The sequence below is a fragment of the Salinimicrobium tongyeongense genome (assembly GCF_026109735.1).
In the GTDB taxonomy this organism is placed as follows: Bacteria; Bacteroidota; Bacteroidia; order Flavobacteriales; family Flavobacteriaceae; genus Salinimicrobium; species Salinimicrobium tongyeongense.
This window is the reverse complement of the sequence record NZ_CP069620.1, coordinates 1,612,282-1,669,952: the sequence shown is the minus strand read 5'-3', so window position 1 is coordinate 1,669,952 and position 57,671 is coordinate 1,612,282. Positions and strand designations below refer to the sequence as shown.

Sequence of the window (57,671 nt, the reverse complement as noted above, 5' to 3'; positions counted from 1 at the left end):
ATTCCAGGCCTATACTAAGCTTACTTAAAGGTGCAGGGTTCCTTTTAATTTTATTTGCTTCTTTAAGTTTCTTAAATGTATCGTTAACAATATCTCTGAGCATTTCTTTTTCTGAAGCATATTGTTGTTGTTCAAAATAAAGTACGGGTTTTTTACAGATATACTTATCTTTCAAAACCTCCTGTAACATACTCACTTGCGCATGTTGGCAGCCCAGACTTAAAACTGTAGCTCCCGCGACATTGGGGTTATTTATGTATCCTGCTAGCAGATTTACCAGCATTTGAGCATCCTCCCTGGTGCCCCCACAGCCCCCTTCATGACTTAGAAACTTAATTCCATCAATATTTTCAAAGATCTTTCTATACTTCGGAATTGAGGAAGAACCATTGCTATCACCTATAAGCTCTTTAATTTGCTGTTTAATAGGGTTTTCTTTTTTATAACCAAGCTCAGTATCAAAAGCTTCTTTCAAAACCTGCAAGTTGCGGTTTTGACAAAAAACCATAGGAATAAAGAGCCAAAAATTTCTTGTTCCTACCTGTCCGTCCCCCCGGTAATACCCATGAAAATATTTATTTTCCAAATGACCTACATCGGGCGGTATAACATCGTATTCGGGGTTACCTATCTTATATTCTGCAGCCAGATGTTTCACATTTACAGTAGTCAATCTACCTCCGGGCGGTATAGGGACAATAACTTCTCCTACCGGAACCCCATACATGTAGATAATATCACCTTTACAAAAAAAATGAAGTGAAATTTTATGCTTTACTGGCACATCTTCTACCATTTTAATTGAAGAGTTATTCATTTTCAACAACTCTCCCTTCTGTATATTTTGAAGAGCAACAGCTACATTGTCATTAGGTGATATAATTACAGCTTTGTCCAAAAATGACAATAATAAATTAAAGTTACTCCCTCAAAGATAAGTTTCCCAAAAATGAAATATTTGAACAATATTTACATTGTATTGAACAATATTTGCACAACCTATTTATTTTCATTTCCTTTATGTTATAGCTATTGAAATACTTTACAAAGGATAATGAAACTGCAATTTTTACATAAATATTTAACTAGGAACATTAAATTTTCAGTTCATGAAGCCAGGCAATTTCTTAAACTTTGGCATTATCACCCTGAACTTGAATTGGTATATATAGTTGAAGGAGAAGGCACATTGTACGCTGGAGATTTTATAGGTGATTATAAAAAAGACGATATTTTCCTTATTGGTCAGAATGTACCTCACATGTTTCACAGTAAAAACTCGAATGAAGAAAATAGTATTTCAAAAGCTTATGTTTTCCATATTCACGAATATTTTCTCAACAGCAGTAGTAAATATTTTTCCGAATTTTCATTTTTAAAACAAATTGAAAGCATAAGCAAAAGAGGAGTTTTATTTCGACAAGTTGAGAATTTTCAAATATTGCAAATATTAGACAATATTGATAGTGAATCCCATTCCGAAAATGCTCTTAATGTTCTTAACATTTTACTGAAATTATCAAGATATAAAACCTATACAAGCCTGGGAAGTTTGAACTGGCTTAACCACTATAGAATTTCAGAAAAAAGAGTAAATGATGCTGTTGAATTTATAATGCTAAACTTCAAAGAGGACATTACCCTTGGCAAAGCAGCAGAAAAATGTGGTATGAATAAGTCTGCATTCTGCAGATACTTTAAAAAAAGTACAGGTAAGCCTTTTATAAGATTTCTGAATGAAATTAGAATAAGTTACTCTTGTAAACTTTTACAGGAAACTTCTCCTGTAAAGGCTATTTCTGAAGTTTCTTATCAATCGGGTTTTAATAGTCTCTCTTATTTTAATCGTACTTTCCGAAAAATTCACAAAATTTCTCCCAGTGAGTATCAGGAAATGAATCATAGTGCCTTATATAATGAAACAACTGAGTAAGAATTTTAGTATTCCTGAACTAAGAGATTACTCCTTTCGAAATTTTCTTAAAACTTCTCTTACACTTCCGTGAAGAGCCAAAAGATCTGTTGCTTTTTTTCGCTCTATCTTAAGTTCCTCCATAACCATTAGAACACCCCTTTCAACAAGTTTTTTGTTGGACAATTGCATATCAACCATCTTATTTCCTTTTACTCTCCCCATTTTTATGAGGCTGCTTGTGGAAATCATGTTGAGTACTAATTTTTGAGCAGTGCCCGCTTTCATTCTGGTACTGCCGGTAACAAACTCGGGCCCTACCACTACTTCAACAGGAAACTCTACTTCAGCGGCTAAAGGGCTACTATCATTACAGGTAATACAACCCGTCGCTATCCCTTCTTCCCTGGCTCTTTTTACTCCGCCAATCACATAAGGCGTAGTGCCCGAAGCTGCTATGCCTACCAGCACATCTTTTTTACTTATATGAAATTTCTCCAAATCTTTCCAGGCCTGGTCAAAATCATCTTCTGCATTTTCAACAGCATGTCTTAGAGCATGATCGCCCCCTGCAATTAATCCTATCACCCAGTCTTCAGAAACTCCAAATGTGGGGGGACATTCAGAGGCATCCAGCACTCCCAGCCTGCCACTGGTTCCGGCTCCAATATAGAACAGCCTGCCACCTTCCTGCATACGGGCCACAATGACATCTATCAATTTTTCAATGGCAGGTAATTGTTTTTCAATTGCCAGAGGTACAGATTTGTCTTCATTATTAATATTTGTGAGTAATTCTTGTGTACTCATCTTCTCAAGATGATCATAATTTGATGACCTCTCGGTTGTTGGCTTATTTCCATAGTTGTTTTTCATCATCCTTAAATGGATTTACAAATTAGAAAATACTCCCGGAACGGTCTTTTCGACACCCCAGTTTACTCCAGGACTTCTATAAAAATTGATATCGAGGGCTCGTAATCTGTCTCCCTGTTTTCCGAGTCTCTCTGCAAAGTCATCATAATTTCTGTGGCTCCCTTTAGTCCAACCTACTTCTGCCGCTGCAATAGCGCGGGGCCAGAACCTATTGTCCATCATTTCGTCTGTAAGAACATATTCACTCCACACAGCTGCCTCAACCCCTAATACATTGGGATTATAATTGTCAAAATTATAGGTGTTCTCCAGGCTAACCCCGTCTTTCTTACACCAGTTATTGGTATTCTCCTGCCCCGGTTCATTAGCATGATCCAGATAAAGTCCAGAACACAAAGAGTGAATTACCTTTATATCTTTCACTACGCTTTCAACTTTTCCATGCCATTGTTGACTAATAAGATTAGAACTCACTTCAGCTTTAGTAACTTCTTCCCAGCCAATAGTGGTTTTACCATAAGACTGCACGATAGAATCTGCTTTAATAACAAATTCTTCATATCTCGGGTCTTCAATTTCATCTCCCCCAATATGCAGCCATGGCCCTTTGGTGATTTCGGCCATTTCTTCAACAACATCGGCAACAAATTTGTATATCTCGGGGTTCTCAAGGCAGAACTTGCTCCATCCAACATTGTAATCTTCAAAAATAGCTGGCGGGATTGCCCTTTTTGGAGTTAAATTGGAATATTCGTCACAGTTCAATTCGGGGTAAGATAACAGGGCGGCATAAATATGGCCCGGCATATCAATTTCAGGAATTATGGTGATGTTTCTCTCCAAAGCGTAATCCTGAAGCTCTTTGTATTCCTCCTGGGTCAAATAACCTGAGCGTCCCCTACGCACCGAACTTTTCCCGCCTATCTCTGTTAATTTAGGCCAGCCTTTAATCTCTATCCTCCATCCCTGATCATCGGACAAATGCAGGTGCAAACGGTTCATCTTGTAAAGCGCCATCCTGTCTACGTGCCGCTTTAAATATTCCAGATCAAAGAAACTTCTGGCCACATCTACCATGGTTCCTCTCCAACCAAATTCAGGTTTATCTTCAATAGAAGTGTGCCTAAGCACCACCCCTCCTTTTAAGCCCTCACTCTCAATTTGGGCGGGAAACATTTGGCGCAGCGTCTGAATTCCGTAGAAAAGTCCGGCTTTTGAAGCAGCCTTCAGCATAACGCCCTCTTCGGAAATTTTTAGCTGATACCCTTCTTCTCCTAAAGTAGCATTTAAAGAACTGTCCTGTTCAATTCTCCAGTTTCCGCAGTTAGCCGATGCATTGGCAGAAACCGAAAAACCTGCTTTGCTAAGCAGGGTCTCAATCCACTGAGCCGCTTCTTGTGCTTCACCCGAATAACAAATATTATTTTCAACCGGAATCGCATAAGCTCTCTCCTCCCAGCTCACCTGTGCAGGCAGCGGGATAATGGCAGGAATTTCGGGAATAGCAGTTGTTTGCGGGGCTTTTAAAGTTTCTGATCCTCCACAAGAAGTAAGGGTGGCGGCAAAAAGTAAGAAACCAAGGCCTCTAAAAAGGTATTTCATAATGACATTTTTGTAGGGTTATAAATTTCGACCGGCTTTTTATTCCTCGTACCGATCCTCATTATTAATTTTATCCATTTCGAGTAATAGATCTGCCACCTGACGGGTTACGGCCTCAAAAAACCGCTTTCCTTTTTCTGCGGAAGCTTTTTTGGGGTTTCCTATCCCGGTATCTGCCGAAACCAGGTGCCATTTCCTTTCACTCCATGCCCAGCCCTGCTTAATTGCGGTCAATTTTGACCTTTTTTCCTCTCCCGTTCCTGCTTCCTGAAGCGGCAGCACAAGTTCGGGCTTTAAATGCAGCATTAAACTGCTTTCCATTTCATCGGCGTGGTCTCCGGCTTCTTCAAAGAACTCCTTCCGGTCTACCGTCTGAAAAAAACTTGTGGTCACAAGGAGCATTTTTGGATACCTCGCTCCTACTTCCCTCAAAAGAGCTTTAAAATTATTTCCGCCATGACCGTTCAGCAAAAGGAGTTTTTTAATCCCACTTCTGTGAAGAACTTCCACAAGATCATTGAGAATTGCCAGCTGCGTGGAGGGGTACAGGTTCATACAAAGTTCAACTTCTGTCTGCCCTGTATTCACACCATAAGGTATATTGGGCAAGACCAGCACCTTTGCTCCTGCTTCCCAGGCATTTTTGGCAGCTTCGGCAGCAATTGCCTCTATCTGATAATTATCTGTGGCATAAGGCAGGTGAAAATTATGAGCTTCAGTAGCGCCCCAGGTAAGCACAGCCACCTCGGTTTTTTGCTCTTTTACAGCTTTCCAGTTTGTTTCTGCCAGTATGTAAGGTCTCATGCCTTTCTTATTTTGTGTCCTGCAACCGCGTAATAAAGAATGAACAAATAAAGCGGTACTGCTACCCAATAAGCCATTTGCTTGTCAAGTGCTTCTGCCAAACCGCCATAGGCCAACGGTATAATTGCACCCCCCGCAATTCCCATTACAAGCAGGGATGAAACTGCTTTGGTAAGTTTTCCTACATCTGCCAAAGCAAGCGGCCAGATGGCAGGCCACATCAATGAATTTGCCAGCCCTAAAAGGGCAATAAATGCTACCGACAAAAAGCCTGAAGTGAAAATTGCCCCCACAGTGCACACTACGCCAAGAATAGCACAAACCTTCAGGGCGTTTTCCTGTTTTATAAACTTCGGAATAGCAACGATTCCCAGAAGATAACCAATGATCATTGCAGCCATGGTACCTGTGGTAAAGCCTTTGGCAGTTTCAAAATCAAACCCCTGAAAAATTCCGTAGTCAATAATGGTATCAACGGCTATAACTTCAACACCCACATATATAAAAAGTGTAACCACCCCGAGGATGGCGTGCGGATAATCGGTGATTTTTTTAGTATTTTTCTGAAGCGCATTTGCATCGTCTTCATCTTCGGCCTCAACTTCAGGAAGACTAGATTTATAAACCCACAGGGCCAAAGCCAGCAACACGATTATGATACCGATATAAGGAGGAATTACCCGAAGCGCCATTTCATCTAAAGCAGCTTCATCTGTAGTTCCTGCAAGAACTTCAGCTTTATCCAGCTGAAGGAAAACTCCTATTAATATTGGCGCTATGGCACCTGCAAGCTTGTTACAGATCCCCATGATGCTAATTCGTTTTGCGGCACTCTCTGCCGGCCCAACAATGGTCACATAAGGGTTCACTGCAGTTTGAAGAATGGCCAGACCTCCACCCATTACAAACAGGCCAAGTAAAAATACCAGGTACGTGCGGCTCATTGCCGCCGGAATGAAAAGTAAGGCTCCCAATGCCATGACACCTAAAGCTACCGACATCCCTTTTTTAAAACCGAAATGGTTTAAGGTCCTGGTAGATATGGGCGCCATGACCACATAGGCAATATAAAATGAAAAGGTCACAAAATAAGCCTGAAAAGTGGTGAGCTCACAGGCAATTTTGAGGTATGGAATTAAAAGTGCGTTGAGCCAGGTCACAAACCCGAAGATGAAGAAGAGCGCACCAATAATAATGATGGAACGGGTGGCGTTACCAGAATCGTTAACGGCAGCCGATGTATTGTTTGCAGTAGTTTTAGCCATAGGGAATTAAATTAATAGTCTACAGGTTTAGGCGTTTCAGCAAGAATTAATGCTGCAGCTCCTAAAAGGGCAATATTTGAGGTGTTTGAAGGTTTAACAATCAGTTGTTCCCTTACCTTCTTAAAAGGAAAACTGTTTATGGTGTTCTGAAGACTGGCTTCAAAAAACGGAAATGCTTTGCTTATGGATCCTCCCAGTAATATGGCCTGGGGCGAAAGCACGTTTAATATCAGTTTTATGGCGCTGCCAAGGTGCTCCCCAAATTTTTCAAAAAGCAACAATGCTGCTTCATCTCCAGCCTGTGCACCTTTAAAGACTTCATTCCCGGAAATGCCATTTCTCTTAAAGAATTTTCCGCTGCAGTAATCTTCAATAATTCCGTCTAAATAAGGGATACTGCCTATTTCCCCCGCACTCGAATACGCACCTGAATACAGCTGGTCATGTATGATGATTCCGCATCCAAAACCCGAACCCAGGGTGATTCCCACCAGGTTTTTATAAGGCTGTCCCTCACCAAACATCTTTTCACCCATGGCGAAAACGTTTGCATCATTGGTCACGCGAACAGGTTTATTAAACTGTCGCTCTAAATGGTCTTTTAGATGCACTTCCTTAAAAGAAGGGATGTTCAGGAGATCGAACAGGATGCCGTTCTCCTCATCTACCAGCCCCGGAACCCCAATTCCAATTCCGTAGAAATCTCCTCCGGCAACCTCAATGATGCCTGCGGAAAGTTCATCTAAAATTTGCTGTTTTGAAGCCGTAGAAGAAGTTGGAAAATCGGCTTCCTTAATTACCTGTGCATCTTGAACGACCCCAATCCTGGTCTTGGTCGCCCCTATATCAATACCTATTGTTCTGTAATTCATATTGAATTATTACCGGCCATGGCCGCGATGAGAACTTCCCATCATGCCTCAACAAAGAAATTTCCTTTAATTATGAAGGGAAGCTCTACAAAGAAGCCTTTTATTTTTAATATATGCAAATACTTTTATAAAAAATTTATAAAAGTTATACACAGAAAACAGTCTTGAAAAATGCCATTTTTGACAACCCGGGGAGACAGATAATTTTTCTTTACAGCCTTTTAAAAAAACTATATTTGTATCTTTTAAACAGAAAGGTTCTCTGCGAAGGAAAACTTTGTTGAAATTGATATATGAAGAACATTCGGAATTTTTGCATTATTGCCCACATTGACCACGGAAAAAGTACTCTGGCCGATCGCTTGTTAGATTCCACAGGATCTGTGACCGACAGGGAAAAGCAGGAACAGCTGCTGGACAGTATGGATTTGGAGCGAGAAAGGGGAATTACCATTAAGAGCCACGCAATTCAAATGGATTATACCTATAAGGGCGAGCAGTATATTCTCAACCTTATTGACACTCCCGGCCACGTAGATTTCTCTTACGAGGTTTCCCGGTCTATCGCTGCCTGTGAAGGTGCGTTACTCGTAGTTGATGCAGCACAGAGCATCCAGGCGCAAACAATTTCAAACCTTTACCTGGCGCTGGAAAATGACCTGGAGATTATTCCTGTTTTGAACAAGGTAGACCTGCCAAGTGCAAACCCCGAAGAAGTTACCGATGATATTGTTGACCTCCTGGGGTGTGACCCTTCCGATGTTATTCCCGCCAGTGCAAAGACCGGACTGGGAATTGCTGAAATCCTCGCTGCCATTATTGAACGCATTCCGCCGCCATCGGGCAAGGTAGATGCTCCTTTAAGAGCACTTATTTTTGACTCGGTCTATAACCCTTTCCGCGGTGTGGAGACTTATTTCAGAGTAATTAACGGATCTATAAAAAAGGGGCAAAACATTAAATTTGTCGCTACAAATAAAGATTACTTTGCCGATGAAGTAGGCACTTTAAGGCTGAAACAATTCCCGAGACAGGAGATTAAAACGGGAGATGTGGGCTACCTCATCACCGGAATCAAAGAAGCCAAAGAGGTGAAAGTGGGTGATACCATCACCGATGCTAAAAACCCCACGACTGAAGCAGTTCCGGGATTTGAGGACGTAAAACCCATGGTTTTCGCCGGAATCTATCCTGTAGATACCGAAGATTACGAAGACCTGCGTGCTTCTATGGAAAAACTTCAGCTCAACGATGCTTCCCTGGTCTTCACGCCCGAAAGTTCAGCGGCACTGGGCTTTGGTTTCCGTTGTGGTTTCCTCGGAATGCTTCACCTGGAGATCATTCAGGAACGCCTGGAGCGGGAATTTGATATGACCGTCATTACTACGGTTCCAAACGTTTCCTACCACGCCTATACCCATAAGAACAAAGACCAGGTGATCCTGGTAAACAACCCTTCAGACCTGCCCGAGCCTTCAAGCCTTGACAGGGTAGAAGAACCATACATTAAAGCCACCATCATCACCAAAGCCGATTTTGTTGGCCCTGTAATGTCTTTATGTATCGAAAAACGCGGACAAATTACCAACCAGACCTATCTTACCACAGATCGTGTGGAGCTGTCTTTTGACATGCCGCTCGCCGAAATTGTATTTGACTTCTATGACAGGCTAAAAACGGTTTCTAAAGGTTATGCTTCTTTTGACTATTCTCCTATTGGAATGCGCGCTTCAAAGCTCGTGAAGGTAGACGTACTGCTTAACGGTAATGTTGTGGATGCACTTTCGGCCCTGTTGCACGTAGACAATGCCTATGATATTGGGAAGAAAATGTGTGAAAAGCTCAAGGAGTTGATCCCGAGGCAACAGTTCGACATCCCTATACAGGCCGCTATTGGCGCCAAGATCATTGCCCGTGAAACAGTGAAAGCCCTTAGAAAAGATGTTACCGCAAAATGTTACGGAGGAGATATTTCCCGAAAAAGAAAACTTCTCGAAAAGCAGAAAAAAGGTAAGAAAAGAATGCGCCAGGTTGGAAACGTCGAAATTCCGCAGGAAGCTTTTATGGCGGTGCTGAAGTTGAACGATTAGATCAATTCAAAGTTCAACATTCAAAATTTAAAATTTCATATTGTATGCGCCCGAATCTTCGGGCGTTTTTTTATGTCTTGAATGCCTTCACCTTAAAATTCATTAATGCTTATTTAAAGTCACCCCGAGCCAAATCGAGGCATGTTTTTGTTATGGAACTGAAACTTTTCTTCCCAAATTAAAATAAGCCTCAAAAAAGGCATTTTGAAAAGTCTTTTTTCTCTGTTCTATATTCTATATTCTGATTTAAAAGAGATTCTATACTGCGCTGCGTTCAGAATGACAAAAGTATTCTGCAGAAAACTGCGAATTCGGCGGGAAAAACCAAGATTCAAGATTGTGAGGTGTCAAAAATGACATTTTTGAAAGGTTTTTTTCTTTGCTCTTTCCTCTCCTTTATCCCATTTGACCCCGGTATCATTTTTTTTAAATTTGTTAGCCACCACTATTAACAATTAACTAGGAACTAATATGGCCGGACATAGCAAATGGGCGAATATCAAACACCGGAAAGGAGCTCAGGATAAAAAGCGTGCAAAACAATTTACCAGGGCTATAAAAGATATAAGTGTAGCAGTGAAAACCGGGGGAGGAGCAGATCCTGAAGCGAATCCTGCGCTGCGTAATGCCATTTCAAACGCCAAAGGGGTGAACATGCCCAAAGACACCATTGAACGCGCTATTAAAAAAGCCAGTGGGGCAGAGGCCGATAATTACGAACTGGTCACCTTTGAAGGTTATGGCCCCAACGGAATTGCCTTTTTCATTGAATGCACTACAGATAATACCAATCGCACGGTTTCTTCGGTGAGGTCAATTTTCTCAAAGAACGGCGGCAGCCTTGGCACCAACGGATCACTCGAGTTTTTGTTTGATCGCAAAGGGGTCTTCAGCATAGCAAAAGAAGATATTCCCATGGACATGGAAAAATTTGAACTCGAACTCATAGAAGGAGGTGCCACCAGTATCGAAAAAGAAGAGAACCTTATCTACGCTTATACCGATTTTACAGATTTTGGCAGCATGAATTCCAAACTGGAAGAACTGGAGGTGGAGCCCAAAAACGCCGGCCTCCAGAGGATTCCCTTAAACACCGTGGAGTTACCGGTAAAAGAAGCCGCCAAAATTTTAGAGTTAGCCGAAAAATTTGAAGAAGATGAAGATGTTCAGGATGTCTACCACAACCTGGAACTTACAGATGAACTTCTGGAAGAGATCAGTAAAGATTAATCTTCACCCTCCAGCTTTTCTACGGTCTCTTCATAATTCTCTTCCTGTTCTTCTTCCTCCTTCTTGATCTTCTTACCCAGGTATACAAGCTGGTACCCGCTGCTAATCTCTACTTCTGAACTGTGAGATGGGATTATTTTCAACTCGCCGGTATCGGTCTTTACGAACAGCGGAATTATATCGGGATCGGTCTTTGAGATTTCCAGCAATCCTTCGTAATGCGCCCTGCTATTAAGCACCACCTCGTGTATGGTAGGATGGCTCCTGGCAACTTCGGTCAACTTGATATAATCATCGGTATGCGAGAATAGACCTTCGGAAGGATTTGTCTCCGGGTCATTCATTTCATCAGAAGAAATAAGCCTGAAAGAACCTTTTTCACCGTACTGACTGGTAAATTTATTGATCGCCGTTTTATTAATATCACTGTTCCCCGTCATCGCCATAAGGTAACCCACGTCGTTGAGCTCAATGTTGTTAAAAAGGTCATCTTCATAAACACTTCCGGCAATGGCATCGAGGCCCAGGTCTTTAGCCTTCATAACATTGTCGGCATTGTTATCCATGAGCACCACGTGGCGTTTATTATCCTGCAGGTACTTGCCAATGAGCCTGGAGACAGATGAAGCTCCAATAATGAGAATTCCTTCGGCATCTTTTACAAAAACCCCAACCAGTTTGGCAAAAATGCGGGCGGTTGTAGCGTTGAGCAGTACAGAAAGTAGTACCACCATAAAGACCAGCGGCGTGATGTACTCGGCTCCAGGTACGCCTTCCCTGGCAAGTTTAAGGCCAAAGAGGGAAGCAATACCCGCAGCAACGATCCCGCGGGGACCAACCCAGCTGATAAAAGCGATCTCATTGGCTTTGAGGTTAGATCCAAGGGAGCTTAAAATCACCCCAACGGGCCTCACAATAAAGACTATGGCACCAAATAACATGGCAGCTTTCCAGTTGTAGATAAGCAACAGATCAGATATTTCAATGTTTGCCGCCAAAAGGATGAACAGGATCGAAATAAGCAGGACACTCAGGGACTCTTTGAAATACAAGAGCTCCTTGATGTTTGGCAGGTTTTTGTTTCCCATCACCATTCCCATGACCACCACGGCTAAAAGTCCGCTCTCATGGGCAAAAGTATCGGCCAGTACAAAAACCCCGAGCACCGTGGCCAGTGTGAAAACATTGAGCAGGTAATGAGGAATCACATTCCGTTTTATGAGCAGGGCCAGGATATGGGCAAAAGTAAACCCGAAAGTAAACCCGAACAGGATGATCTTCCCAAACTCGGTAAGTGCGGTGATCGTAAAATCCTGCCCGCCTTCAACGCGTATAAATTCGTACATCAATACAGCAATGAGTGCTCCAATGGGATCAATCAAAATCCCTTCCCATTTCAGGATGGAAGAAACATGGGTCTTAAGAGGAATATTCCGAAGAATAGGTGCTATAACCGTAGGGCCTGTAACAATAATAAGCGACGAAAACAGGAAAGAGATTTGCCACGAGAACCCGTAAATAAAATGAGCTGCAAGGCCGGCACCAAAAAAGGTAACCACAACCCCCACACTTATGAGTTTCACGATAACCGGGCCAATATTTCCCACCTCGCCCCGCCTTAGGGTAAGGCCTCCTTCAAAAAGAATTACGGCAATGGCCAGCGAAACGAAATAAAATAAGCTTTCGCCGGGAAAAACACCTTCTTCCCCGTTCCAGATAGGTTCCAGCCATTTGGTACCGTCATCAGAAAGTAAAGTGGAAACAGGGCCTACAAAAAGGCCAATAAGTATAAGCGGAAGTATTGCCGGGGTCTTGGTTTTCCAGGCAACCCACTGCGCCAGTATTCCCAGGATAACTAAGCCTGCAAGTTCTAACATGTGTAATTTTTAATCAAATTTAGGCCTAAAGTTAACTTTTTATGGGTTAACAGCAGAATCTCTCTCTAATACTACATCTTATTACTTCGGAAGAAATTAAGGATAGATAATGATCCGGCTCTTGTCAAAGAAGTATTTTTCGAGCTTGACAGGAATACCCCTTAGTACATTCTGAAACGATTTTGAACCTTTTCTGGCCGAAATAAGCACCACTATATCCTCTTCCTGCATATCCCTGCCCAAAATGAGAAAATCGTTCCATTCCTGAAAGATCTTATAGGTCACCGGCGAATCGCTCTTCAGCTTTTTAAACTGCTCTAAAAATGCCTTTTTTGACACTCCGTTGCAGTTGATCACCACCGGTACACTAAGTTCTTTGGAGAGCACTTCAATCTTACTCACCCATAAAGGGAAACCCTCTTCCTCTTCGGCAAGGGCCGGAACGATTAAAAACAGCCGTTTATGGGTTGCCAAAGGCCTGCTGAAGTGGGTGATGAAAGAAGTTTTATTGTTGGCAGCGATAATGCGCTCCATCTTTTTGCCTATAAGCTTATCCATAAGCCCTTTTTCTGAAGGCCATCCAAAAATGACAAGATCGGCGATGATTTCCCGCGCCTTTCTGGCAATTCCCTGTGCCACATTTTGATCTATGGTGGCATGTATGGTCACTTCAGCTTCGGCGGCAGAGGCCTGAGAAACGAAATCTTCAAGTTTACCGGTAGCCCGGGCGATGTTGATCTCGGCTTCAGCATTATTCGGAACTACCGAAAGTATAGAAATGGGATTGGGAGAAGCCTTATCCTTGATGAGAATGGCAAATTCAAGCAGCTTGTCAAAATTCAGGATATTGGCAATAGGGAGTAAAATAGTTTCATTTTTAAAAGCTTCGGCATTTTTTACCTCTTTTGACAGGTCTTTTTCAGATTCATTTTTCAATTTAAAAGCAGCCCTTTGGGTAGCCAGGGTGGCAACTATAGAGGTGGCCAGGATAAGGATCACGGTTCCGTTTAAGATATTTTCATCTATAATTCCGGCGTTAAAACCAACAATGATCACGGCCAGGGTCGCCGCTGCATGTCCGCTGCTCAACCCAAAGATCACTTTTCGCTGGGCTTCGGAATATTTAAAAATGAGCTGCGTAAAAAGGGAAGCAAGCCATTTCCCAAAAACGGCCACTACAGTTAAGGTTCCTGCCACGATCAAAGCCGTTGGCCCGGTAAAGATCACACTAATGTCTACGAGCATCCCCACACTAATCAGGAAAAAAGGGATGAACAAGGAATTCCCGATGAATTCCACCCTGTTCATAAGCGCAGAAGAATGAGGGATTAGCCGGTTTAACGCCAAACCTGCCAGGAATGCCCCAATTATGGGTTCAACCCCCGCCAGCTCTGCTAAAAATGCCGAAATAAACACCACGGTAAGTACAAAAATGTAGTGCGAATGCTTTTCATTTTCCATGCTTGTGAAGAACCATTTTGCAATTCGGGGCACAAGAAGGAACATAATAGCCGAAAATATAGCCAGCGAAATTCCCAGGCGCTGCCAGAAGGCCGCATTAAGTGTGCCTTCATGGTTTCCCATGATTACCGCCAGTACAATGAGTACAGCGGTATCTGTAAGTATGGTGCCCCCAACGGTAATGGCCACAGCTTCATTTTTTGACACCTTCAGTTTACTCACAATGGGGTAGGTGAGCAGGGTGTGGGTCGCAAACATACTCGCCGTTAAAAAACTGGCATTGAAATCGTAATTCAGCAAAAAATAACAGACAGGAAAACCAATTCCGAGGGGAATGATAAAAGTGAAAAATCCGAAAAGAAAGCTCTTGTTCCTGTTAGCCTTGAACTGGTTCATGTCGAGTTCAAGACCCGCAATGAACATGATGTAAAGCAATCCTATGGTCGAAAAAAGGTCTATAGCCGCGTTTTGCTCTAGGATCCCGGCACCGTAAGGCCCAATCACGATCCCCGAAATAATAAGGATAATAATGCCGGGGATATTGAGGCGCCGCAGCACGATAGGAGAAATGAGGATGATAAGCAGGATAAGCGAAAAGACCAGCACCGGGTTGGATAAGGGCAATTCAAATTCGTGCTTTACTAACTCGAGAAATTTGTTCATATATTACCAGTAAAGGATTTAAATGTAGTAGATATTGTCACTCTTAAAATATAATTCCTGCAAAAAATGCTATTTTTAAGTGATTTTTTAGAAAATCACACAGCTTCAAAACTGGAAGCCCCTTTTTATTGATTTGAACCCACACTAAAATACTGGCTTATGGAAGAATTCAACATTTTAAATCTCCTAATTATCCTCGCCGGAGCATGGGTGGGTGGCGCCGCTGCAAAAAGACTGGGTTATCCCGCCATTTTAGGAGAACTGGTGATAGGGATTATTTTAGGGCCGGCGGTTCTAGGAATGCTTGAAACTTCTGAAATGATAAGCATCCTGGCCGAAGTAGGTATCATCCTGCTCATGGTGTACATAGGCATGGAAATTAATTTCAGGGACCTCGGAAAAGCTTCATGGCCGGGGCTTTTGGCCGCTATTGGCGGCTTTGTTGTTCCGTTTGGGCTGGGTTACTACACCATTATCCTCTTTGACGGAACTCAAATGGCCGCCCTCTTTGTGGCTATTGCAGTAGGGGTGACCTCTCTGGCCACAAAAAGCCGGATCCTGGTAGACCTGAAGCTGCTCAACACCCGAATAGCCTATGTGCTCATGGCCGGTGCGCTTATTTCAGACACCCTCGCCCTTATCATTTTTGCCGGGTTGATGAGTTTTGTAGATGTGGGGAATGTTGATGCCCTTGGCCTTACCTGGGTGGCAGGAAAAGCCATCTTATTCTTTATTCTTACTGCTGTGGGGGGTATTTATCTCCTGCCACTGCTGGGAAAAACCCTTAGCCGTGCAAAGATCAAAGACCGAACCCTGCATTTTACCCTAATCTTGATTATCGTTTTCGGATTTGCCGAACTTGCAGAGCTGGCCGGCTTACACAGCATTTTAGGGGCTTTTATGGCCGGACTTTTCATACGCGACGGTGTTTTTAACAGGCAGATTTCAAAAGAGATCAACGATATTTTTCACGATGTTTCAATCGGATTTTTAGCACCCATTTTCTTTGTTTCCGCAGGATTTAACGTGACGCTCGACATTTTTCAAACCGACCTCTGGATGCTCATAGCGGTAACCCTGGTCGCCATGATTGGAAAAATTGGAGGAACTGCTTTGTTCTACCTGCCCAGTGGCTACGGCTGGCGTGAAGGCCTGGCTGTGGGAACCGGGATGAACGGCAGGGGCGCGGTAGAAATCATCATTGCCGGAATTGGCCTCGAGATGGGGATTATTTCTGCTGAAATCTTCTCTATCCTCGTCTTTATGGCCATTTTCACCACCCTCACGGTTCCGGTTTTCCTTACATGGACCACAAAGTGGCTCAAGAACCGCGGCGAACTCATTCACCAGGAATCCCGGAAAGGCTTTCTCATCCTTGGGGCAAATCCGCTGGGAATACATCTGGCCAAACACCTGGCTGAAGATAATGACGTGACCCTTGTAGACTCCAACCGCGATATGGTAGAGCTCGCAAAAAAAGAAGGCCTAAATGCCATTTTTGGGAATATACTGAAAGAAGAGACCATGGAACAGGCACATGCCATTGACAAGGGCACTTTTATTGCCCTCACTGCCAACAGCGAGATCAACCTGCTGGCAGCACAACTGGCCAACGATTCCTTCTATATTCCGAAGAAGATCGTGCTCATGGATCCAAAAGAATCTGGTGCGGGCGTTGACCTGCTGGACAGGATAGATGCTTCCTCCATGTTTGCTGCAAAGACAAAACTAGATCCGTGGACCTATAAGTTAAGTTCCAACAATGCCAGCGAGCAGGAAATTCTGGTGGAAGAAGAAATGTCTACCCGGCAATGGATAAAGGAACAAAAGAAGCAACAAAAGGATTTTCTGCCTATACTTATCGTAAATGCTGAAGGGCACAAAAGACCTTTCCACTTCCACGACACCATAAGTCCCGGTGAAAAAATAATATATTTACGGTGAATTTATTGAGGAACTATAAAATCACCTAAAAATTCATGAAAATATATCCTATTGAAGCCGGTAATTTTAAGCTGGATGGAGGTGCCATGTTTGGTGTGGTACCAAAATCTATCTGGAATAAGACCAACCCGGCCGACGCAAATAACATGATTGATATCGCCGCCACCTGCATGCTCATTGAGGATGGTGAGCGCCTCATTCTTATTGATACCGGAATGGGCGATAAGCAAAGCGAGAAATTCTTTGGTTATTACTATCTCTGGGGAGATGACAACATTGACAAATCCCTTAAAAAACACGGCTTTTCAAGAGATGATGTCACCGATGTCTTTATGACGCACCTGCATTTTGACCATTGCGGCGGAAGCATTCAGTGGAACAAAGACCGCAGCGGTTATGAACCGGCCTTTAAAAATGCCACTTTCTGGACCAATAAAGAACACTGGCAATGGGCAACCCAACCCAATGCCCGTGAAAAGGCTTCTTTTCTGAAGGAGAACATACTTCCCATGGAAGAGAGCGGCCAGTTAAAATTCGTTGAAAGGCAGGGCGGAGCATATCAGGATAATTCTGAACTTGATTTTGGAATTCTTTTTGTAGATGGTCATACCGATAAGCAGATGATCCCTCATATTAAATATCAGGATAAGACCTTGGTCTTTATGGCCGATCTTTTACCCACTGCGGGTCACATTCCCCTGCCTTTTGTGATGGGATATGATACCCGGCCCTTGCTTACACTTCCCGAAAAAAAGACATTTCTGGAAAGGGCTGCCAAAGAAGATTTTTATCTTTTCCTGGAACACGATGCCCACAACAAGGTGATAAAGGTGAAAGAAACCGAAAAAGGAGTACGATTAGACGAAGTATATACATTTAACGAAATATTTAATTAGAACATTATGAAGATCCCTATTTACAGGCCTTTGATGGCAGCCGGAATGGCCGCTGTACTGGCATCATGTGGCAGCTCGGCTCCCACAATTGTCTCTACCCCCATTGAGAATATTGATGAAAACCCTCTCAAAGTTTCTGAACTTACCGATGTGGAGCTAAAAGGTTGGGGTGGTGCCGATCTTGTTTCAGATACCATTCCCGGGATGAGCGTGCAAAGAGCGTATAACGAGATCATCAAGAACAACAAAGGAAAAAAAGTCATTGTAGCTGTTATTGACAGTGGTGTTGATATTGAACACGAAGATCTTGACGGCGTAATTTGGACCAATGAAGATGAAAAGCCCAACAACAATCGCGATGACGATAACAACGGGTATGTTGATGACATGCACGGCTGGAATTTTCTTGGAGATGCAGTAGAAGAGAACCTTGAATACACCCGCATCTACAAAAAACTGAAACCCAAGTACAGCAGTATACCTGCAGGTGCTGTAAAACCCGAAAATCAGGAAGAATTTGAGCTTTATCAGCGTGCAAAAGCCGAATATGATAAAGAGTACAACGAAACCCTTGGCATGAAGAACCAGTACGAAGGTATTGTGCAACAGCTACAGGTTTCTCATGAGGCGGTTTCTGCCAAAATAGGCAAAGAAGATTATACTTTGGAAGAGTTGAGAAATATGGAAGCAACTTCCGAAGAAATGCAGCAGTACAAAGGTTTTTTAAGTCAGGTAATGAGCAATGTTGAAGGTTCTATCCCCGATGCAATTTCACAGCTTAAGGAGGCTATAGATTACTTTGACGGCAGGCTTTCTTCCCACTTCAACCTTGACCTTAACGCCCGCGCCATAGTAGGCGATGATGTTGATGATATCACCGATACCAACTACGGAAATGCTAACGTGATGGGACCAACTCCCGATAAAGAAGACCTTAAACACGGTACTCACGTGGCAGGTATTATTGCTGCCGAAAGAGATAACAACCTTGGTCTTAACGGGGTGGCCAATAACGTGGAGATCATGGTGCTTAGAGCAGTGCCCGATGGAGATGAGTACGATAAAGATATTGCCCTTGCCATTCGCTATGCTGTAGATAACGGTGCCAGTATTATTAACACCAGCTTCGGAAAATATTTCTCTACCCACCCGCAGTGGGTAAGAGATGCTATAAAGTACGCCGATGATAATGATGTGCTTATTGTGAACGCCGCCGGAAATGAAGGAATAAACCTTGACGAAAATGCGGTATATCCAAACGATCAGGATCCTGAGAATCCTAGTGAGATTGCAGATAACTTCCTTACTGTAGGAGCTCTCAATTATGAATATGGATCTGGCCTTATTGCAGGGTTCTCTAACTATGGTAAGACCAATGTTGATGTATTTGCACCAGGAACAAAGATCTGGTCTACCACGCCAAATAACGAGTATGAGTACCTGCAGGGAACTTCTATGGCAGCACCTGCAGTAGCCGGTGTTGCAGCCGTGATACGTTCTTTCTATCCAAAATTGACCGATGATCAGGTTAAAAAAGTGATCATGGACAGCGGCCTAACCAGTAATGCTACTGTAATTATTGGGGGAGACCCGTCAAATACCATGAAATTCAATCAATTATCAACTTCAGGAAAAATGGCGAACCTTTATAACGCGCTTATCCTGGCCGATAAAATGTCTAAATAAGTAAGTATGAAGAAAGGAATATTAACACTGGCATTTTTATCATGCCTGGCAGTAACTGCCCAGAACAACACCTCTTACTGGCAACAGGAAGCCAACTATAAAATGAATGTCGACATGAATGTTGACAACTTCCAGTACACCGGGGAGCAGGAACTCGAATATACCAACAACTCTCCCGATACGCTAAAAAGGGTTTTTTACCACCTTTTTTACAACGCATTTCAGCCGGGCAGTGAAATGGATATACGTTCGCGAACCATAGCAGATCCAGATCCGCGTGTGGGAAGCAGGATTGCCAGTCTCACCCCCCAACAACAGGGTTACCTGCGGGTCAACACCCTTAGCATGAACGGGAAGTCTCTTCAGTTTGAAGAGGTGGGAACGGTTTTAGAAGTAGAACTTGCCGAGCCTATTTTGCCGGGAGAAAGCGTGAATTTCTCGCTGAAGTTTGCGGGCCAGGTTCCCGAACAAATCCGTAGGGCCGGTAGGAACAGCAGTGAAGGTGTGGCTCTTTCTATGGTGCAATGGTTCCCTAAAATGGCCGAATACGACTTTGAAGGCTGGCATGCCGATCCTTACATTGGTCGTGAATGGCACGGTGTATGGGGAGATTACGATGTAAAGATCAATATTGATAAAGATTACATTCTTGGTGCTTCGGGAATCCTTCAAAATGCCAATGAAATTGGCTATGGCTACGAAGATGAGGGTGTAAAAGTGAAAAGGAAAAGGGGCGATAAGCTCACCTGGCACTTTATTGCAGAAGATGTGCTCGATTTCGCCTGGGCTGCCGATCCTGAATACATTCACGATAAAAGAACCGCCGCCGATGGTACCGTGCTGCACTTTCTCTACAAGAACAAGCCTGAAATAAAGGAAAACTGGAAGAACCTGCAGCCAAAGACCGAAGAACTCCTTTTGTACTTTAACGAGCACATAGGGCCTTACCCCTGGCCACAGTACTCTGTGATCCAGGGAGGAGATGGCGGAATGGAATATGCCATGCTTACCCTTATCACCGGGGAAAGGAATTTTGGAAGCCTCGTGGGCGTGACCGCTCACGAACTTGCCCACGCCTGGTTCCAGCACCTGCTGGCCACCAACGAGAGCAAGCACGAGTGGATGGATGAAGGTTTTACCAGCTACATTTCAGACCTTGCCATGAACGAAGTAATGGACCAGAACCAGGAAAACCCTTTTACAGGCTCTTACAGAAGCTATACCCGCCTTGCAACTTCGGGTGCAGAACAGCCGCAAACCACCCATGCCGACCGTTATACCTATAACGCGGCTTACGGTGCCACAGCCTATTCAAAAGGCTCTGTATTCCTCTCGCAGCTGGGTTATGTAATTGGTGAAGAAAACCTTCAAAAGACCTTAAAAAGGTACTACGATGAGTGGAAATTTAAGCATCCAACGCCCAATGACTTTATTAGGGTAGCCGAAAAAGTTTCGGGTGCAGAGCTCGACTGGTATTTAACCGACTGGACGCGCACTACAAACGTTATTGACTACGCCATTCAGGCGGTAGAAGAAGAGGGCGATCAAACCAGGGTTGTGCTCATTAGAAATGGTGAAATGCCCATGCCTGTTGAGCTGCAAGTGACCTATAACGACGGTACTTCCGAAGAAATTTATATTCCGTTGCAAATGATGCGCTGGGAAAAACCGGGTTTTGATGAAAACCAGACCAAAAAAGACTGGGCGTGGGCTTATCCTACCTATTCTTTTACGCTGAACAAGCCAAAATCTGAAGTTTCTTCTATCGAGATCGACAGCAGCCAGATGATGGCCGATGTGAACAGGAATAACAACCTTTACCCCAAACCTCAGCAGTAAAAGGTTTCAAAAATGGCATTTTTGACAGGTATTTTTTACAACTGAAGAGAATGACATTCAGAATTAAAATACACCTGAAATATATACAGGTTAAAGAAAAAGAGGCTTTTAAAAGCCTCTTTTTTATTTTATGAGTTTGGCCGGCAAGATTCTTTATCAATACTTATTTATAAATGAATAATTTTACCTCATGGATGAAAGCTTCGGAAAGAAGGAGAAATTAAAGAGCAAAGTTATTATTGATAAACTTTTTGCTGAAGGCCGGTCGGTCAAAAAATATCCCCTGCTATTAATTTACACTCCGCTTGAAAACCCTTCAGAAAAAGTGAATAAAGTGGGGGTTTCGGTTTCAAAGAGGAACTTTAAGCGGGCGGTAGACAGGGTTAAAATAAAACGGCTGATGCGGGAGGTTTTTAGAAAAAATAAGTATCTTGTTTCCAGTAATTTAGCCGAAAATTATGCCATAATGCTAATTTACACCGGCCGTGAAATATGGAGTTATAAAGATTTACTGCGCAACGGCGAAGAAGTGTTGAAAAGATTTGTGGCGCAGGAAAAAGCCAAGGAACATGAAAAAGACCCTCTCTAAAATTGCATTTTTTGCAGCCCTTCCGGTGCTGTTATTTACTACTGTAAGTTATAAATCAGATTTCTTTGAGATCGCCAAACAGCTCGAGATCTTTACCACGCTGTTCAAAGAACTCAACATGAACTATGTTGATGAGACCAATCCTGCAGCCCTCATGGATACCGCCATTAACGCGATGCTCGAAGACCTTGACCCCTACACCCATTACTGGAATGAACAGGAAGTACAGGCGGCAAGGATAGACAATGCGGGAGAATACACCGGCATTGGTGCCACGGTGGGTATAAAAGCCGATAAAATTGTCATTTTAGAGCCCTATAAAAATTATCCTGCCGATAAAGCCGGTTTAAAAGCCGGAGATGAGATTATTAAGATTGGTAATATCGCTGTTGAAAATTTTAGCGAAGATGCGGGAGAACTGCTTAAAGGCGCTCCAAATTCTAAAGTTGCACTCACTTTTAAACGCCGAGGAGAAATAAAGACCACCAGCCTTACCCGTGGTGCCGTTGAGATCAAAGCTGTACCCTTTTACAAACTGCTGGAAGGTAATACCGGCTATATCGTGCTTTCCCAATTTAACCGGAATGCTTCGGCCGAAACTGCCGAGGCTTTGCGGGAGCTTAAAGAGCAGGGGGCAGAAAAGATCATTCTTGACCTGCGGGGCAATCCCGGCGGATTGCTTTCTGAAGCTATCAACGTAACCAATATTTTTGTGCCACAGGGCGAGTTGATCACCAGTACAAAATCGGCAGTTGAAAAGTATAACCAAACCTTTTCAACAACCCGGAAAGCTATAGATACCAGAATTCCGCTGGCCGTGTTGATAAACGGCCGAAGTGCCTCTGCCAGCGAGATCGTGGCAGGTTCTCTTCAGGATTTAGACCGCGCGGTGATCCTGGGGGCCAGGAGCTTTGGGAAAGGCCTGGTACAGCGCCCAAAAGACCTCACTTATGGCACCCAGTTAAAAGTAACTATCTCGAGGTATTACACGCCAAGCGGCCGCTGTATTCAGGCACTCGATTACCGTCACCGAGACGAAGAGGGAAATGCCTTGCGCTATTCGGCTAAAGATTATAACGAATTTAAAACCCGAAATGGCAGAAAGGTCTATGACGGCGGCGGTATTTTACCCGATATAAAACTGGAAACTTCGGAATTTAGTGATATCACCAACGCACTCCTGCTCAAAAATGCCATTTTTGACTACGCTACAAATTATTACTATACCCATAAGCTGGACACGCCTGAAGAATTCAGCTTTACAGAAAAAGACTATTCCGATTTCAAGGATTATTTAAAATCCACCGGATTTGAGTACCAGACAGCCACAGAAAAAGAACTGGAAGACGTAGTGGCCGCGGCAGAAAAAGAAGGTTATCAACAAAATCTTTCGGGAGAGTTGAAAAGTATAAAAGAGGCAATTTCAAATTCCAAAGAACAGGCTTTAAACCTCAAAAAAGCCGAAATTATGAGCCTGCTTTCCGAAGAGATCATAAAAAGGTATTTCTACAAGGAAGGTCTTTACGAATATTACGTGAAGAAAAACCCCGAGATCTTAAAAGCGAAGGAAATTCTTCAGGATAAGGCTCAATATCAAAACATTCTGAAAGGTTAATTCTTGAGCATGCCAATATGGGGGATGCCGTCTTCGAGATATCCTTCCCCAATTTGTTGAAAACCGTGATTTTCGTAGAATTTTGTAAGGTAAGTCTGCGCCGATAATTTGATCTTTCGGGTGCTGTACCGTTCTTCAATAGCTTTTATGGAAGCTTCTAGAATTTGATGGGCAAAGTTTTTTCCTCGGTGGGTTTCTTTGACCAGCACACGGCCAATGGCGGCCTCTTCAAAGTAAATTCCGGGGGCAAAGAGCCGGGTATAGGCTACCAGGACGTTTCCATCAAAACCCAGCACGTGCAGGGCCTTTTGATCTTTTCCGTCTATGTCCTGGTAGGCACAATTTTGTTCCACCACAAAAACTTCAGACCTGAGCTGCAGAATTTGATATAGTATATGTATATCCAGGTCTTCAAAAGTGGCAATTTTTACTTCCATTATTTACAGGCGATCTTTTCAACACGACGGCTGTGACGGCCTCCGGCAAATTCGGTATCAAGAAAAACCTGCACCATCTCAACAGCCTGTTCTTTTGAGGTGTAACGCGCCGGGATGCTCAAAATATTCGCGTTGTTGTGTTCCCTGGCCAAAGCCGCGATCTCCTTGATCCAGCAAAGTGCCGAGCGAACCGACTGGTGCTTGTTTGCCGTCATATTTGCCCCGTTCCCGCTTCCACATATAATGATCCCAAAATCGGCTTTTTTATCCTCTACATCGCGGGCTACGGGATGAACAAAATCGGGGTAATCTACACTTTCTTCGGAATCTGTTCCGTGGTTGATCACTTCAATATTTCTTGATTTGAGATAATCAACAACAGCAGTTTTATAAGTGGTACCGGCGTGATCATTTCCAATAGATATTTTCATAAGAGGCAGGTTTGATGAGCCACAAAGGTAAAAATTTGACTTATCAACTTCTATTTTTGGCTTTGTTAATTAAATGTTACAAGCTATTTAAAACTAAGGCTTTATAAAAGTTCATAATTTGTTTATAAATGAAGACGAAAAAATTAAAACGAAATTTGGATAATTAGTGGAAAAACCGAATATGAAAGAATTCCCGAGAGATGAAAATTTTAAATTCACTTTTTTCCGCGAAGTTTTCAGCACCCAAAAATCAGTTCTGAACATCAGATTAAGGGAAAGTTATTAAATGATTAAATTCACATTTCATTATGAACAGTTGTTAAAAAAAAGTAAAGTTTATGTAATAATCAGGAGCTTAGCCAGACCTGCTGCTGTTCATAACTTGTTACCTCAGTATTCCTAACTACAAATCCAAAAAACTTTAAAAAAAGTTATTCTACATATCAACAGACTATAATACTCCATCATTTTAATTTTTTAAAAAAGAAAGAAAATATAAATAGTATTATAAGTGTTGACAACTAAACGATCTTTAATGGAGCAGGATCCTGATTGAAACTGTTGATGATCTCCCGGGCGCGGTCTACATCCAGGGGGTGAACTTTGAGCTGAATTCCGCCCAGGGCATTGGAATAAAAAGGAAATACCCCAATCATGGTTTCATTCTGAAAGAAGTGCTGGATATTCTCCTGCTCAAGGAGAAGCTGGAGTACAGCGTATTCGTGGCGATAGGTAAAGATCGCAAGAGTGACAAAATTATTCATAGCAAGTGGCTTGCTACTAAAGATATTACTTTCTAATGTATGGAAGAAGAAATACTTACCGGAAGTGAGGCAGTAACAGGCGCATTTAACGTGCGGTTTATGGAAGCTACAAAAGTGAGTACACCAATCACGAAAATGAGGATAAAAATTACTGTTATTTTGGTGGCTTTACTCATATATTTTTAATGTGTGCCTGTAAATAATATACCGAACAAAATTAATATTTTTTTAAGATTATGGAGTTTTAAATGTTAATTTTTTCTTATCGTTAGTTTATATTATCGTGAATGATCTGCTCTTGTGAATTGAAATTGCTATAAATTCAGGTAGATGTGAATTATAAGGCTTAATTTTATAGCTTAAATTTAGAAATGAGTAAAAAGAAATACAAGAATAATAAAAGTGCCAGTCTCGAAAGTATAACGCAAAAGATCCTTGGGATCATGCGAAAAGAATCGGGAAAGGATTTTAACTACAAACAAATAGCAGCAAAAATGGGAGTTGATGATCCCACCAACAGGAATAAGATCATCAGAACCTTATCCCAGCTTGCTGCCAAGAAGAAGATCGAAGAAGTTGACAGGGGCCGGTACAGATTGAACAGCAATGTAGACCGTTACCGTGGGATACTCGATATGACTGCAAAAGGCAGTGGGTATGTGGTAGTGGAAGAGCTTAATGATGATGTTTTTATTCCTTCCAATAATATCAACAAGGCTTTTGACGGAGACGAAGTGGAGATCTACGTCTATAAACGCCGCCGGAACAAAAAATCTGAAGGTGAGATCACTTCGATCATAAACCGGAAAAAGACCAGGTTTGTAGGGGTTTTACAGCTGCAGGAGAACTTTGGGTTTGTGGCTGTTCAGGATGCAAAAATGTACACCGACATTTTTGTTCAGAAGAACAAAATAGGAGATGCCAAAGACGGGGATAAGGTAGTGGTTGAAATGGAAGAATGGCCCGAAAAAGCCGATTCTCCTTTTGGCCATATCGTACAGGTGCTGGGAAAACCGGGAGAACACCATACCGAAATACATTCCATACTGGCACAATACGGGCTTCCGCATGAATTTCCGCAGGAAGTTGAAGATTTTGCACAGGGGATAGATACCAGTATTCAGGAAGAAGAGATCAAGAAAAGAAGGGATATGCGTGAAGTTTTAACCTTTACCATTGACCCAAAAGATGCCAAAGATTTTGATGATGCCCTTAGTTTTCAGCAATTGGAGAACGGCAACTACGAAATTGGTATCCACATTGCTGATGTCTCGCATTACGTGCAGCCGGGAACCATACTCGATGAAGAAGCCTTTAACCGGGCAACATCGGTGTATCTGGTAGACAGGGTAGTGCCCATGTTACCTGAAATTCTTTCCAACAACGCCTGTTCATTGAGGCCAAATGAAGAAAAATACACCTTTTCTGCAGTCTTTGAGATGACTGAAAAAGGCGAGGTCAAAGACCAGTGGTTTGGTAGAACGGTGACTTATTCAGATGCGCGTTTTGCCTACGAAGAAGCCCAGTATATCATAGAAACCACGGGCGGTGACATTCCTGCCGATATTTCCATTACCGGTGAAAGTTATAGGACCGATGATGCCATAGTTACTGCCGTTCTCAAAATGAACCAGATCGCTGAAGTGATGCGGAAAAAGAGAATGAGGCAAGGTGCCATCTCTTTTGACAAGGTAGAGGTGAAATTTGAGCTTGACGACAAAAATGAACCTGTAGGCGTGTTCTTCAAAACTTCAAAAGAAGCCAATAAACTTATTGAGGAATTCATGTTATTGGCAAATAAAAAAGTAGCCGAATTCATTGGAAAACAAAAGCCGAAAAAAACCTTTGTTTACCGTTGCCACGACGAACCCGATGACGAGAAACTTGCCGCCCTGCAATCGCTGGTGAGCAGGTTTGGGCATAAACTCAACCTGCGCGACCAGAAACAAATCTCACAATCTTTAAATAACCTGCTGCAGGATGTGCAGGGAAAGAAAGAGCAAAACCTGGTAGATACCCTTACTATCAGGACGATGAGCAAAGCCTATTACAGTACCGAAAATATAGGGCATTACGGGCTCGCCTTCAGCCATTATTCACATTTTACTTCTCCCATAAGGAGGTATCCCGATGTGATGGCCCACAGGTTGCTTCAGCATTATTTAGACAATGGAAAATCGGTGCCAGAGGAAGAATACGAAGCTAAATGCCAGCACAGCAGTAACATGGAAGGCCTGGCAACCAATGCAGAACGGGATTCTATCAAGTACATGCAAATAAAATACATGCAAGACCACAATGATGAGGAGTTCCTGGGCGTTATTTCGGGTGTCACCGAGTGGGGGATCTATGTGGAAATTATGTCTAACAAATGTGAAGGCATGGTGAGATTACGCGATATGAGGGAAGATCATTTTGATTTTGACCCAGACCAGTACGCTGTAGTTGGCCGAAATACCCAAAAGGTTTACCAGTTGGGTGACGAAGTTTATGTCTCTGTTAAAAATGCCGATCTTGTAAAAAGGCATTTAGACTTTAATTTAATTGGAAACAAAGATGAAGTTGAGAACCCACATTAAAACAGGAATTGTACTGCCATTTTTCATGCTTTTCTTCAGTTTATCGCTTTTTGCACAAGATGTAAAAGAGAAGCTGGGGAATTTTGCTGAAGTGAAAACCTTTAACGCCGTAGAAGTTGAGATTATTCCTTCTTCCGAAAATGAGATTGTTATTACCGGCCACAGCAAAAATGAGGTGAAATTCGAGATCGTTGAAGACCGGCTTGAAATTAGGCTGTCTTTAGACAACATCTGGTCAAATAACAATACCAAGATCACTCTTTACACTAAAGGCTTAAGCATTGTAGATGCAAATGAAGGTTCGCTGGTCACAGTTTCTGGCGAGATTGAGGGACGGGAGCTCACTTTTAGAAGCCAGGAGGCAGCCGATATTAAAGCAGAGCGTGTAAATGCCGGAAAAGTAAATGTAAAAGCCATTTCTGGCGGAAAGGTTCAGCTTAATGGCAAGGCTGAAGAACAGGATGTGGAAGTGAATACTGGAGGTCATTACTACGGAAAGAACCTGCGCACGCAAAGCACCGATGTTAAGTCGGGCACGGCCGGAAGAGCCGAGGTCTATGCTTCAGATTATGTGAAGGCCACCGCAAAACTTGGCGGCACCGTAGAAATTTTTGGAAGGCCGGCCGAAGTCGACAAAAAAACCAGCCTGGGCGGTAGAATTTTATAAGTAAACTAAAGTTCTATCTTTGTGAAACTAAAAGATATGAATGTTTCAGGATATATTAGCTGCAGTACCTTTAGGCTTTTTTCTTGCTTTTCTATTGGGGCCGGTATTTTTCGTGCTCCTGGAAACTGCGGCTATTAAAGGCTTTAGAGCGGCAATTTCCTTCGATCTGGGAGTGATTTGTGCCGATATGATCTTTCTGCTAATCGCTTATTTGAGCACCACAAAACTATTGAACCGGATCAAAGATGATCCGGCTCTTTTTATTTTTGGAGGTGGCATTCTGGTCACTTACGGCATCATACAATTTGTTCAAAACCGCAGGGTGCTTGAGCACGAAGAAGTTCCCGAAATCCAGAAACTCAATAAACGTGACTATCTGGGCCTTGCTGCAAAAGGCTTTCTGCTCAACTTTATCAACATTGGCGTCCTGGGGTTCTGGTTAGGGCTTATCATCATTTTTGGCCCAAAAATGGAAATGGAAACCAATCGCATGACGGTTTTCTTCAGCTCAATTCTGGGGACCTATCTCCTTATTGACATTTTCAAGATCCTGGCAGCAAAAAAGCTCAACAGGAAGCTCACGCCAAACCGAATCTACAACGTCAAAAAGGTGATAAGCATTATCCTGGTGATCTTCGGGATCATTTTGATCGCCCAGGGCCTTGTTCCCGAAGAATTGACGCAAATACAGGATCAAATTGACCATATTGCACCTGCCCCGGGTGCTTATATCCAGTATTTCGAGTAAAAATTAATTTCAGAAATATCTGCGTACAGGTTTTACACGAATTAGCAAAAATACCTGTCAAAAATGCCATTTTTGAAGCCTTTTATTTCAGAAACCTCCGGGTTTGGGATCTAAAAAATATTACGGATTGTAAAAATTTCTTCGGAAGTAGAACCTGTGTGAATTTGAATACCTTCCGAAGTAAAAGTACTTTTTAGCTTCAGGAATAATCCTTAATATTTATTCAAAAGGCTGATTTATAAGCTTCCGAAGAAATTTTTCAGGATAAAAACCAGAGGAAGATCTGCTCCTGGCTGCTTTATTTTGTGGGGTGCCAAAAATAGCATTTTCAGAAGCCAAGACCTTCCGAAGGAGTCGGGCAGGATCTTTAGTGTTTTAAAAATGAATTTTGAATCCAGAATTTTAAATTTTGAATAAAAAAAAGCCCCTTAAAAAGGAGCTTTTTTTGGAGGCATCGAGCGGATTCGAACCGCTGTACAAGCTTTTGCAGAGCTCTGCCTAGCCACTCGGCCACGATGCCGTTTTTCTTACGGAAGGCAAATGTAATAAAAATTCTTTTTTCAGGCCTATGCTTTTGCCCGGCTTTAAAAATTATTGCAAAATTACCTGCTTTTACTCCTTCTCACCGTAACCATGGCCACGTTACCACCTATGGGCGGGTTGATCTTTGAAACCTCTACCCGTACTTTTTGCACGATAAGCAGCTCTTCCAGAACGCGGTTGATGATTCTTTCGGCTACGGTTTCCAGCAGTTTTGACCTAATGGCCATTTCTTCTTTCACGATCTTGTTGAGGTGAACGTAATCTATGGTGTCTTTAAGGGCATCGGTTTTGGCCGAAAGAGACAGGTCTCCGTGAACCTTAAGGTCTACCCTGTAATCACTGCCAATCTGGCCCTCTTCTTCAAGGCAGCCGTGATAGGCGAAAACTTTGATATTTCTGAGTTTTATACTTCCCAAAATTGTATTTTTTGCGAAGATAACAACAATTAAGAACACGGCGGTACAGGAGCGGAAATGATGTTTATTTTCTGTAATTTTGTTCCCCTTAAAGTGAACTGTATACTATGGCTGAAGAAAAAAGATCCCTCAATTTTATTGAGCAAATCATAGAAGAAGATCTAAAGAACGATTATAAAAGGGAAGACCTGCAATTCAGGTTTCCGCCCGAACCCAATGGGTATCTTCATATTGGCCACGCTTCGTCTATTTGCCTCAATTTTGGGCTGGGGGAGAAGTACAATGCGCCGGTAAACCTGAGATTTGACGATACCAACCCTATCAAAGAAGAGCAGGAATATGTAGATGCGATTAAACGCGATGTAGAGTGGCTGGGTTTTGAATGGGCAAAGGAGTGTTATGCTTCCGATTATTTTCAACAGCTGTACGACTGGGCCGTGGCCATGATCAAATCTGGTGACGCCTATGTTGACAGTCAGACTTCTGAAGCCATTGCAGAGCAAAAAGGAACACCTACCCAGGCCGGAAAAAACAGCCCCTATCGTGATCGTTCGGTAGAGGAGAACCTGGAGCTTTTTCAGAAAATGAAAGACGGGGAGACCAGAGAGGGCGAGCACGTGCTTAGGGCAAAGATCGATATGGCAGCTAAAAATATGCTGATGCGCGACCCTGTGATGTACCGTACCCTGCACCGCAAGCACCACCGCACCGGTAACAACTGGATGATCTATCCAATGTACGACTGGGCTCACGGGCAGAGTGATTTTATTGAGGCTGTATCCCATTCCTTTTGTACGCTCGAATTTTTGCCGCATCGCGAACTTTATAACTGGTTCCTTGAAAAGGTGAGTTCTAGCGAAGATTTTAGGCCCAAGCAGCGCGAATTTGCCCGACGAAATCTTAGCCATACCATTGTGAGCAAGCGAAAACTGCTTCACCTGGTAGAGAAAGGGATCGTGAAATCATGGGACGACCCAAGAATGCCCACCATTTCGGGCTTGAGAAGGAGAGGCTATACCCCGGCTTCTATAAGGAAATTTGCTGAGACCATAGGGATCGCAAAAAGGGAAAATATCATTGATGTTTCCCTGCTCGAATTCTGTATCAGAGAAGATCTCAACAAGACTGCGCCCCGAGTGATGGCCGTACTTGACCCCGTAAAACTGGTTATCACCAACTATCCTGAAGGGGAAGAAGAGTGGTTGGAAGCCGAAAACAACCCTGAAGATGAGTCTGCAGGAAGACGGCAGGTGCCTTTCTCACGGGAATTGTTCATTGAACAGGAAGATTTTAAGGAAGAAGCCAACCGCAAGTTCTTCAGGCTTAGCCTTGGAAAAGAAGTAAGGCTGAAAAATGCGTACATTATCAAGGGAGAAAACGTTGTGAAGAATGATGCCGGTGAGATCACCGAGATTCACTGTACCTATGACCCTAAAAGCCGAAGCGGAAGTGGTACCGAAGAGTCTATGCGCAAGGTAAAGGGAACCCTGCACTGGGTATCGGCCAAACACGCCGTTAAAGCTGAAGTGAGGCTCTACGACAGGTTGTTCACTGTAGAATCTCCCGATGCCGATAAAGACAAAGATTTTCTTGATTTTCTCAATCCTGAATCGCTCAAAACCATTACGGCCTACCTTGAGCCAGGTTTAAAGGATGCAGAGCCGGGAGACAGGTTCCAGTTCCAAAGATTGGGATATTTTAACGTAGATAAGGAAAGTACCAAAGAAGCTCCTGTTTTTAACCGCACGGTAACACTAAGGGATTCATGGGGCAGTAAGAATTCTAACTAGAAGACGCTGATTTCCAATTAAGAATATTTTAGCATTGGATTTTGGATATTAACCGGTTATTAACAGCGCTACAGCTTACATTGAACTATATTTGGTTGTAGTATTAATCTTAATAATCAACAATATCATGGCAAAATCAGGAAGTACATTTTTAGCATTGCTAACCGGGGCAGCAATTGGAGCCGGCCTTGGGATGTTATATGCACCTGACAGTGGAGAGGAAACCAGGAGAAAACTTGGAGAAAATGCAAGGAGAACTCAGGATGATTTGAACAAGCGATATAAGGAAACCTCTTCAAATCTCAGTCAAAAAGCCAAAAAAGCCAAATCCGATTTTGAGCAGAGGCTGGAAGAAACACTGTCTTCTGCCAGTTATAAAGCCGATGAAATCCTGAGCAGCCTTGAAACAAAGCTCGAGGAACTAAAGAAGCAAAATGCCAAGTTCCAGAAAGACCGCAAAGGCGGGAACGACGATAACGCTCAGCTTGATGAAAGCGTTGCATCCAAAGGAGATAAGAAAACAGGTAACGCTGCAGTTTAATCGTTTATGGCATTTGGAAGAATATCTAATAACATTCAGGAATTAAAAGAGAACATCAGGGCTTTTGCACACAGCAGTGCAGAGTATTACAAACTTGACCTCTTTAATAAAAGCATGCAGGGAGCTATTGCCGCAATTAAAGGGGTGGCAATAGCTCTTTTTGCACTGTTTTTTGTGTTGTTTCTTTCTATTGCCGTTGCTGTTGCTCTTAGCAACTGGATAGATTCCCCCAGCAGTGGATTTTTCATAGTGGCCGGTCTTTACCTTCTACTGGTCCTTTTCTTCGTTTTCTTCGGAAGTAAAGTACTTATGAAGGCAATCTTACCGGGAGCTTCAAAAAAGTTCTTCCAGGAGCCTCAAAAGAAGCCTGAAAATAAAGAACATCACGAGTTTACTCCTCAGAAGGACTTTGAAACCGATGAAATCATAATCAAAGACAATGAGAGAGTATAAAAACTTTAAAGAAATAGACCGGGACCTTAAACTGCTCAAGCTCCAGAAAGAGATTGATAAGGAGAAAGTCCTTTTGAGCTTTAACCATACAAAGGAAAGCCTCTCTCCCGGCCGGATTTTAAAAGACGCTGCCAACAGCGTTCTCAAGAACCGTTATGTGCTCAAAGGCGCTACCTCGGTACTCGGTTTTATAGGAGATAAATTCAAGTAATTTATTCCTGCGGAGTGTCTTCTCCGCCTTCTTCTTCAACCGGTGGTTGTGGCGGAAGTTCTCTTTTCTTACGCTCTTCTTTTTCTTTGCGTTTCTTCTCTTTTAGTGCGTTTTCCTTTTTCATGGCTTCCCCAATCTGGTTTGAAGCAGTGAAAGAGGCGATCATGTTATTGAGCATATCGCTACCTGCCTGGGGCGAATTGGGCAGGAGAATGAGGTTACTCTGGGTTTCCTCACCCAAAGACTGTAGCGTGTCGTAATGTTGGGTAACCACAATAAGCGCCGATGCTTCCTGCGAGTTGATCCCCACATTGTTCAGTACATCCACACTTTCTTCGAGTCCTCGGGCAATTTCCCTGCGCTGGTCGGCAATTCCCTGTCCCTGCAGGCGCTTACTTTCGGCTTCGGCCCTGGCCTTGGCCACTATCTTGATCCTTTCGGCTTCAGCTTCGTATTCGGCTGCGACTTTTTCCCTTTCCGAAGCATTTATACGGTTCATGGCAGCTTTTACCTGTACATCGGGGTCAATATCGGTCACTAAAGTTTTTATGATGTCGTAACCGTATTCTTCCATAGCTTCGTTAAGCTCGCGTTTTACTGCAATAGCGATATCATCTTTGCGCTCAAAGACGTCGTCGAGTTTCATTTTTGGAACCTCGGCACGCACCACATCAAAAACATAAGAGGTGATTTGATCGTGGGAGTTTTCGAGTTTATAGAAAGCGTCATAGATCCTCGTGGAGATCACCTGGAACTGCACAGAGATCTTCAGTTTTACGAAAACATCATCTTTGGTCTTGGTCTCTACCAGTACATCGAGCTGCTGTACCTTCAGGTTTATTCTGCCCGAAATCTGGTCTATCACCGGAACTTTAAAGTGCAAGCCACTGTTACTAATTCTTTGAAATTTTCCGAAGCGTTCAATAAGGGCAGCGGTTTGTTGTTTCACGGTAAATATTCCGGAGAAAAGCACAATGAAAGCGAAAGTGATAAAGACTGCGGTTAAGATGGTGGAGATCATGCTTGTAAGTTAATTTTAACGAAAGATATAAAAATATTCTCCTACATTAGCCTTTCATTTCTCAAATCATACCTATGGATCTTAAAAAAGTCATTCTCTTTGCAGGAATTCTATTTTTTAGTTTTAGCAGCCAGGCACAACGACGGCTCTGGGACGGGGAGTATAACAGGTTAGGCTTGCAGGGCGGGGTGAATCACTTCAATATCATAACCGATGAGCTGCAGGTGACCTCCAAAACCAGCTGGACGGCAGGTTTTACCACCCGTGCTTCTTTTTACAACAACTGGCAGTTTGTGTATGGCATTAATTTTTATGATTTCAGGGTAGATATTGACGGGCGTCAAAAGATCGAAGAAACCGCTGCCACCAAGCCTATAGAATACAACATGATTGGGGTGCAGGGAAACTTCTTTGCGAGCTACAAACTTATTGATCATTACCTTAGTATTGAGGCGGGGCCTGTAGTACAGGTGAATGGCAAGCTTGAGGCCAGGCAGGACAAGGAGCTTTACTACGTGGGAAATTATAACATCACTGCCACAGACCTTGAAAATGTATCCACCTTTAATTTTAACCTGGCCATAGGATTAAGTGGTGGATGGGAGTCTATAAAGTTGTGGGCCCAATATCAATACGGCCTCAACAACTTCCTGAAAGGCCTCGAAGATGAGAATTTGCAGGAGACAGATTCTTCGGTTCCTTCTTTTAAAGGGAATATGAGCATTATTGCCGGAGGGGTCACTTTTTACCTCTAGCTAAACCAAAATAACGAGCATAAAAAAAGCCATTTTTGAAACCTCTCAAAAATGGCTTTTTAGTAAGTTATTTCTGAAGCTTACAATTCCTGCTTTGCTTTTTGCAGGCGGGCTATGGTTTCTTCTTTTCCAATAGCTGCTGCAATGTCAAAAACATCGGGTCCCTGCATGGCGCCTACCAGAGAGATCCTGAAGGGCTGCATCACCTTTCCAAAGCCAATTCCTTCGGAAGTGATCCAGGATTTTACCCTGTCCTGCACATTTCCGGCAGAAAAATCTTCAGTATTCTCTAATATTTCTATGACCTGCTGAAGGATTTGCGGCGTATCTTCTTTCCAGGCTTTTTTTACCGCCTTCTCATCGTAGTTCTCGGGCGCAGTGAAGAAGTAGCTGCCCTGGTTCCAAAAATCGCTTAAAAAGGTGGTTCTTTCCTTTAAAAGTGCCACAATTTGGCGGGCATATTCGGGAGTCGTGGAAATATCTTTTGTTTTGAGAAGATCCACAAGATCGGCGGCTAATTTTTCGTTAGCTGTTTCCTGCATGTAGTGATGCTGGAACCACTTTGTTTTTTCGGGATCAAACTTAGAGCCGCCCTTAGAAACGTGCTCCAGGCTAAAGGCTTGTGTGAGTTCTTCGAGGCTGTAGATCTCCTTTTCGGTACCGCCACCGGCATTCCAGCCTAAAAGGGCCAGCATGTTCACAACGGCTTCGGGATAATATCCTTCTTCGCGGTAACCGCTTGAAATATCACCCGATTTTGGATCTTTCCATTCCAGCGGAAATACCGGAAAGCCCATTTTATCGCCGTCGCGTTTGCTCAATTTTCCTTTGCCCTGGGGCTTTAAGATTAGGGGCAGGTGGGCAAATTTTGGAGCGGTCCATTCAAATGCGCGGTAGAGTAGCTCGTGCAGGGCAAGAGATGGCAGCCATTCTTCCCCCCGAATTACGTGCGTGATCTTCATCAAATGATCATCAACAATATTGGCCAGGTGATAGGTAGGCATCCCGTCGCTCTTAAAAAGGACTTTATCGTCAAGGATCTTTGTTTCAATGGTCATTTCCCCACGAATTTCATCTTTGAGATGAAGGGTTTCATTTTCGGGAGCTTTAAATCGGATCACGTAAGCTTCTCCGGCCTCAATTTTCTGTTGTACTTCAGCTTCAGGAAGGGAAAGCGAATTCTTCAGTTTTTGGCGGTTGTGCCAGTTGTAGATGAAGGTTTTTCCTTCGGCCTCGTGCTGTTCCCTGTGTTTATCGAGTTCTTCCGCAGTATCAAAAGCGTAGTAGGCATTGCCCGAAGCTATGAGCTTTTCGGCATATTCCCGGTAGAGGCCTTTGCGCTCGCTTTGGCGGTAAGGCGCGGCATCTTTTTCTTTTCCGGGGCCTTCATCAAAGGGGATGTTGCACCAGTTTAGGGCTTCTATAATATAGTCTTCGGCACCTTCAACATACCGGGCCTGGTCTGTATCTTCAATGCGCAGAATAAAATCTCCGCCGTGTTTTTTGGCAAACAGGTAGTTGAAAAGTGCAGTTCTTACTCCTCCTATGTGTAGCGGCCCCGTGGGACTTGGTGCAAAACGCACTCTTACTTTTTCTGTAGACATAACGCTGGTTTTATTGCGCAAAGATAAAGGATTCTTTAGGTTCACGAAATGGCACTGTAAATGTGGAAGTTTGTTTAAATTCTCGAATTAATTGTAATTTTAGAAGATTCAAAAAAGGGGAGGAGCATGGACAATTTTGAGATCTTAAGACAAAAGCTGGAGGCCTTTATAAGGAAGTTCTATCTCAATGAACTTGTAAAGGGTTTCATCTTTTTTGTTGCCATTGGCCTGCTGTACTTTCTGGCAACCCTTTTTATTGAGCACCTGTTTTGGCTCAATCCTACCGGTCGCAGTATTTTGTTCTGGAGCTTTATTGGGGTAGAAATTTTTCTCTTCGGAAGGTTTATTACCTATCCGTTGCTGAAGTTGTTCAAAATCTCCCGCGGAATTGGTTACACCGAAGCTTCTCAAATTATAGGGAAGTATTTTCCTGAAGTGGGTGACAGGCTGCTCAACCTGCTACAGCTTAGCAAAAGTGACAAAAAGAGCGATCTTTTAATTGCTTCCATAGATCAAAAGGCGAACCAACTGAAGCCGGTGCCTTTCAGCATGGCAATCGATTTTAAGAAGAACCTTCCGTATTTGAAGTATGCCGCCATTCCGCTTATCATAATTCTTTTGCTGATGATTTCGGGCAGGGCCGAAGTTTTCTCGGGCAGTTATGAAAGGGTGGTGAATTATAAAACTGCCTACGAGCCGCCGGCGCCATTTTCATTTCAGCTTTATAATGAGCAGTTACAAATTAGGGAAAATGAAGCCCTCACCATAAAAGTAAGTACCAGTGGGAGAATGGTTCCGCAAGATGTTTCTGTGAATTATGATGGGCAGAATTATTTTATGAAGCGCGTTTCCCCCGGGCTGTTTGAGTACAGCTTTGAGCCGGCGCAGCAATCCTTTACCTTCAACTTGTCGGCCAATAAAGTTAGGTCGGTAAATTATAAGGTAGTTGTTGTAGAGGTCCCAAAAATGCGGAATTTAAAGATGATTCTTGAATATCCTGCCCATACGGGCTTAGGAGAGGAGGTTATTGAAGGAACCGGAAACGCCACTGTTCCCGAAGGAACTCTGGTGAAGTGGGAGGTGGAAACCTCTGCGACCTCCAGGGTAAAAATGGGAATAAAAGACAGCCTTTATAACTTTCAGAAAAAGGGAAATTTGTTTCAGCTAAAGAAGAATATAAGTACTTCCGTAGATTATCAAATAAGCAGCTCGAATGAGCAGGTTAAGGATTTTGAGAACCTGAGTTATAAGATTGAAAGTGTAAAAGATGAATTTCCCGAACTTCAGCTGGAACATCAAACAGATTCGCTGGAACCCGATCTTCAGTATTTCTTCGGAAAGTTCTCTGATGATTACGGTATTTCCGAAGTAAATATGGTCATTCAGGAAACAGAAGTGTCAAAAAGGGGAAAAAAAGTACGCCTTCCGCACGGAAAGGGGAATGTTGGCGAATTTGTGAGTATTTTTCCTGATACGCTGGCTCTTGAAGAAGGAAAATCATATCAGTTTTACTTTGAAGTTGTTGATAATGATGTATTTAATGGTTATAAAAGCACAAAAAGCCGACTTTTTAACTATCGAAAGAAGACAGGCAGGGAAGAAAAGCAGGAAAGGCTGCAGGAACAGCGGCAGGCAATAGAAGGAATTGACGGTTCCCTTGAAAAAATGCAATTTTCGGAAGAGGAACTGGAGGAGCTGTCAAGGCTGGAAAAGGAGAAGCAGGAGCTTAATTACAATGACCGGCAGAAGCTTCAGAATTTTTTGGAAAGGCAAAAACAGCAAAACCGCCTGATGGAGAATTTTACTGAAAAACTGAAACGCAACCTTCAGGAAGAAGCGAGTCCTCAAAATGAGGATCTCAAAAAAGAACTGGAACAACGGCTTTCAAACAGGAAAAAGGAACTGGAGGAAAATGAAGCCTTGCTGGAAGAACTTGAGAAGTATTCGGAAAAGATTCAGAAAGAAGGCTTGCAGGAAAAACTTCAGGAGCTATCAAAAAAATCCCGGAACCAGGAGCGCAGCCTTGAGCAACTGCTGGAACTCACCAGGAAATATTATGTTCAGGAGAAATCGGCTCGAATCGCTGAAGAACTTGAGGAGCTTGCCAGGGAACAGGAACAATTGTCGGAAATTTCTGAAGAGAATCCAGGAGCCTCACAAGATTCGATTTCGCAGGAGACAAATGAGCTTTTTAAAGAAGTTGAAGAGCTGTTAAAGGAAAACCGGGCTTTAAAGAAACCACTGGAAATTCCTGAAAATAGAAATGAACAGCAAGGTGTAAAGGAGAGCCAGGAGAAGGCAAAGCAAGCCCTGGAAAAACAGGATAGGGAAGGGGCCAAAAAAGAGCAGAAAAAGGCTGCAGAAGAGCTGCGAAAAATGAGCCAGAAAATGCAGCAACAAATGCAGCAGGGGCAGATGCAACAAATGCAGGAAGATGTGAGCATGTTGCGGCAGATCCTGGATAACCTGGTCACCTTTTCTTTTGGGCAGGAAGAGCTCATGAAAGATTTCAAAGATTCGGGTATGGACAATGCGTCTTTTGCAAAAAAAATTAGGCGGCAGGATCTACTCAGGGAGAATTTTAAGCATGTAGATGACAGCTTGTACGCCCTTGCCCTGCGCAATGAAATGATAAGTGAACCTATCACAAAAAAGCTCATTGATGTTGATTACAGCCTTGATCAAAGCCTGGAGCGGCTTGCACAAAATGACCTTAGAAGAGGCCTTAGCAGTCAGCAGTACGTCATCACCGGGGCTAACGATTTGGCCTACTTACTAAGTGACATTCTGGAGAACATTCAGGATATGTTACAGGCTTCACCTTCAGGTGGTGACGGCCAGGATGGGCAGTTGCAGAACATAATCCAGAAACAGAAGGAGCTAAACGAAGAGATGGGAGAGCAGATGCAAAAAGGCAGGCAGAACAAGGACGGCAAAGAAGGAGAAGCCGGGGAAGCAGAGAGTGGGGAGTTGTTCAGGATATTCCAGGAACAACAAAAGCTGAGGAGGGCGCTGGAAGAGCAACTTCGGAAGGAGGGGAAGAATGCTGGAGGGAATGGGGCAAAGAAGGAAATGGAACAAATTGAGAAGCAACTTCTGGAAAAAGGTTTCGATGAAGATGTGTTGCGGCGCATGCAGGAATTGGAACACAAATTGCTGGAATTGGAGCGGGCAAAAATTGAGCAGGACAGGAAACCCGAAAGGGAATCCACGACCGGTAAGGAAGAGCTTATTAATGAGACTAAGGCCTTAAGGGAACGGGCTAAAGAATATTTTAATGCGACTGAAATTTTAAACCGACAAAGCTTACCTTTGCGCCCCGTTTATAAACTGAAAGTAAAAGAATATTTTGAACGAAGAGATAATTAATTTTTATTCTGAAAATGACTTCGAGCTGAAGGATGTTTCAGGTTTTGAAAACTGGATTAAAAGGGTGATTGCTTCCGAAGGAAAAAAGACCGGCGAGATCAGTTTTATTTTCTGTGATGACGATTACCTCTTGGAGATAAACCGGAAGTATCTCGATCACGATACTTTTACCGATATTATAAGTTTTGATACCTCAGTTGGAAATATTTTAAACGGTGATATTTTTATAAGTACTCAAAGGGTAAGGGAGAATGCAGGGGAATATAATGTTGCTTTTGAGGAGGAACTTCAAAGAGTTGTGATACACGGGGTGCTGCACCTCTGCGGGTACAAAGATAAATCTAAAGATGAAGAGCAGTTAATGCGACGAAAAGAAGAGGAAAAAATGGAAATGTTCCACGTGGAACAATAGAAGAGAATATATGTTTCAGGAAAGATATGATGTTATAGTTGTAGGGGCCGGCCATGCCGGGAGTGAGGCCGCAGCGGCCGCAGCCAACATGGGTTGCAGCACGCTATTGGTGACCATGAACCTGCAGAATATTGCGCAAATGAGCTGTAATCCTGCAATGGGCGGGATCGCAAAAGGTCAGATTGTTCGGGAGATTGATGCACTTGGAGGCTATAGCGGTTTGGTAAGTGACACCAGCGCGATACAGTTCAAGATGCTCAATAAATCTAAAGGGCCTGCTATGTGGAGTCCCAGGGTGCAGAGCGACCGAATGATGTTTGCCGAACATTGGCGCCTTAGGCTGGAAGCCACAGCTAACCTCGATTTTTACCAGGAGATGGTGTCGGGGCTCCTTATTGAAGCTGATAAAGTTGTAGGAGTAAAAACTTCCCTGGGAATTGAGATTAAAGCGAAGTCTGTCATCCTTACCAATGGTACTTTTTTAAACGGACTTATTCATATTGGTGAAAAACAATTTGGAGGTGGTAGAGCAGGAGAAAGGGCAGCTACGGGAATTACCGAAGAATTGGTTCAGTTAGGATTTGAAGCCGGAAGAATGAAAACCGGAACTCCGCCGCGTGTTGATGGAAGATCTTTAGATTATTCAAAAATGATTGAGCAGCCGGGCGATGATGTACCGGCTAAATTCTCATATCTTGACGAAACAAAACCCCTCTCAAAACAACGATCCTGTTATATGTCTTATACCTCCCCCGAGGTGCATGATCTTTTAAAGGAAGGCTTTGATCGTTCCCCAATGTTTAATGGAAGGATCAAAAGTATTGGTCCGCGGTATTGCCCTTCAATCGAAGATAAGATCAATCGTTTTGCCGATAAAGACAGGCATCAGCTTTTTATAGAACCAGAAGGCTGGAATACGGTGGAAATGTACATCAACGGATTCTCAACTTCGCTGCCCGAAGATGTGCAGTTTAAAGCTCTGCGTTCAGTCGCCGGATTTGAAAATGTCAAATTTTTTAGGCCGGGTTATGCCATTGAATACGATTATTTCCCACCCACGCAGCTAAAACATACCCTGGAAACGAAACTGGTGAGCGGACTTTATTTTGCCGGACAAATCAACGGGACCACAGGTTATGAAGAAGCAGGTTCACAAGGTTTGATCGCCGGTATCAATGCTGCTTTAAAAGTGCAGGAAAAAGAGGAATTTATCCTGCAGCGCAGCGAAGCTTATATTGGGGTTCTTATAGACGATCTTATTACAAAAGGTACCGAAGAGCCATACCGTATGTTTACTTCAAGAGCTGAATATCGCACCCTGTTAAGACAGGATAATGCAGATTTCAGGCTTACCGAGAAATCTTATAAAATAGGACTGGCTTCGGAAAATAGGCTTCAGAAGATGGAGGAGAAGAAATCCAAATCACATGCTTTTGTTGAATTTTTGAAAGACACCAGCGTTGTGCCTGAAGAAGCAAATGTTGTTTTGGAGAAAAATAATTCGGCACCCATGAAGCAAAGTGATAAGATCTTTAAAGTCTTTTCAAGGCCGAATATTGACATGCAGGATATCCGGAATTTTAGCGGAGTAGAGGAATATATTCAGGAAAATGAATTGGGAGAAGAAGTGCTGGAGCAAACCGAAATTCAGGTGAAGTATTCAGGATATATTGAAAAGGAAAAGAACAATGCCGACAAACTTCACAGGTTGGAAGGAATCAAAATCCCGAATGATTTTGATTATTCCAGGATCAAATCTATGTCTTATGAAGCCCGTGAAAAACTGAAAAAAGTCAAACCCACCTCGGTATCCCAGGCTTCCAGGATTAGCGGGGTGAGCCCGAATGACATTTCGGTTTTACTGGTATATATGGGGCGGTAAATCTTAATCGTTCCACGTGGAACATCTTCTAAAAACTTTCAATGTTGCCACTAATTTTTTCTGATCAACCTGAATTTGTATGCAAAGACCATACGGTAAGCGGGGAGTCTTTTGAGTTGAGAAAAGCAAAAGGCCTCGATCTTTTAGCAACTTTTCCAAGACCCGATCTTGATCGTTTGCCCGATTATTATAAGAGTGAAAAGTATATCTCCCATACCGATTCAAAAAAGGGAATTTTCGATAAGGTTTATCAGCAGGTAAAAAACATGATGCTTTCCAGGAAATTGAATTGGATAGCTAATGAAAAGTCGGGAGAGTTAAAAGTTCTGGATATTGGTGCCGGAACGGGAGATTTTTTACTCGCGGGCAAAAACAGGGGGTGGAAGGTTTTTGGATCTGAACCCAATCCCGGGGCTCGCGAACTGGCTTTAAAAAAAGGAGTGGAGTTGCAGGAAGAAACCTCTTTGTTTGCTTCAGAAAAATTTGATGTAATCACCATGTGGCATGTTCTGGAACATGTGCCGCATCTTGAAGAACAGATTGAGGAATTGCACAGATTATTAAAACCCGACGGGCTCCTCATTATTGCCGTACCAAATTTTAAAAGTTACGATGCAGAAAAATATAAAGAAGATTGGGCGGCTTTTGATGTGCCGCGTCACCTATATCATTTTTCCCCTTCAGCGATGAAAAAGATTTTTAATGCAGCGGGGTTTTTGCTTAACACTCAAAAAGGGCTTTTTTTCGATTCATTTTATGTAAGCCTGCTTTCTGAAAAATATGCTTCAGGTTCTTCAAATGTACTGAAAGCGGTTTGGAATGGTGCTGTATCCAATTTTAAGGCTAAATCTTCAGGAAACTATTCTTCGGTGGCGTACTTCTTCAGAAAAAAACACTAAAACCGCATTTTAAAGCGATTTAAGAGCGTTTTCTTCGGAAGATGATGTTGGAGGTCGTCTTTTTGAGTCTGCAGCCAATAAATACCTTCTAAAAAAGCCATTTTTGATAACTTTTTTAAATTTTATTTCACATAACCATTTATTTATTTTATTGCTTCAGAAATCTGGCATTTTCGATAAGGAATGGAAATGCTTTCTTACTTTTGCGGCGAAACTAAACAAACTTCAACATGAAAAAATTATTATTAGCCCTTTCACTGGGAGCGATATTCACCGGATGCAATAATGACAAAACCGCTTATGTAGATACTACTGTTCTTATTCAGGAGTATTCAGAAATGAAAGAAGTGGAAGCAGATTTCAACCAGAGGTCAGAAAGCCTGAAAAAAGAACTTGATTCGGCTGCACAGGGATTTCAGCAGGAAGTAATGGCCTTTAGGGATAACGCGGCAACAATGTCTGAAGCTGAAAGGCAGGCAGCACAGGAGGAATTGATGAGGAAGCAACAAATGCTTCAGCAGCAACAGCAAATGAGAAGCGGGCAGTTGAGACAGGAGGGAGACCAGGTGATTGATTCGCTTATCACAAAAGTGAAAGATTTTGTAAAAGTTTATGGCGAAGAAAACAACTACACTTACATCTTCGGGTCAAATGAATCGGCTAATATCATGTATGCCAAAGAAGGGCTTGATATTACCCAGGAGATTTTAACCGAGCTTAACGAAAGCAGAGGGGTTACGCAGGAAGATGCTGCCGTGACCGAGTAAAATATTTCAGGAATTAAAAGAGGCTGCCTTAAGAGAAATGTGCTTTTAAGGCAGTTTTTTTATGCGGTAACCAGAAAGATCCCGAAGATAATGACCATGAAATAACCAACAATGGTAAACGCACCGGCGTAATCGTTTGCCACTCTTTGCCCAAATAGCAGCATGAGAAGGGTAATGGCAGCCAGGACCAGTGCCCAAAGTGCCAGTGCCGGATCATTGTTTAGGGTAAATATGGCCACCAATGCCACCAGCCCTGTTATGATTTCGAGCACCAGGATGATGCCCAGGAGCAGAGAGACCATTCCTCCCATGAAAGTGCCTTTAAAATGACCGGTAAGCCACTCGTAGTTGCCGCTCCAGTTGAACAATTTATCAAGACCCGATTGTAGAAAGGTGATGATGGTGAATATGAGAATCAAATAGACCGGGATGTTTGGGATAAAATTGTCCATAATGCACTAATTTTTGTGAATGAGTCGGGTGAGTTTTATGGAAAGATCTGTGAGAATGATCTTGGCATTTCCGTTCCTTTCGATGTGGTACATGGCATCTTCGAGTTCTCTGGTGATCCCGGTAATGTTGTTCCCGGTAATGAAAGGAGCAAATTTCTCTAATTTGAATCCGCTGGTTTGGGGTTCCAAAAAAACCAGGTTTTTTGCCTTGTAGTTGTACATGAGGGCCTGCCTGAAGAAATCCATACAAAAGAGCAGGAATTTCTTTTGTACTTCCCTTCCCGTCCCTGCGATCATTTCGCTCCAGGCGAGCAGGTCTGAGAGGGCGGTTTTGTCGCCTTTGGCCTTAAAAGCGGTTCTCACCCACGAAATAAACCATTCTTCAAACTGCTCGTCGCCAGAATGTTGTTTGAGGATGTGCAGCGCATTGTTGAAGTTGCCGTTGGCGCGGTGGGCAATGGTGAGGGCTTTGGCACGATCGCAGTTTTCCCTTTGCACAAGGCCTTCGGCTATTACAGCTTCATTGATTGGCGGGAAATGCAGAATTTGACATCTGGACCTTATGGTTTGAATGATGCTCTCTTCTTCTTCAGTAATCAGCAGAAAAAGGGTTTTTTGAGGCGGTTCTTCTATAAGCTTCAGCAATTTGTTGGCGCAGCTGTCGTTCATTTTTTCGGCCATCCAGATGATCATCACTTTGTAGCCGCCCTCGTAAGACTTAAGGGAGAGGGATTTTACGATATCCTGGGCTTCATCTACACCTATTTTTCCCTGTTTGTTCTCAATTCCCAGCTTTTGGTACCAGTCAAAGAGGTTTCCGTAAGGTTCCTGTGCTACAAATTGCCGCCATTCTTCTGTGAAATGAGAAGAAACGGCATTCTTTTTTACCTTGTCGTTATTGGCTACAGGGTAAGCAAAATGTAGATCGGGGTGCGACAGCCTGTTCATTTTCAGGTTACAGGAGTCATTTCCGGTATTATTCTCGGCATTGGTGTTTTGACAAAGCACGTATTGGGCGTAGGCAATTGCCATGGGAAGCGTTCCGCTGCCCGAAGAACCTACAAATAACTGGGCATGAGGAATCCGGTTGTTATCTACCGTTGTGGTAAGGTGATTCTTTATGTGCGGAAGGCCTAAAACTTCAGAAAATAGCATAAGCAAAGATAAAATTTCTTCACACTTTTATATCTTAGAGAATTATTTAATTTAAGCTAAAATCAGCTGTATGAAAACTATTAATGACTATAATTTTAAGGATAAAAAAGCCCTGATAAGGGTAGATTTCAACGTTCCTCTAAACGAACAACAGGAGGTTGGTGATACCAGCCGAATTGAGGGCGCAAAACCAACCATAGATAAAATTTTGAAAGATGGCGGCAGCGCTATTCTTATGTCTCACCTGGGGCGTCCAAAAGGAGTTGATAAGAAGAATTCCCTGCAGCATATAGTTAGTAAGGCTTCAGAAATTCTTGGGACCCAAGTGAAATTTGTAGATGAATCTGTTGGTGAAAAGGCACAACAGGCTGCAAAAGCGCTTAAACCCGGGGAGGTATTATTGCTTGAAAACCTGCGCTTTCACGCGGAAGAAGAAAAAGGCGATGAAGAATTTGCAAAAAAACTGTCTGCCCTGGGAGACATTTACGTAAATGATGCCTTTGGAACAGCACATCGTGCACATGCCTCTACCACTATCGTGGCTAATTATTTTGAAGATAAATGTTTGGGAGCGTTGCTCGCCAAGGAAATTGACAGTCTTGAAAAAGTATTGGGGAATTCTGAAAAACCGGTGACTGCAGTTTTGGGTGGTGCCAAAGTATCTACCAAGATCACTGTGATTGAGAATATCCTGGACAAGATCGACCACCTGATCATTGGCGGCGGAATGACATATACTTTCACTAAAGCCCAGGGCGGAAGCATCGGAAATTCTCTGGTTGAAGACGATAAACTGGAACTGGCACTTGAAATTCTTAGAAAAGCCGAAGAAAAAGGAGTAAAGATTCACCTGCCCGTTGATGCGGTAGTAGCCGATTCTTTTTCGGAAGAAGCCGACACCAAAATTGTTTCGGTTAACGATATTCCTGATGGCTGGATGGGACTTGACATAGGCCCCGACACCGTGAAGAAGTACGGACAAATTCTTGAAGAATCAAAAACCATCTTGTGGAACGGCCCAATGGGTGTTTTTGAAATGCCGCCTTTTGCCAAGGGAACCATTGCTGTGGGAGAGCATATTGCTGCCGCTACCAAAAAAGGCGCCTTCTCACTTGTAGGGGGAGGAGATTCTGTTGCTGCGGTTAAACAATTTGGCCTTGAAGACCAGGTAAGCTACGTTTCTACAGGCGGTGGCGCCATGCTGGAAATGCTGGAAGGAAAAAGTTTACCGGGAATTGAAGCGTTAAAAAAATAAAGAGGTACGATAATTGAAGGAAAAAAGTACTGTTTTTTGAGAAATGACTTTATGATGAAACAAATTTTGCCATTTTTAATGCTACTCATGTCTGTAGCTGCTTTTGCCCAAAACAAAAAAGAAGGGGAAAAGAATGTGGATGGACAGGAGAACAAAGAAACCGGCGATACCATAAGGCTTCCCGAACAGGACTTCTTCCTTCTACTCGATAGCGATGACGTAGACCTTGCAAACAGGGTCCCGGTACATAAGATCATCAAAGACTCCCTTGTTTTTGCCCTTTTAGACGACGCAGGTGCTGCTGCCATAGATTCTTTGTGGCAGCAGGAGTTGTTTGAATCCAGTTTGTACATGGATTTGAAAGACTCCCTGCTAAATCAGGAGTACAGCGAGGTAGTTTTTGATGATCTACCTACCGATACTTTAAAGTTAAGGCTGCAAAAGCTGAATGCCAAGACCCCTTTTAACGTTGAATACAACCCTTTGCTTGAGAATGTGATCAAGTCTTACCTCAAGAGAAACAAAAAGGGGATGGAGCGGTTAATGGCTTTAAGCACTTATTATTTTCCCCTCTTTGAGCAGAAGCTTGACCTATACAATATCCCGCTTGAAATAAAATACCTGGCCATTGTGGAATCGGCGCTTAATCCGCGTGCGAGATCTCGCGTGGGCGCAACAGGGCTGTGGCAGTTCATGTTTGCGACGGGTAAAATGCACGGCCTTGATGTGAGCTCCTATGTAGATGAACGAATGGACCCTATCATGTCTACCGAAGCGGCGGCTCAATATCTTTCTACCCTTTACCGGGTTTTTGAAGACTGGGACCTTGTGTTGGCTTCTTACAACTCGGGCCCGGGAAATGTTTCCAAAGCCATAAGGCGTAGCGGAGGTTCTACCAATTACTGGAACCTTAGGCCTTATCTTCCACGTGAAACAGCAGGATATGTGCCTGCCTTCCTGGCTACCATGTACATCTTTGAATATGCCGAAGAACACGGTTTTCAGCCTCCTCACCCAAGAACCACTTATTTTGAAACTGATACCATTCACCCAAAGAAGATGCTCACTTTTGAGCAAATTTCACAGGTCACCGGCGTAGAAAAAGAAATGCTGCAGTTCCTTAATCCCAGCTACAAGCTTGATGTTATCCCTTTTGTGGAAGACGAAAAATACTCCCTTAGGTTACCCCGAAACAAAACCGGGCTCTTTGTGAACAATGAAGAGGCGATTTACGGGTATGCCCAGGCACTTGAAGAAAAGAAAGAAGAGGCTTTACCCGGGCTCACACAACCCGAATCTACCTTAAGGTACAGGGTGAGGCGTGGAGATTACCTCGGAAAAATAGCAGAAAGATATGGAGTGGGAGTCAGCCAGATAAAGCGATGGAACAACCTGAGGAGCAATAATTTGCGAATAGGGCAAAGACTGCTGATTTATCCGCGGAAAAATTCGGCTACAGCCGATAATTCTTCTTCTGTAAAGACTTATACGGTAAAGCACGGGGATTCCCTTTGGAGCATTTCCAAGAAATTTCCGGGCGTTACTGTAAAACAAATAAAGAGCCTGAATAATATGAACAGCAACCGGCTAAAACCCGGAATGAAACTTAAACTCTCAGACGGGTAATGCGCCCGCTTAAATTCGATCTATGAAAAATTTCTTCGCTTTTTTTTCCGTTCTTTTTGTTTTAACCAGCTGTGGTAATGGCAAAGAAGATCCTGTAGTGGTCGCCAATTCCTCCGGAAACATCAATAACCTCAGCGTTATTATGGAAAATGACCTGTGGACAGGAGAAGTAGGGGAAGCCGTGAGACGACATCTCGCCGCCCCCGTAGACGGTTTGCCTCAGGAAGAGCCGTTATTTTCCTTAAGCCAGATGCCACCTGAAGCTTATCAGGGTTTTGCAAGAAAGAACAGGATATTTTTACACATCCAAAAAGGGCAGGAGCCGGCAATAAAAATGGCCGATAATGCTTATGCACGGCCACAAAAAGGCATTTTTATCACAGGGGAGAACAATGAACAGATCATCTCTTTAATTGAAGAAAATGCTGAAAAAATAATTTCTACCTTTAAGAGAACAGAACTTACCGAGCAGCAGCGGCGCATCAAAAAATCCCTGAAAAGCGATGAAAAGCTGGAAGAGCAGCTGGGTGTTTCTTTAAAGTTCCCCACAGCATACCGATACGCCAAGGAAACCGATGATTTTTTCTGGATCAGGAAAGACATACCTACCGGGAGCATGGAGATCCTGGTGTATGAAGTTCCAAGGCATGTCATTGAAAAAGACACCAATATAGTGGGCAACATTATTGAGATGCGCGACTCTATTGGGCAAACCCACATTCCCGGAAGGGTTGACGGCAGCTATATGGTCACAGAATCGGCTTATGCGCCATATCTTTTTGAATCTCAAATTGACGGTAAATTCGCCTGGGAGTCAAAAGGGATCTGGGAAGTAAGAGGAGATTTTATGGGCGGCCCATTTATAAATTACGCTGTACTGGATGAAGAGAATGACAGGTATGTTGTCTTAGAGGGCTTTGCTTTCTCACCTTCAGCACGAAAAAGGGAAAATATGATGGAACTGGAAGCTATCCTTAAATCGGCAGAGATTAAGTAACAAGAAGTCAGGACACAAAAAAACCCAACGCGAGTTGGGTTTTTTTGTGTCTTATTCCAGAGATTGTTATAATCTCTTCTTGTCTTCTTCTGGTTTATTAGCGGGAGCATCATCTTTAGAAGCGTCTTTAAATTCTTTAATTCCGCTACCCAGTCCTCTCATAAGTTCAGGGATCTTTCTTCCTCCAAACAACAACAGCACAACAACCACAATTAGTATGATTTGTGGTGCCCCAATCTGCAATGGTATAAAAACTGCACTCATAATAATCAATTTAATGTGGCAAAGTTAGTAATAAAACTTTAATTCATTTGTTTATGAGGGGATAAAACCTATCTAAATATCTTTATTATATCTTTGCCTTAGGCTGTAAATATGACCAAGAACACCGAACATAAAAGAAATTTCAGGCAAAAGCTCCTGCATAAATACAGGCTTGTAATTCTCAATGAAGACACTTTTGAAGAAAAGTTGTCTTTTAAGCTTACCCGTCTCAACGTATTTGTGGTAGTGACACTTTCAGCAATTTTGTTGATTGCAGGCACAACCCTGCTCATTGCATTTACAGGACTAAGGGAATATATTCCCGGCTATTCTTCAACCGAGCTGCAGCAAAGGGCTTTGCAGCTTGCCTACAAAACTGATTCGCTCCAGACTGTGGTGGAGCTGAATAATCAATATCTGGGATCTATAAAACGAGTTCTGTCGGGAGATGTTAAACCTGCTGAGTTCAACAGGGATTCGCTTATGGAAGCTCAGCGGCTAAGCGCAGATGAGGTAGACCTGAAGCCCTCAAAAGAAGATAGCCTGCTTAGGGAAACCGTAGTGCAGGAAGATAAGTACAACTTCCTGGAAACTGCTACTTCCAGGGCCAATTACGCCTTATTCCCGCCTTTAAAAGGGCCGTTTTCGGAAGGATATAACATCAAAGACAAACATTTTGGGGTAGATATTGTAGCCTCTCACAACGCCCCGGTAAAATCTGTAGCCGATGGTACTGTGATTTTTTCGGGCTGGACGGCAGAGACAGGAAACGTGATTATCATAGAACACAGCTACGGCCTTATTTCCATTTACAAACACAACTCATCGCTCACCAAAGAGCAGGGAGACAGGGTGTTGAAGGGAGAGGTTGTGGCCACGGCAGGTTCTACGGGTGAATATTCCACCGGGCCGCACCTGCATTTTGAACTTTGGAGCGAAGGCCGCCCTGTAAATCCCACAGATTTTATAGATTTTGAATAAAAAGTATGTCAGTAAAATCATTTGCAGCTAAAATATTCGCAGCCTACATTCGGCGCCAAATCGATTCCTGGGCCACACGCCCGGTAGAGACCCAAAAAAGGGTTTTTGAGCAGCTCTTAAAGAAAGCTGCCAATACCGAATTTGGAAAAGATCACGGCTTTAAGAACATCTCCAGCTACAGGGAATATGCCGCTCGTGTGCCGGTTAGAGATTATGAAGAGCTAAAACCCTATGTAGAAAAGGTAGTTGCAGGCGAGAAAGACATTCTTTGGCCGGGCAAACCTATCTACTTCGCCAAGACATCAGGTACTACCAGTGGGGCAAAATATATCCCGCTTACCAAAGAGTCTATGCCCACACACATAGATGCAGCGCGAAATGCCATTTTGTGCTACATCAATGACACGGGAAAAGCCGATTTTGTAGACGGAAAAATGATCTTTCTACAGGGAAGCCCCGAACTGGATGAGAAAAACGGCATTAAACTTGGCAGGCTCTCCGGAATTGCAGCACATTACGTTCCCGGATACCTGCAACGCAACCGTATGCCTTCCTGGGAAACCAATACCATTGAAGACTGGGAAACCAAAGTTGAAGCAATAGTCGATGAAACCCTGAAGGAAGATATGAGCGTTATTAGCGGGATACCTTCATGGGTGCAAATGTATTTTGAAAGGCTGCAGGCACGTACCGGGAAAAAAGTAGGGGAGATCTTCCCTAATTTCAACCTTTTCATCTATGGGGGGGTTAACTTTGAACCTTACCGCGCAAAATTTGAAAGCCTTATTGGCAGGAAAGTAGACAGTATTGAACTATTCCCCGCTTCCGAAGGATTTTTTGCCTACCAGGACAGGCAGGATGAAAAAGGCATGCTGCTCCTGCTCAACTCGGGGATTTTCTATGAGTTTATAAAGGCCGATGAATTTTATTCTGAAAATCCGAGGCGGTACACCATTGGCGAAGTAGAAATAGGCGTGAATTATGTTATGATCATTTCTACCACGGCAGGCCTATGGGCTTACAACCTGGGAGATACCATCCAGTTTACCTCTCTGGCACCATACAGGCTGATCGTTTCAGGGCGGATAAAGCATTTTATTTCGGCTTTTGGAGAGCACGTGATTGCCAAAGAAGTAGAGCAGGCCATGCAGGAAGCTACGGCCGGTACTTCGGTAAAGATCAGCGAATTCACCGTGGCACCTCAAATCACGCCCGAAGGGAACCAGCTGCCGTACCACGAATGGTTCATAGAATTTGAAGAAGAACCTGCCAGTCTTGATACTTTTGCTTCGGCATTAGACAAATCGCTTCAGCAGCAAAATTCGTATTATCTGGATTTGATTGAAGGCAAGATCCTTCAGCAATTAAAAATTAGCACAGTACCCGAAAATGGTTTTCAGCAATACATGAAATCCATAGGCAAACTGGGCGGACAAAATAAACTACCCAGGCTCTCAAACGATCGCAAGATTGCAGGATTCCTGGAAAAAATAAAAAACACTAAATAAATTATGGGTAATTTGAAATTACAGGGACGCACAAGGGCTCAGGAAAGCTCCAACGCCATAGAACGCATGTACATTACCATGCGCCACCTTTTTAACAGGGGGTTCTACAAGCCTATGGGAGTCTCGGGGGAAACCCTGCGTGAAGCTCTTTTGATTCTTCGTCCTGAAATATACGGTTCTGTAGCCGAAGAAAAAGTTGAGCTTAACGGACTTCTGTACGTCATGGACAGGCTTCCGCTTGGCCTTGAAGAATGTCGCTTTATCAACCTCACCAGCGATGAAGGCTACGGCAATTCTCATTTTAAACCTATAGTTCCGCCAAAAAGGCGCCGCAACTGCTACAGGATAGATGAGGAACAAATGAATATTGAGATCACCCGCGGACGTTCAGAAATTTATGACATCCTTACCCACCTTACATTCCTTTTTATCGAATCCCACAAAATTATGAGACGGGTGCTTATAGATGAAGAAGGGGAAGTATCTCGTGACTGGCAAAAACTGGAGGTTGCGGTGACCCAAAAAGAACCTCTAACCCAGGCGCAAAGGGAAGTCGCGCTTACCCACACGGCAAATATACTTGGCCGCACCTTTAGGGAAGTGACCACCATTTATCCCCTTTTTAGCACCCCGTCCAGTCCCGAAAGGTTCCTGCACATCATCTATTTTTTGGGCAAACTCGCTCTTGATGAAATGCTCAACAACAACAAACGCATCGTGACCTTTAGCCCCGTGCTTCGCGAAAGACTGGGCCACCACATACACGGGGAGATATGGGCAAATAAGGTAAAGGAAGTTTTGTTGGAAAAGAACCTGATGAACCGTCCTTTGCACATCATAAGCGCCAACATGCACAGCGTGATGAATACGCTTTATGCTTCGGAAGCTCTAAAACCCGAGCTCAAGAAGAAATCGCTCTTCGGAATCTATGAAGATCTTAGCAACAATGCCAATGGGCAGCTAAGAATGAAGGTGATGAAAAATGCTGTTTCTGAAGGTATGATTTTCATTGAAGACACCAGCGGGGCAAACATAGATGTGCAGATCTTTGACACTGCAAAAATGTCTCTGGTAAACCCGAAGTTCAAAACCGGTAAAAAGCTAAAAGACGAAGACAAACCTGTCATCATGGTGATGGATTACGCTTTTGGAGAGCAGGCCTACGAAACCATGGATGAAATGCTGAAACCGTACCAGTCAGACCAGGGGAATATCCACCTCAATGTTGCTTCAATCTCTATTATGGGGAAAGCCGGGATCCTGGTAGGAGGCAAAGGCGATATCATGATCCCAACCGCCCACCTTTTTGAAGGTACAGCCGATAACTATCCTTTTCACAACGAACTTTCAAAAGAAGACCTTGAAGGTAATGGCATTCATGTTTGCGATGGTTCTATGATCACGGTGTTGGGAACTTCCCTTCAGAATAAAGACATTTTAAAATTCTTCCACGAGTCTACCTGGAACGTTGTGGGGCTTGAGATGGAAGGTGCGCATTATCAAAAGGCGGTGCAGGCTGCGGCTAGGTTGAGAAAAAACATCAGTGAAGACGTGAAGGTAAGATATGCCTATTACGCTTCAGATAATCCGCTGGAAACAGGAAGCACGCTGGCTTCGGGCGGACTTGGAACTACAGGTGTGAAACCTACCTATCTCATTACTGAAAAAATCCTGGAACAAATATTTGAAGTTCCGAAGGTATCCGAAAAAGAGAAAGAACCTAAAAAAGAGAAAGCTTAAATGAACGATAAACAATACACGCTTGTCACCGGTGGGGCCGGTTTTATAGGTTCCAATTACATCAATCTTTTTATTCAGGATAAAGATACACACATTGTCAACCTCGACCTGCTCACCTACGCCGGAAGTCTCGACAACCTGGAGGTAGACGGCCACGAGAACTATACCTTCGTAAAAGGGGATATTAGAGACAAGGAGCTGGTGAAAAACCTGTTTGAAAAATACCATTTTTCAAGGGTGATAAATTTTGCAGCCGAATCTCATGTAGATAATTCAATCCTGAATCCTGCGGCTTTTGTTGAAACAAACATCAACGGGACTTTCAACCTGCTGCAAACCGCTTACAACCTCTGGATGAATGGCCCATTTGAACTGAAGGAAGAGTACAGCGATGCAAAATTCCTTCATGTTTCTACCGATGAGGTCTATGGAACCCTGGGAGCTGAAGGTTTGTTCACCGAAGAAACCCCGTATGCGCCAAATAGTCCGTATTCGGCTTCAAAAGCAGCTTCAGATTTTCTGGTGCGCAGTTATTTTCATACCTATGGGATGCCGGTTTTGACCACCAACTGCTCTAATAATTACGGACCTCATCAACACGATGAAAAACTTATTCCCACTATTATACGAACCGCCCTTAAAGAAGAGTCCATTCCCATTTATGGAGACGGCAAGAATGTAAGGGACTGGTTATACGTTTTAGATCATTGCAAAGGCATCAACCTGGTACTCAAAAATGGCAAATTTGGGGAGACTTATAATATTGGCGGCCGCAATGAGCGCGAGAACATCTACATTGCCCAGAAGATTTCTGAAATTCTTGATAAACTGGTTCCACGTGAAAACGGCGAGAGTTACACCCGGTTAATCACTTTTGTAAAAGACAGGCCGGGGCACGACCAGCGCTATGCGATAGATGCCACCAAACTGGAATCTCAACTGTGCTGGAAGGCCGATGAGAATTTTGAATCGGGTATTGAGAAAACCATACGCTGGTACCTCGAAAAATATACTAAATGAAAGGCATAATACTGGCAGGAGGATCGGGCACCAGGCTGCACCCCTTAACACTTGCGGTGAGCAAGCAGTTAATGCCGGTATACGATAAGCCCATGATCTATTATCCGCTATCCACCTTAATGATGGCGGGCATTAGGGAGATCCTTATTATTTCCACCCCAAAAGACCTGCCTTTGTTCAGGGAGCTGTTGGGGGACGGGAGCCGGTATGGTTGTGAATTCCAGTATGCCGTACAGGATGAGCCGCGGGGGCTTGCCGAAGCCTTCATTATTGGAGCAAATTTTATCGGAAATGACAAAGTAGCACTTATTCTGGGAGACAATATTTTCTATGGATCGGGATTAGACAGGCTGCTTCAGGAGAAAAGTGACCCCGAGGGCGGAATGATCTTTGCCTACCACGTACATGATCCAAAACGCTATGGCGTGGTGGATTTTGACCAGAGCGGGAAAGTCATTTCTATCGAAGAAAAACCCGTTTCCCCCAGGTCAAATTTTGCAGTTCCGGGCATTTATTTTTACAACAACGAGGTAGTAGAGATCGCCAGGGGCATAAAACCTTCGGGAAGGGCAGAACTGGAGATCACCGATGTGAACAATGCCTACCTCCAAAAAGGGAGGCTACAGGTGAGCATTCTCGACAAAGGTACAGCCTGGCTGGACACAGGTACTTTTGATTCCCTCATGAAAGCTTCGCAGTTTGTGCAGGTGATAGAAGAACGGCAGGGGTTAAAGATTGGAGCAATAGAAGAAACGGCCTATAATATGGGCTACATAAATAAACAGCAGCTGCACCGGCTGGCCCAGCCCCTTTTAAAAAGTGGGTACGGCGAATACCTTTTACAACTGGATTAATATGTTAGAAATTGAACAAACTCCTTTAAAAGATTGTTTTTTGCTGAAACCTTCAGTCTTCCGCGATCACCGCGGAACATTTCTGGAAAGCTTCAGCCAAAGGAGGTTTGAACAGGTAACGGGCCTGGAGATGGAATTTGTGCAGGACAACCAGTCATCTTCCAAAAAAGGCGTTTTGAGAGGCCTTCACTTTCAGAAAGGAAAATACGCGCAGTCAAAACTGGTGAGAACTGTGGTGGGTAAGGTTCTGGATGTGGTGGTAGACCTTCGGCCAGAATCCCCCACCTTTAAAAAGTCGTTTAAAGCCGTTTTAAGCGATCAAAACCATCATCAGCTCTTTGTGCCTGCCGGTTTTGCCCATGGCTTTCTAACCATGTCTGAAATCTCGGTTTTCGCATATAAATGTGACCAGTACTATCACCAGGAAGCCGACGCCGGTGTTTATTACAACGACCCTGTTTTTAAAATAGACTGGGAATTTCCTGAAGATGAGCTCATCCTTTCAGAAAAAGACGCGCATCTTCCCACTTTTGAAGAATTAGGCCTATGAAGATTTTAGTCACCGGCGCAGGAGGGCAGTTGGGAAGATGTATTGAGCAGGCTTCCCATAAATATCCCGGCCTTCATTTTACTTTCACAACCTCAGATGAGCTCGATCTTACACAATTTGCAGTGGTGGGAGCCTTTATGCGCAGGGAAAAATTTGACCTGTGTATTAATTGCGCGGCCTATACCAATGTAGAGCAGGCAGAGAAGCAGCAGGAAATGGCTTATCTTATAAATGCTGAAAGTGTGAACAACCTGGCGCGCGACTGCGATGAAACCGGCTGTACGCTTATTCACATCTCTACAGATTACGTTTTTAACGGAAGGAAAAATTCTCCCTATACCGAAGAAGACAGCACAGATCCGCTTAATGTCTACGGGGCTTCAAAGCTGCTGGGGGAACAGTATATCCAGGAGGCGACTGATAAATATGTCATTTTAAGGACTTCTTGGTTGTATTCAGAGGTTGGAAAGAATTTTTTCAATAGCATTTGCAGTAAAGCCGGCGCCGGTGAGACTCTCAACATCACTTCTTCTCAAAAAGGAACGCCAACCAATGCCCATGATCTTGCCCGTTTTATCCTGAATATCATTGCAGAAGAAAAGCTAAAATTCGGATTATATCATTACAGCAACCTGGGAGAAGCCACCTGGCTTGATTTTGCCAGAGAAATTGTGAGCTTAACAAAGCCTGATGCAGTGGTGGTAGAAAATAACGATTTTAAGACCCTTGCTTTAAGGCCGTCATACAGCGTACTCTCAAAGCAAAAGGTGCAGGAGGTTTTTGGCCTGCCCGTGCCTCACTGGAAAGAGAGCTTAAAGCAGCTCATCTACAGGTTGTAATCCCGCTCTATAAACCATTTGAAATGCCTTACATCTTCCTCTACCATGTCTTCAAAGACCGGGTTTAGGAGTCGGGCGGCACTTTCTCCGGGAATTCCGCCGGGGGCATGGTAAGAGATCACCACGTGCAGCTCGGTACCGCTGCCGGCATCTTTAAACTCCACTTTACCGGCATTTTCTATTGATGAGCCCGGTAAAGAACGCCAGCCTAAAAATTCGAACGGCCGTTCTTTAACGATCTCACTTTTCCATCTTAGCGTGCCCACATGTCCGGGTAAATGTGCCTCCCAAACCGAGATGTTGTCATTAAGACTTTCTACACTCTCCAGGTGTTCCATGAACAACGGGAGGTTTTCGAGATTTCGCCAAAAGGTGTAGACTTCTTCACGGGGCTTATCAACCATAAGGCTAAGCTGAATGTTGACATTACGGCTGCGATTGTCGGGTTTTGTTTTGCCTATGGCGTTGTATAGAAAACAATTCCCCGAAATTCCCCTGTACAACAGGTAACCCGCAAGCAGGGCTTCCAGGCTGCTTTTCTTTTTCTTTCCGAGGGCATTATATAAAAAATAAGCCCCTGCCAAAAAAGAGGCCCCTCGTTCGGCATCACTTACATTGGTATTTAGGTGTGGTATAAGATTACGCATAGCTGGTTGTTTTCGGTTGTATAGCCTAATTTACTCATAATGCGGCCAATGCTTAGTTTTAGTTTTGCTTAAATTGGGTTAAATTATTCTTAAATGCGGCACTAACTGCTGCTGCTTCTCAATACTGGATGCCTGTATCGCCTAAAATTCCTTACTTTCGGGTGTAAAACCAACCAATGAAGAAAAGAATCCTTATCACGGGAGCTGCAGGTTTTCTGGGGTCCCACCTTTGTGACAAATTCATACATGAAGGTTACCACGTGATTGGAATGG

General features: G+C 43.3%; 52 protein-coding genes and 1 tRNA gene (2 of these 53 only partly in view). 33 read left to right on the top strand and 20 right to left on the bottom strand.

The features are described from left to right. On the bottom strand, positions 1-907 hold the 5' portion of the coding sequence (locus JRG66_RS07460) for a UxaA family hydrolase (RefSeq protein ID WP_265165300.1). 707 nt of this gene lie to the left of the window's left edge; only the first 907 of its 1,614 coding nucleotides appear in the window; it begins with the start codon at positions 905-907; its stop codon lies beyond the left edge, outside the window. Between the two features lie 147 nt (positions 908-1,054). Between JRG66_RS07460 and JRG66_RS07455 the strand changes: the two genes are divergently transcribed. Beyond that, on the top strand, positions 1,055-1,933 hold the full coding sequence (locus JRG66_RS07455; protein ID WP_265165299.1) for an AraC family transcriptional regulator: 879 nt from the start codon (positions 1,055-1,057) through the stop codon (positions 1,931-1,933). A gap of 27 nt (positions 1,934-1,960) precedes the next feature. On the opposite strand, the gene murQ is transcribed toward JRG66_RS07455, so the two are convergent. The 5 genes from murQ to JRG66_RS07430 are packed head-to-tail and all read right to left on the bottom strand — an operon-like array spanning position 1,961 to position 7,331. Further along, entirely contained in the window at positions 1,961-2,791 is an 831-nt protein-coding gene (gene murQ, locus JRG66_RS07450) for an N-acetylmuramic acid 6-phosphate etherase (protein WP_265165297.1), read from the bottom strand. 12 nt (positions 2,792-2,803) lie between these two features. Then, a complete protein-coding gene (locus tag JRG66_RS07445; protein WP_265165296.1) occupies positions 2,804-4,390 on the bottom strand; it encodes a beta-N-acetylhexosaminidase in 1,587 nt (528 codons plus the stop codon). A 39-nt stretch (positions 4,391-4,429) separates the two neighbouring features. Beyond that, positions 4,430-5,194: a creatininase family protein gene (locus JRG66_RS07440; RefSeq protein ID WP_265165295.1), complete on the bottom strand. Its 765-nt coding sequence runs from the start codon at positions 5,192-5,194 to the stop codon at positions 4,430-4,432. Then, entirely contained in the window at positions 5,191-6,459 is a 1,269-nt protein-coding gene (locus tag JRG66_RS07435; RefSeq protein ID WP_265165293.1) for a sugar MFS transporter, read from the bottom strand. The genes JRG66_RS07440 and JRG66_RS07435 overlap by 4 nt, the downstream gene beginning before the upstream one ends. 11 nt (positions 6,460-6,470) lie before the next feature. Further along, entirely contained in the window at positions 6,471-7,331 is an 861-nt protein-coding gene (locus JRG66_RS07430) for an ROK family protein (protein ID WP_265165292.1), read from the bottom strand. Positions 7,332-7,624: 293 nt separating this feature from the next. Between JRG66_RS07430 and lepA the strand changes: the two genes are divergently transcribed. Then, the gene (gene lepA, locus JRG66_RS07425; protein ID WP_265165291.1) at positions 7,625-9,421 is read left to right on the top strand and encodes a translation elongation factor 4; all 1,797 of its coding nucleotides are present in this window, start codon (positions 7,625-7,627) and stop codon (positions 9,419-9,421) included. Between the two features lie 471 nt (positions 9,422-9,892). Beyond that, positions 9,893-10,651, top strand: coding sequence for a YebC/PmpR family DNA-binding transcriptional regulator (locus JRG66_RS07420; protein ID WP_265165290.1), 759 nt, complete (start codon positions 9,893-9,895; stop codon positions 10,649-10,651). On the opposite strand, the gene JRG66_RS07415 is transcribed toward JRG66_RS07420, so the two are convergent. Both JRG66_RS07415 and JRG66_RS07410 read right to left on the bottom strand, forming a co-directional pair. After that, a complete protein-coding gene (locus tag JRG66_RS07415; RefSeq protein ID WP_265165289.1) occupies positions 10,648-12,528 on the bottom strand; it encodes a cation:proton antiporter in 1,881 nt (626 codons plus the stop codon). The two genes, JRG66_RS07420 and JRG66_RS07415, sit on opposite strands and share 4 nt — an antisense overlap. Before the next feature lie 96 nt (positions 12,529-12,624). Next, positions 12,625-14,652 carry a cation:proton antiporter gene (locus tag JRG66_RS07410; RefSeq protein WP_265165288.1) on the bottom strand — a complete coding sequence of 676 codons (2,028 nt, stop codon included), beginning with the start codon at positions 14,650-14,652 and terminating at the stop codon, positions 12,625-12,627. 159 nt (positions 14,653-14,811) lie between these two features. On the opposite strand from JRG66_RS07410, the gene JRG66_RS07405 reads away from it, so the two are divergent. From JRG66_RS07405 to JRG66_RS07380, 6 genes are all read left to right on the top strand, one after another. Further along, entirely contained in the window at positions 14,812-16,596 is a 1,785-nt protein-coding gene (locus tag JRG66_RS07405; protein ID WP_265165286.1) for a cation:proton antiporter, read from the top strand. Positions 16,597-16,631: 35 nt separating this feature from the next. Beyond that, a complete protein-coding gene (locus JRG66_RS07400) occupies positions 16,632-17,492 on the top strand; it encodes an MBL fold metallo-hydrolase (RefSeq protein WP_265165285.1) in 861 nt (286 codons plus the stop codon). Between the two features lie 6 nt (positions 17,493-17,498). Then, on the top strand, positions 17,499-19,178 hold the full coding sequence (locus JRG66_RS07395) for a S8 family serine peptidase (protein ID WP_265165283.1): 1,680 nt from the start codon (positions 17,499-17,501) through the stop codon (positions 19,176-19,178). 6 nt (positions 19,179-19,184) lie between these two features. Further along, positions 19,185-21,017: a M1 family metallopeptidase gene (locus JRG66_RS07390; RefSeq protein ID WP_265165281.1), complete on the top strand. Its 1,833-nt coding sequence runs from the start codon at positions 19,185-19,187 to the stop codon at positions 21,015-21,017. Between the two features lie 190 nt (positions 21,018-21,207). Further along, entirely contained in the window at positions 21,208-21,606 is a 399-nt protein-coding gene (rnpA, locus tag JRG66_RS07385) for a ribonuclease P protein component (protein ID WP_265165280.1), read from the top strand. After that, positions 21,587-23,221 (top strand): S41 family peptidase, encoded by a 1,635-nt coding sequence (locus tag JRG66_RS07380; RefSeq protein ID WP_265165278.1) that lies wholly within the window; start codon positions 21,587-21,589, stop codon positions 23,219-23,221. The genes rnpA and JRG66_RS07380 overlap by 20 nt, the downstream gene beginning before the upstream one ends. On the opposite strand, the gene JRG66_RS07375 is transcribed toward JRG66_RS07380, so the two are convergent. The 4 genes from JRG66_RS07375 to JRG66_RS07360 all read right to left on the bottom strand — a co-directional run bounded on the left by JRG66_RS07375 (position 23,218) and on the right by JRG66_RS07360 (position 25,029). Then, positions 23,218-23,658: a GNAT family N-acetyltransferase gene (locus JRG66_RS07375; protein WP_265165277.1), complete on the bottom strand. Its 441-nt coding sequence runs from the start codon at positions 23,656-23,658 to the stop codon at positions 23,218-23,220. The two genes, JRG66_RS07380 and JRG66_RS07375, sit on opposite strands and share 4 nt — an antisense overlap. Continuing rightward, positions 23,658-24,089 (bottom strand): ribose 5-phosphate isomerase B, encoded by a 432-nt coding sequence (rpiB, locus tag JRG66_RS07370; protein ID WP_265165276.1) that lies wholly within the window; start codon positions 24,087-24,089, stop codon positions 23,658-23,660. Before rpiB ends, JRG66_RS07375 begins: the two co-directional genes overlap by 1 nt. A gap of 521 nt (positions 24,090-24,610) precedes the next feature. Beyond that, positions 24,611-24,853 (bottom strand): putative signal transducing protein, encoded by a 243-nt coding sequence (locus JRG66_RS07365; RefSeq protein WP_265165275.1) that lies wholly within the window; start codon positions 24,851-24,853, stop codon positions 24,611-24,613. A 32-nt stretch (positions 24,854-24,885) separates the two neighbouring features. Continuing rightward, positions 24,886-25,029 (bottom strand): hypothetical protein, encoded by a 144-nt coding sequence (locus JRG66_RS07360; RefSeq protein ID WP_265165274.1) that lies wholly within the window; start codon positions 25,027-25,029, stop codon positions 24,886-24,888. 195 nt (positions 25,030-25,224) lie between these two features. Here JRG66_RS07360 and rnr point away from each other — a divergent pair, with 195 nt between their 5' ends. Genes rnr through JRG66_RS07345 form a run of 3 tightly spaced genes read left to right on the top strand, consistent with a single transcriptional unit; the run spans position 25,225 to position 28,847 of the window. Beyond that, positions 25,225-27,432 (top strand): ribonuclease R, encoded by a 2,208-nt coding sequence (gene rnr, locus JRG66_RS07355; protein WP_265165273.1) that lies wholly within the window; start codon positions 25,225-25,227, stop codon positions 27,430-27,432. Beyond that, positions 27,410-28,099, top strand: a complete 690-nt coding sequence (locus JRG66_RS07350) for a head GIN domain-containing protein (RefSeq protein ID WP_265165272.1) — start codon at positions 27,410-27,412, stop codon at positions 28,097-28,099. The genes rnr and JRG66_RS07350 overlap by 23 nt, the downstream gene beginning before the upstream one ends. A gap of 40 nt (positions 28,100-28,139) precedes the next feature. Beyond that, entirely contained in the window at positions 28,140-28,847 is a 708-nt protein-coding gene (locus tag JRG66_RS07345; RefSeq protein ID WP_265165270.1) for a LysE family translocator, read from the top strand. Between the two features lie 446 nt (positions 28,848-29,293). On the opposite strand, the gene JRG66_RS07340 is transcribed toward JRG66_RS07345, so the two are convergent. Both JRG66_RS07340 and folB read right to left on the bottom strand, forming a co-directional pair. Continuing rightward, positions 29,294-29,367, bottom strand: a tRNA-Cys gene (locus JRG66_RS07340). Between the two features lie 82 nt (positions 29,368-29,449). Further along, positions 29,450-29,806 (bottom strand): dihydroneopterin aldolase, encoded by a 357-nt coding sequence (folB, locus tag JRG66_RS07335; RefSeq protein WP_265165269.1) that lies wholly within the window; start codon positions 29,804-29,806, stop codon positions 29,450-29,452. Positions 29,807-29,913: 107 nt separating this feature from the next. Here folB and JRG66_RS07330 point away from each other — a divergent pair, with 107 nt between their 5' ends. The 4 genes from JRG66_RS07330 (at position 29,914) to JRG66_RS07315 (ending at position 32,801) form a co-directional block, all read left to right on the top strand. Beyond that, positions 29,914-31,596, top strand: coding sequence for a glutamine--tRNA ligase/YqeY domain fusion protein (locus tag JRG66_RS07330; RefSeq protein WP_265165267.1), 1,683 nt, complete (start codon positions 29,914-29,916; stop codon positions 31,594-31,596). Positions 31,597-31,723: 127 nt separating this feature from the next. After that, a complete protein-coding gene (locus JRG66_RS07325; RefSeq protein WP_265165265.1) occupies positions 31,724-32,137 on the top strand; it encodes a YtxH domain-containing protein in 414 nt (137 codons plus the stop codon). Between the two features lie 6 nt (positions 32,138-32,143). Next, the gene (locus JRG66_RS07320) at positions 32,144-32,590 is read left to right on the top strand and encodes a phage holin family protein (RefSeq protein WP_265165263.1); all 447 of its coding nucleotides are present in this window, start codon (positions 32,144-32,146) and stop codon (positions 32,588-32,590) included. Next, positions 32,577-32,801 (top strand): DUF6327 family protein, encoded by a 225-nt coding sequence (locus JRG66_RS07315; RefSeq protein ID WP_265165262.1) that lies wholly within the window; start codon positions 32,577-32,579, stop codon positions 32,799-32,801. Before JRG66_RS07320 ends, JRG66_RS07315 begins: the two co-directional genes overlap by 14 nt. Position 32,802: 1 nt before the next feature. Here the strand turns inward: JRG66_RS07315 and JRG66_RS07310 are convergent, their stop codons facing one another. Beyond that, positions 32,803-33,822, bottom strand: coding sequence for an SPFH domain-containing protein (locus tag JRG66_RS07310; RefSeq protein WP_265165261.1), 1,020 nt, complete (start codon positions 33,820-33,822; stop codon positions 32,803-32,805). Positions 33,823-33,896: 74 nt separating this feature from the next. On the opposite strand from JRG66_RS07310, the gene JRG66_RS07305 reads away from it, so the two are divergent. Next, a complete protein-coding gene (locus JRG66_RS07305; RefSeq protein ID WP_265165260.1) occupies positions 33,897-34,577 on the top strand; it encodes an outer membrane beta-barrel protein in 681 nt (226 codons plus the stop codon). 80 nt (positions 34,578-34,657) lie between these two features. Here the strand turns inward: JRG66_RS07305 and gltX are convergent, their stop codons facing one another. Next, a complete protein-coding gene (gene gltX, locus JRG66_RS07300; RefSeq protein ID WP_265165258.1) occupies positions 34,658-36,181 on the bottom strand; it encodes a glutamate--tRNA ligase in 1,524 nt (507 codons plus the stop codon). A gap of 126 nt (positions 36,182-36,307) precedes the next feature. Between gltX and JRG66_RS07295 the strand changes: the two genes are divergently transcribed. From JRG66_RS07295 to JRG66_RS07275, 5 genes are all read left to right on the top strand, one after another. Beyond that, on the top strand, positions 36,308-39,550 hold the full coding sequence (locus tag JRG66_RS07295; protein WP_265165257.1) for a DUF4175 family protein: 3,243 nt from the start codon (positions 36,308-36,310) through the stop codon (positions 39,548-39,550). After that, on the top strand, positions 39,543-39,962 hold the full coding sequence (gene ybeY, locus JRG66_RS07290; RefSeq protein ID WP_265165418.1) for an rRNA maturation RNase YbeY: 420 nt from the start codon (positions 39,543-39,545) through the stop codon (positions 39,960-39,962). Before JRG66_RS07295 ends, ybeY begins: the two co-directional genes overlap by 8 nt. A gap of 10 nt (positions 39,963-39,972) precedes the next feature. Next, the gene (gene mnmG / locus JRG66_RS07285) at positions 39,973-41,844 is read left to right on the top strand and encodes a tRNA uridine-5-carboxymethylaminomethyl(34) synthesis enzyme MnmG (RefSeq protein ID WP_265165255.1); all 1,872 of its coding nucleotides are present in this window, start codon (positions 39,973-39,975) and stop codon (positions 41,842-41,844) included. A gap of 41 nt (positions 41,845-41,885) precedes the next feature. Continuing rightward, a complete protein-coding gene (locus tag JRG66_RS07280; protein WP_265165254.1) occupies positions 41,886-42,743 on the top strand; it encodes a class I SAM-dependent methyltransferase in 858 nt (285 codons plus the stop codon). A gap of 230 nt (positions 42,744-42,973) precedes the next feature. Continuing rightward, positions 42,974-43,510: an OmpH/Skp family outer membrane protein gene (locus tag JRG66_RS07275; RefSeq protein WP_265165253.1), complete on the top strand. Its 537-nt coding sequence runs from the start codon at positions 42,974-42,976 to the stop codon at positions 43,508-43,510. A 59-nt stretch (positions 43,511-43,569) separates the two neighbouring features. Here the strand turns inward: JRG66_RS07275 and JRG66_RS07270 are convergent, their stop codons facing one another. Both JRG66_RS07270 and JRG66_RS07265 read right to left on the bottom strand, forming a co-directional pair. After that, positions 43,570-43,962, bottom strand: coding sequence for a DoxX family protein (locus JRG66_RS07270; RefSeq protein ID WP_265165252.1), 393 nt, complete (start codon positions 43,960-43,962; stop codon positions 43,570-43,572). 6 nt (positions 43,963-43,968) lie between these two features. Continuing rightward, entirely contained in the window at positions 43,969-45,117 is a 1,149-nt protein-coding gene (locus JRG66_RS07265; RefSeq protein WP_265165251.1) for a DNA polymerase III subunit, read from the bottom strand. A gap of 70 nt (positions 45,118-45,187) precedes the next feature. On the opposite strand from JRG66_RS07265, the gene JRG66_RS07260 reads away from it, so the two are divergent. Genes JRG66_RS07260 through JRG66_RS07250 form a run of 3 tightly spaced genes read left to right on the top strand, consistent with a single transcriptional unit; the run spans position 45,188 to position 48,995 of the window. Continuing rightward, a complete protein-coding gene (locus tag JRG66_RS07260; protein ID WP_265165249.1) occupies positions 45,188-46,372 on the top strand; it encodes a phosphoglycerate kinase in 1,185 nt (394 codons plus the stop codon). 54 nt (positions 46,373-46,426) lie between these two features. Then, a complete protein-coding gene (locus tag JRG66_RS07255) occupies positions 46,427-47,998 on the top strand; it encodes a lytic transglycosylase domain-containing protein (protein ID WP_371875344.1) in 1,572 nt (523 codons plus the stop codon). Positions 47,999-48,020: 22 nt separating this feature from the next. After that, positions 48,021-48,995 carry a DUF4837 family protein gene (locus JRG66_RS07250; RefSeq protein ID WP_265165246.1) on the top strand — a complete coding sequence of 325 codons (975 nt, stop codon included), beginning with the start codon at positions 48,021-48,023 and terminating at the stop codon, positions 48,993-48,995. A gap of 66 nt (positions 48,996-49,061) precedes the next feature. On the opposite strand, the gene tatA is transcribed toward JRG66_RS07250, so the two are convergent. After that, positions 49,062-49,259, bottom strand: a complete 198-nt coding sequence (tatA, locus tag JRG66_RS07245) for a twin-arginine translocase TatA/TatE family subunit (RefSeq protein WP_265165244.1) — start codon at positions 49,257-49,259, stop codon at positions 49,062-49,064. Positions 49,260-49,370: 111 nt separating this feature from the next. Here tatA and JRG66_RS07240 point away from each other — a divergent pair, with 111 nt between their 5' ends. From JRG66_RS07240 to rfbD, 7 genes are read left to right on the top strand one after another with little or no spacing between them, the layout of a single operon-like run. After that, positions 49,371-50,240, top strand: a complete 870-nt coding sequence (locus JRG66_RS07240; protein WP_265165243.1) for a M23 family metallopeptidase — start codon at positions 49,371-49,373, stop codon at positions 50,238-50,240. 5 nt (positions 50,241-50,245) lie between these two features. Then, on the top strand, positions 50,246-51,748 hold the full coding sequence (locus tag JRG66_RS07235) for a GH3 auxin-responsive promoter family protein (RefSeq protein WP_265165241.1): 1,503 nt from the start codon (positions 50,246-50,248) through the stop codon (positions 51,746-51,748). Between the two features lie 3 nt (positions 51,749-51,751). Continuing rightward, on the top strand, positions 51,752-53,488 hold the full coding sequence (locus JRG66_RS07230; RefSeq protein ID WP_265165239.1) for a DUF6909 family protein: 1,737 nt from the start codon (positions 51,752-51,754) through the stop codon (positions 53,486-53,488). After that, positions 53,489-54,508: a dTDP-glucose 4,6-dehydratase gene (gene rfbB, locus JRG66_RS07225; RefSeq protein ID WP_265165238.1), complete on the top strand. Its 1,020-nt coding sequence runs from the start codon at positions 53,489-53,491 to the stop codon at positions 54,506-54,508. After that, the gene (gene rfbA, locus JRG66_RS07220; protein WP_265165236.1) at positions 54,505-55,362 is read left to right on the top strand and encodes a glucose-1-phosphate thymidylyltransferase RfbA; all 858 of its coding nucleotides are present in this window, start codon (positions 54,505-54,507) and stop codon (positions 55,360-55,362) included. Before rfbB ends, rfbA begins: the two co-directional genes overlap by 4 nt. 1 nt (position 55,363) lies before the next feature. Beyond that, positions 55,364-55,912, top strand: a complete 549-nt coding sequence (gene rfbC, locus JRG66_RS07215) for a dTDP-4-dehydrorhamnose 3,5-epimerase (protein ID WP_265165234.1) — start codon at positions 55,364-55,366, stop codon at positions 55,910-55,912. Next, the gene (gene rfbD / locus JRG66_RS07210; protein ID WP_265165233.1) at positions 55,909-56,751 is read left to right on the top strand and encodes a dTDP-4-dehydrorhamnose reductase; all 843 of its coding nucleotides are present in this window, start codon (positions 55,909-55,911) and stop codon (positions 56,749-56,751) included. The genes rfbC and rfbD overlap by 4 nt, the downstream gene beginning before the upstream one ends. On the opposite strand, the gene JRG66_RS07205 is transcribed toward rfbD, so the two are convergent. Then, positions 56,739-57,398, bottom strand: coding sequence for an SRPBCC family protein (locus JRG66_RS07205; RefSeq protein WP_265165231.1), 660 nt, complete (start codon positions 57,396-57,398; stop codon positions 56,739-56,741). The genes rfbD and JRG66_RS07205 overlap by 13 nt on opposite strands. A gap of 176 nt (positions 57,399-57,574) precedes the next feature. Between JRG66_RS07205 and JRG66_RS07200 the strand changes: the two genes are divergently transcribed. After that, a protein-coding gene (locus JRG66_RS07200) for a UDP-glucuronic acid decarboxylase family protein (RefSeq protein ID WP_265165230.1) crosses the window boundary here: on the top strand, positions 57,575-57,671 show its start. Its footprint extends 893 nt past the window's final position; the window shows 97 of its 990 coding nt (coding positions 1-97); the start codon lies at positions 57,575-57,577; its stop codon lies off the right edge, out of view.

Bases quoted from the DNA above. Each gene is read 5' to 3' on its own strand.
- JRG66_RS07410 (WP_265165288.1), bottom strand. From the start codon at position 14,652: ATGAACAAATTTCTCGAGTTAGTAAAGCACGAATTTGAATTGCCCTTA.
- tatA (WP_265165244.1), bottom strand. From the start codon at position 49,259: ATGAGTGCAGTTTTTATACCATTGCAGATTGGGGCACCACAAATCATA.
- JRG66_RS07405 (WP_265165286.1), top strand. From the start codon at position 14,812: ATGGAAGAATTCAACATTTTAAATCTCCTAATTATCCTCGCCGGAGCA.
- JRG66_RS07380 (WP_265165278.1), top strand. From the start codon at position 21,587: ATGAAAAAGACCCTCTCTAAAATTGCATTTTTTGCAGCCCTTCCGGTG.
- JRG66_RS07320 (WP_265165263.1), top strand. From the start codon at position 32,144: ATGGCATTTGGAAGAATATCTAATAACATTCAGGAATTAAAAGAGAAC.
- JRG66_RS07205 (WP_265165231.1), bottom strand. From the start codon at position 57,398: ATGCGTAATCTTATACCACACCTAAATACCAATGTAAGTGATGCCGAA.
- JRG66_RS07330 (WP_265165267.1), top strand. From the start codon at position 29,914: ATGGCTGAAGAAAAAAGATCCCTCAATTTTATTGAGCAAATCATAGAA.
- JRG66_RS07400 (WP_265165285.1), top strand. From the start codon at position 16,632: ATGAAAATATATCCTATTGAAGCCGGTAATTTTAAGCTGGATGGAGGT.
- JRG66_RS07365 (WP_265165275.1), bottom strand. From the start codon at position 24,853: ATGAATAATTTTGTCACTCTTGCGATCTTTACCTATCGCCACGAATAC.
- JRG66_RS07375 (WP_265165277.1), bottom strand. From the start codon at position 23,658: ATGGAAGTAAAAATTGCCACTTTTGAAGACCTGGATATACATATACTA.
- JRG66_RS07395 (WP_265165283.1), top strand. From the start codon at position 17,499: ATGAAGATCCCTATTTACAGGCCTTTGATGGCAGCCGGAATGGCCGCT.
- JRG66_RS07440 (WP_265165295.1), bottom strand. From the start codon at position 5,194: ATGAGACCTTACATACTGGCAGAAACAAACTGGAAAGCTGTAAAAGAG.
- JRG66_RS07265 (WP_265165251.1), bottom strand. From the start codon at position 45,117: ATGCTATTTTCTGAAGTTTTAGGCCTTCCGCACATAAAGAATCACCTT.
- JRG66_RS07430 (WP_265165292.1), bottom strand. From the start codon at position 7,331: ATGAATTACAGAACAATAGGTATTGATATAGGGGCGACCAAGACCAGG.
- JRG66_RS07345 (WP_265165270.1), top strand. From the start codon at position 28,140: ATGTTTCAGGATATATTAGCTGCAGTACCTTTAGGCTTTTTTCTTGCT.
- JRG66_RS07230 (WP_265165239.1), top strand. From the start codon at position 51,752: ATGGGTAATTTGAAATTACAGGGACGCACAAGGGCTCAGGAAAGCTCC.
- JRG66_RS07310 (WP_265165261.1), bottom strand. From the start codon at position 33,822: ATGATCTCCACCATCTTAACCGCAGTCTTTATCACTTTCGCTTTCATT.
- JRG66_RS07280 (WP_265165254.1), top strand. From the start codon at position 41,886: ATGTTGCCACTAATTTTTTCTGATCAACCTGAATTTGTATGCAAAGAC.
- rfbD (WP_265165233.1), top strand. From the start codon at position 55,909: ATGAAGATTTTAGTCACCGGCGCAGGAGGGCAGTTGGGAAGATGTATT.
- JRG66_RS07390 (WP_265165281.1), top strand. From the start codon at position 19,185: ATGAAGAAAGGAATATTAACACTGGCATTTTTATCATGCCTGGCAGTA.
- JRG66_RS07295 (WP_265165257.1), top strand. From the start codon at position 36,308: ATGGACAATTTTGAGATCTTAAGACAAAAGCTGGAGGCCTTTATAAGG.
- JRG66_RS07350 (WP_265165272.1), top strand. From the start codon at position 27,410: ATGAAGTTGAGAACCCACATTAAAACAGGAATTGTACTGCCATTTTTC.
- JRG66_RS07305 (WP_265165260.1), top strand. From the start codon at position 33,897: ATGGATCTTAAAAAAGTCATTCTCTTTGCAGGAATTCTATTTTTTAGT.
- rnpA (WP_265165280.1), top strand. From the start codon at position 21,208: ATGGATGAAAGCTTCGGAAAGAAGGAGAAATTAAAGAGCAAAGTTATT.
- JRG66_RS07240 (WP_265165243.1), top strand. From the start codon at position 49,371: ATGACCAAGAACACCGAACATAAAAGAAATTTCAGGCAAAAGCTCCTG.
- JRG66_RS07325 (WP_265165265.1), top strand. From the start codon at position 31,724: ATGGCAAAATCAGGAAGTACATTTTTAGCATTGCTAACCGGGGCAGCA.
- JRG66_RS07235 (WP_265165241.1), top strand. From the start codon at position 50,246: ATGTCAGTAAAATCATTTGCAGCTAAAATATTCGCAGCCTACATTCGG.
- JRG66_RS07270 (WP_265165252.1), bottom strand. From the start codon at position 43,962: ATGGACAATTTTATCCCAAACATCCCGGTCTATTTGATTCTCATATTC.
- JRG66_RS07250 (WP_265165246.1), top strand. From the start codon at position 48,021: ATGAAAAATTTCTTCGCTTTTTTTTCCGTTCTTTTTGTTTTAACCAGC.
- rpiB (WP_265165276.1), bottom strand. From the start codon at position 24,089: ATGAAAATATCTATTGGAAATGATCACGCCGGTACCACTTATAAAACT.
- JRG66_RS07455 (WP_265165299.1), top strand. From the start codon at position 1,055: ATGAAACTGCAATTTTTACATAAATATTTAACTAGGAACATTAAATTT.
- gltX (WP_265165258.1), bottom strand. From the start codon at position 36,181: ATGTCTACAGAAAAAGTAAGAGTGCGTTTTGCACCAAGTCCCACGGGG.
- rfbB (WP_265165238.1), top strand. From the start codon at position 53,489: ATGAACGATAAACAATACACGCTTGTCACCGGTGGGGCCGGTTTTATA.
- mnmG (WP_265165255.1), top strand. From the start codon at position 39,973: ATGTTTCAGGAAAGATATGATGTTATAGTTGTAGGGGCCGGCCATGCC.
- rfbA (WP_265165236.1), top strand. From the start codon at position 54,505: ATGAAAGGCATAATACTGGCAGGAGGATCGGGCACCAGGCTGCACCCC.
- rnr (WP_265165273.1), top strand. From the start codon at position 25,225: ATGAGTAAAAAGAAATACAAGAATAATAAAAGTGCCAGTCTCGAAAGT.
- JRG66_RS07435 (WP_265165293.1), bottom strand. From the start codon at position 6,459: ATGGCTAAAACTACTGCAAACAATACATCGGCTGCCGTTAACGATTCT.
- JRG66_RS07275 (WP_265165253.1), top strand. From the start codon at position 42,974: ATGAAAAAATTATTATTAGCCCTTTCACTGGGAGCGATATTCACCGGA.
- JRG66_RS07315 (WP_265165262.1), top strand. From the start codon at position 32,577: ATGAGAGAGTATAAAAACTTTAAAGAAATAGACCGGGACCTTAAACTG.
- JRG66_RS07445 (WP_265165296.1), bottom strand. From the start codon at position 4,390: ATGAAATACCTTTTTAGAGGCCTTGGTTTCTTACTTTTTGCCGCCACC.
- JRG66_RS07360 (WP_265165274.1), bottom strand. From the start codon at position 25,029: ATGAGTAAAGCCACCAAAATAACAGTAATTTTTATCCTCATTTTCGTG.
- rfbC (WP_265165234.1), top strand. From the start codon at position 55,364: ATGTTAGAAATTGAACAAACTCCTTTAAAAGATTGTTTTTTGCTGAAA.
- JRG66_RS07420 (WP_265165290.1), top strand. From the start codon at position 9,893: ATGGCCGGACATAGCAAATGGGCGAATATCAAACACCGGAAAGGAGCT.
- JRG66_RS07260 (WP_265165249.1), top strand. From the start codon at position 45,188: ATGAAAACTATTAATGACTATAATTTTAAGGATAAAAAAGCCCTGATA.
- murQ (WP_265165297.1), bottom strand. From the start codon at position 2,791: ATGATGAAAAACAACTATGGAAATAAGCCAACAACCGAGAGGTCATCA.
- JRG66_RS07415 (WP_265165289.1), bottom strand. From the start codon at position 12,528: ATGTTAGAACTTGCAGGCTTAGTTATCCTGGGAATACTGGCGCAGTGG.
- JRG66_RS07255 (WP_371875344.1), top strand. From the start codon at position 46,427: ATGAAACAAATTTTGCCATTTTTAATGCTACTCATGTCTGTAGCTGCT.
- lepA (WP_265165291.1), top strand. From the start codon at position 7,625: ATGAAGAACATTCGGAATTTTTGCATTATTGCCCACATTGACCACGGA.